The organism is Cereibacter changlensis JA139, assembly GCF_003034985.1.
Taxonomy (GTDB): Bacteria; Pseudomonadota; Alphaproteobacteria; order Rhodobacterales; family Rhodobacteraceae; genus Cereibacter; species Cereibacter changlensis.
The window spans coordinates 1-55529 of the sequence record NZ_PZKG01000007.1; the positions used below are offsets into that span (position 1 = coordinate 1).

Here is a 55529-nt window from a genome sequence, read left to right on the forward strand (position 1 = left end):
GTTGTAAACATCCGGATGCGCCTTCTCCATCTCGTCGAGCAGCAGCACGCAATGCGGGTGCTGGTCGACGCCATCGGTCAGCATGCCGCCCTGGTCGAAGCCGACATAGCCCGGAGGCGCGCCGATCAGGCGGGAGACCGCGTGTTTCTCCATGTATTCCGACATGTCGAAGCGCAGCAGCTCCACCCCGAGGATCGAGGCCAGTTGCTTGGCCACCTCGGTCTTGCCGACGCCGGTGGGGCCGGCGAAGAGGTAGTTGCCGATCGGCTTCTCCGGTTCGCGCAGGCCGGCGCGGGCCAGCTTGATCGCCGAGGACAGCGATTCGATGGCGCGGTCCTGGCCGAAGACGACGCGCTTCAGCGTCTTCTCCAGATCGCGCAGCACCTCGGCATCGTCCTTGCTGACCGATTTCGGCGGGATGCGGGCGATCTTGGCGACGACCGCCTCGATCTCCTTCGGGCCGATGGTCTTGCGGCGCTTGCTGTCGCTCAGCAGATGCTGGGCGGCCCCGGCCTCGTCGATCACGTCGATCGCCTTGTCGGGCAGCTTGCGGTCATGGATGTAGCGGGCCGAAAGCTCCACCGCCGAGCGGATCGCGTCCTGGGTGTAGCGCAGGTCGTGATGCTCCTCGAAATAGGGCTTGAGGCCCATGAGGATCTTCACGGTGTCTTCGACCGAAGGCTCGTTCACGTCGATCTTCTGGAACCGGCGGCTGAGGGCGCGGTCCTTCTCGAAGTGCTGGCGGTATTCCTTGTAGGTGGTCGAGCCCATGCAGCGCAGCTTGCCGCCCTGCAGCGCGGGCTTCAGCAGGTTGGAGGCATCCATCGCGCCGCCGGAGGTCGCCCCGGCGCCGATCACGGTGTGGATCTCGTCGATGAAGAGGATCGCGTCGGGGTGATCCTCCATCTCCTTGACCACGGCCTTCAGCCGTTCTTCGAAATCGCCGCGGTAGCGGGTGCCGGCCAGCAGCGCGCCCATGTCGAGCGAGAAGATGGTGGCGGAGGCGAGGATCTCGGGCGTTTCGCCGTTGATGATCTTCCAGGCCAGGCCCTCGGCGATGGCGGTCTTGCCGACGCCGGGATCGCCCACGAGGAGCGGGTTGTTCTTGCGGCGGCGGCAGAGCACCTGGATGCAGCGCTCGACCTCCATTTCACGGCCGATCAGCGGATCGACGTCGCCCTTGCGGGCCTTCACGTTCAGATCGACGCAATACTTGGACAAAGCGGATTCCTTCGCCTCGCCCGCTTCGGCCTTGGGCGTTTCGTGGTGTTCCTCCGCGCCGGTAACCGGCCGCGGCTCGCCGTATGAGGGGTCCTTGGCCACGCCATGCGCGATGAAGTTCACCGCGTCGTAACGGGTCATGTCCTGCTCCTGCAGGAAATAGGCGGCATTCGACTCGCGTTCCGCGAAGATGGCGACCAGCACGTTGGCCCCGGTCACCTCGGTGCGGCCGGAAGATTGCACATGGATCGCGGCGCGCTGGATCACCCGCTGGAAGGCGGCGGTCGGCACGGCTTCGGAGCCCTCCACCGTGGTGACGAGGGTCGAAAGGTCGTCGTCGATGAAATCGACCAGCGTCTTGCGCAGCTCGTCGAGGTCGACCGAACAGGCCTTCATCACCCGGGAAGCGTCAGGTTCGTCGAGCAGGGCCAGCAGGAGATGTTCAAGGGTGGCGAGTTCGTGGCGGCGGGCGTTCGCAAGCGCCAGGGCGCCGTGGATGGCTTGCTCGAGTGTGTTTGAAAAAGATGGCACGTTCGGGTGCTCCTGTCCTGCGGGCGGAGGGGCGTAGGGCCTCTCGCAACCTTGGCCTCGTAAGGTTTAAAGTTCGGTTTTATTCGCCGGTCTTCAAGTGTTATTTCCGGCGCCGTGTGGTTTCCGGCGCGGTCTACGCAAATTGTGATCGTCTTTGCGCGGATGCGTCAGAATTTGTCCTTCCGGCGGCGAATCTCGGCGAAAACCTCGGCATCCCCGGCATCGGCCATGTCGACGGCGGTCTTCAGCTCCGGCAGGTTCGCGCGCAGAAAGGGGTTGGTGGCCAGTTCGTCGGCGAGTTGCGAGGGAACGGTGGGTCTGCCGTCCTTGCGGGCGGCGGCGATCGACCCTGAGCGGAAGATAAGCTCGGGATTGGCCGGTTCAAGGGAGCGGGCGAAGCGGGCGTTGGACTCGGTGTATTCGTGGCCCGAGCAGATCAGCGTGTCGCCGGGCAGGGCGGCCAGTTTCGACAGGCTGCGCCACATCATCTCGGCCGTGCCCTCGAACAGCCGGCCGCAGCCCATGGCCATCAGGCTGTCGCCGGTGAAGGCCAGCTCGGACTGCGGGAAATGGAAGGCGATGTGGCCGATGGTGTGGCCGGAGACGTCGAGGGTGCGGCCGGTCTCGGACCCCACGGTGACCTCGCCGCCCTCGTCCAGCGCGAGGTCGAGCGGCGGCAGGCGATGCGCGTCGGCGGCGTTGCCGACGACCCTGGCCCCGGTCTGCCGCCGCAGCTCCTCCACGCCCTGGATGTGGTCGGCGTGGTGGTGGGTGAGCAGGATCTGCGACAGCGACCAGCCGCGCGCCGCCAGCGCCGCGAGGATCGGCGCCGCCTCGGGCACATCGACCACGGCGGTGTCGCCGGTTTTGGCGTCGTGGATCAGGAAGGCGTAGTTGTCGGACAGGCAGGGGATGGTGACGAGTTCAAGCGGCATGGTCTTTCCTCTCTTCTGTTGTAGTGTGGGCCGAAATACCGCCCGGACAAGGCCCCGCTCCGCATGCATCTTGATGTGCTCGACCTGCGAAACTTCTATTACCGGACCCAGCTGGGCCGGGTCGCGCAGCGGGCCATCCGGGACCAGATGCAGAAGCTCTGGCCCGAGGCGCAAGGCCAGACTGTCGCGGGCTTCGGTTTTTCCGTGCCGTTGCTGCGCCCCTACCTCGCCGAGGCGCGGCGGGTGATCGCGCTGATGCCGGGTCCGCAGGGGGTGATGCCCTGGCCCGCGGGGATGGAGAACGTCTCGGCGCTCTGCGAGGAGACGCATTGGCCGCTGGCCACCGGCATGGTCGACAAGCTGGTGATGCTGCACGGGCTGGAGACCTCGGAGCACCCGACCGAGGTGCTGGAGGAGGCCTGGCGCGTGCTGGGGCCGGGGGGCAAGGCGCTGTTCATCGTGCCCTCGCGCTCGGGGCTCTGGGCAAGGCGGGACGGGACGCCCTTCGGCTTTGGCCGGCCCTATTCGCTGGCGCAGCTGGAGACCCAGCTGAAGCGGCACAACTTCACCCCTGAACGGTCGCTGGCGGCGCTGTTCGCCCCGCCCTCGGGCCAGCGCTTCTGGCTGAAGACGGCGGAGTTCTGGGAGAGCGGCGGGCGCAGGTTCGCGCCCTGGCTGGCGGGCGGGGTGCTGATGGTGGAGGCGTCGAAGCAGGTCTATGCGCCGACGCGGGGCGGGCTGCGCGAGGCGGTGCGCCGGCCGCTGCGCGTGCTGGAGGGCCTGCCGCAGCCGCTGCCGGCCCCCAGCGCAAGGCAATGCCGCGACGTCGCGGGGGAGGACTGTTAGCGGCACCATTTTGCCGCATGGACCTGTCCTGTCGGGGCAGGGTGAATCAACCCTTGACGCGCCTGTCGATAATTTTGCCCCCGCCGTCCCGTCCAAATTGCGGGCAGGTGGAAAAGCCGTTGAATTCCCAAGGAAACAAAGCCGCCCCGCGCAGGCGCGGCCGCGACCTTGGTGGTTGCGGGGTGAGAAACCGTCTGCTACACCCGCCGCGAACTTGAGACGCATGCACCCGTATGCGCCACGGAATGCCTCTGACCAGAGCCGACTTCGCCGCGGTCCGGAGGCCAAGATATCGAAAGGGTTGACGTGTCCGAACCAGCTTCGATTTCCACAGGCATTGCCGCGCGCTACGCCGCCGCCGTTTTCGAACTGGCGAAGGAAGAGAATGCTCTCCCCGCACTGGAAGCCGACATTGACGCGCTGGAAACCGCGCTGAAAGACAGCGCCGACCTGCGCGACCTGGCCTTCTCGCCGCTCTACTCCCGCGAAGACCAGTCGAAGGCCATCGCCGCGATCTCGGCGAAGATGGGCCTGTCGACCCTGACCGCGAACACGCTGGCGCTGATGGCCTCCAAGCGCCGTCTCTTCGTGCTGACGCAGATGATCGCCAACATCCGTGACCGCATTGCCGACGAGAAGGGCGAGATGACTGCCGAAGTCACCGCCGCGGCGCCGCTCACGCCCGAACAGGCAAGCAAACTCGCCGCGACGCTGAAGGCGCGCGCCGGCAAGGACGTGAAACTGAAAACCACCGTCGATGAATCCCTCATCGGCGGTCTTGTCGTCAAGCTCGGCTCGACCATGATCGACACCTCGATCAAGGCAAAGCTCGCGGCTCTCCAGAATGCAATGAAAGAGGTCGGATAAATGGGTATCCAAGCTGCTGAGATCTCTGCGATCCTCAAGGAGCAGATCAAGAACTTCGGTCAGGATGCCGAAGTTGCCGAAGTGGGTCGCGTGCTGAGCGTCGGCGACGGGATTGCCCGCGTCCACGGCCTCGACAACGTCCAGGCCGGCGAGATGGTCGAGTTCCCCGGCAACATCCGCGGCATGGCCCTCAACCTCGAAGTCGACAACGTCGGCGTCGTGATCTTCGGCGACGACCGTTCCATCAAGGAAGGCGATGTCGTCAAGCGCACCAAGTCCATCGTGGACGTGCCCGCCGGTGACGCGCTGCTCGGCCGCGTGGTCGATGGCCTCGGCAACCCGATCGACGGCAAGGGCCCGATCGCGGCGACCGAGCGTCGCGTGGCCGACATCAAGGCCCCGGGCATCATCCCGCGCAAGGGCGTGCACGAGCCGATGGCCACCGGCCTGAAGTCGGTCGACGCCATGATCCCGGTCGGCCGCGGCCAGCGCGAGCTGATCATCGGCGACCGTCAGACCGGCAAGACCGCGATTGCGCTCGACACCATCCTGAACCAGAAGTCCTACAACGAGGCGGCTGGCGACGACGAGAGCAAGAAACTCTACTGCATCTACGTGGCCATCGGCCAGAAGCGCTCCACCGTGGCGCAGCTGGTGAAGAAGCTCGAAGAGACCGGCGCCATCGCCTACACGATCGTCGTGGCCGCGACCGCTTCGGACCCGGCGCCGATGCAGTTCCTGGCGCCTTATTCGGCGACCGCCATTGCGGAATACTTCCGCGACAACGGCCGTCACGCGCTGATCATCTACGATGACCTTTCGAAGCAGGCCGTCGCCTACCGCCAGATGTCGCTGCTGCTGCGCCGTCCGCCGGGGCGTGAAGCCTACCCGGGCGACGTGTTCTACCTCCACTCCCGCCTGCTGGAGCGTTCGGCCAAGCTGAACGCCGACCACGGCTCGGGCTCGCTGACCGCTCTGCCGATCATCGAGACCCAGGGCGGCGACGTGTCGGCCTTCATCCCGACCAACGTGATCTCGATCACCGACGGCCAGATCTTCCTCGAGACCGAGCTGTTCTACCAGGGCATCCGCCCCGCCGTGAACACCGGTCTGTCGGTGTCGCGCGTGGGCTCCTCGGCCCAGACCGACGCGATGAAATCGGTCGCCGGCCCGGTGAAGCTGGAACTGGCGCAGTATCGCGAGATGGCGGCCTTCGCCCAGTTCGGTTCCGACCTCGACGCCTCGACCCAGCAGCTGCTGAACCGCGGCGCCCGCCTGACCGAGCTGATGAAGCAGCCGCAATATGCGCCGCTGACCAACGCCGAGATCGTCTGCGTCATCTTCGCCGGCACCAAGGGCTACCTCGACAAGGTCGCGGTGAAGGACGTTGGCCGCTGGGAAGCGGGCCTGCTGAAGCACCTGCGCACCAATGCCAAGGATCTGCTGTCGGACATCACGCTCAACGACCGCAAGGTGAAGGGCGAGCTGGAAGACAAGATCCGCGCAGCACTGGACGCTTTCGCGAAAGACTTCGCCTGAGGGCGCGGCAGGGAGATAACGGATGCCCAGCCTTAAGGACCTGAAAAACAGGATCGGAAGCGTCAAGAACACGCGGAAGATCACCAAGGCCATGCAGATGGTCGCGGCGGCCAAGCTCCGCCGCGCGCAGGATGCTGCCGAAGCCGCCCGGCCCTATGCCGAGCGGATGACCTCGGTCATGTCCGGCCTGTCGTCGGCCGCCAGCGGCTCCGCCGAGGCGCCGCGGCTGCTGGCGGGCACCGGCAGCGACAAGGTGCACCTCCTGGTGGTGATGACGGCCGAGCGCGGGCTCTGCGGCGGCTTCAACTCCACCATCGTGCGCCTGGCGCGGGTGCATGCCAACCGGCTTATCGCCGAGGGCAAGACGGTGAAGATCCTCACCGTCGGCAAGAAGGGCCGCGAGCAGCTGAAGCGCGACTTCGGCAGCTACTTCGTCGGCCATGTCGACTTCAGCGAGGTCAAGCGCATGGGCTATGCCCAGGCGCAGACCGTGGCGCGCGACGTGCTCTCGCGGTTCGACGAGGGCGAGTTCGACGTGGCGACGCTGTTCTTCAACCGCTTCCAGTCGGTGATCTCGCAGATCCCGACCGCGCAGCAGGTGATCCCGGCGAAGTTCGACGAGGCCCCGCAGGTCTCCGCTCTCTACGACTACGAACCGTCCGAGGAAGGCATTCTGGCCGATCTTCTGCCGCGGGCCGTGGCGACGCAGGTCTTCACCGCCCTGCTGGAGAACGCCGCCTCGGAACAGGGCGCACGGATGAGCGCGATGGACAACGCCACGCGCAACGCGGGCGACATGATCAACCGTCTGACCATCCAGTACAACCGGTCGCGGCAGGCCGCGATCACCAAAGAGCTTATCGAAATCATCTCGGGCGCCGAGGCGCTCTGATCGAGACGGAGAGACGACATGGCAACAGCGACAGCACATGGCAAGATCACCCAGGTGATCGGCGCCGTGGTGGACGTGCAGTTCGAGGGTGACCTTCCGGCCATTCTGAACGCGCTTGTCACCAGCAACAACGGCAAGAAACTGGTTCTGGAAGTGGCCCAGCACCTCGGCGAGAACACCGTGCGCACCATCGCAATGGATGCGACCGAGGGTCTGGTCCGCGGCGAGCCCGTGTCCGACACCGGCGCGCCGATCTCGGTGCCGGTGGGCGACGCCACGCTGGGCCGCATCCTGAACGTCATCGGCGAGCCGATCGACGAAAAGGGTCCGGTTGCCTCGACGACGCTGCGCGCCATCCACCAGCCAGCCCCGACCTTCGCCGAACAGGCGACCTCGTCGGACATCCTCGTAACCGGCATCAAGGTGATCGACCTGCTGGCCCCCTACTCGAAGGGCGGCAAGATCGGCCTCTTCGGCGGTGCGGGCGTGGGCAAGACGGTTCTGATCATGGAACTGATCAACAACATCGCCAAGGTGCACTCGGGTTACTCCGTGTTCGCCGGCGTGGGCGAGCGGACCCGTGAAGGGAACGACCTCTACCACGAGATGATGGAATCGGGCGTCATCAAGATCGACAACCTCGCCGAGTCCAAGGTGGCGCTTGTCTATGGTCAGATGAACGAACCGCCGGGCGCGCGCGCCCGCGTGGCGCTGACCGGCCTGACGCTGGCCGAGCAGTTCCGCGACCAGTCGGGGACGGACGTGCTGTTCTTCGTGGACAACATCTTCCGCTTCACCCAGGCCGGTTCGGAAGTGTCGGCTCTGCTGGGCCGTATCCCGTCCGCCGTGGGTTACCAGCCGACGCTGGCCACCGACATGGGGGCGCTGCAGGAGCGGATCACCTCGACGAAGGCCGGCTCGATCACCTCGGTGCAGGCCATCTACGTTCCGGCCGACGACCTTACCGACCCGGCTCCGGCGACCTCCTTCGCCCACCTCGACGCCACGACCGTTCTGTCGCGCGCCATCTCGGAACTCGGCATCTACCCGGCCGTGGACCCGCTCGACTCGACCTCGCGGATCCTCGACCCGACCGTCGTCGGCCTCGAGCATTACGAGACCGCCCGTGCGGTGCAGGGTATCCTCCAGCGCTACAAGTCGCTGCAGGACATCATCGCCATCCTCGGGATGGACGAACTGTCGGAAGAGGACAAGCTGACCGTGGCCCGCGCCCGGAAGATCCAGCGCTTCCTCAGCCAGCCCTTCGACGTGGCCAAGGTCTTCACCGGCTCCGACGGCGTGCAGGTTCCGCTCGAGGTCACCATCGCCTCGTTCAAGGCGGTCGTGGCCGGCGAATACGATCACCTGCCGGAAGCGGCCTTCTACATGGTCGGCGGCATCGAGGACGTGATCGCCAAGGCGCAGCGTCTCGCTGCAGCCGCGGCGTAAGGGGGCACCATGGCGGGAACGCTGCAATTCGACCTCGTGTCGCCCGAGCGGAGGCTTGCCTCCGTCCAGGCCACCGAGGTGCAGATCCCGGGGGCCGATGGCGACATGACGGCGATGGAAGGGCATGCCCCGACCATCACCACCCTGCGCCCCGGCATCCTCCGGGCAGTCAGTGCGGCGGGCGTCCAGTCCTATGCCGTCACCGGCGGCTTCGCGGAGATCACCGCCACCAGCATCTCGGTCCTGGCCGAGCGCGCCATCCCGGTTGAGGAACTGACCGGGACCGTGTTCGACGAGCTTCTGGCCGAAGCGCGCAGCCTGTCTGCGGCCGCGCTGCCGGAAGACAAGGACGGCGCCGAGAAGATGGTGAACGAAATCCTCGCGATGCGCGGCGCGACGGGTCACTGACCCGTTGCGACCCTGAAGACACGAAGGCCCCGCTTTTGCGGGGCCTTTTGCATTTCGGTAGGGTTTGGGGGGCTCCGCCTTGCGGGCGTTTGCGGGGCAGGGGAGGGCGGCCTCAGCCGCCCCCAGAGCGCCTCAGCCGCGCTGGTACATGCCCTCGTAGATCGGCACCAGCGTGTCGGTCTCGAACAGCGACGATACCGAGGTGCCGCTCCAGATGTTGAGGATCGCTTGCGCGAACATCGGCGCGGTCGGCACGATGCGGATGTTCGGAGCGGCGCGGACCAGCGCCGAGGGCTCGATCGAGTCGGTGATGACCAGGCTCTTCATCACCGATTTCGACACCCGCTCCACCGCCGGGCCCGACAGGACGCCGTGGGTGATGTAGGCATGCACCTCGGTCGCGCCGTTCTCGGACAGGAGTTCCGCCGCCTTGCAGAGCGTGCCGGCCGTGTCGCAGATGTCGTCGACGATGATGCATTTCTTGCCGGCGACGTTGCCGATCACCGTCATCTCCTGGATCTCGCCAGCCTTCTCGCGGCGCTTGTCGACGATGGCCAGCGGCGCGTTGATCCGCTTGGCGATCTCGCGCGCCCGGGCCACGCCGCCCACGTCGGGCGAGACCACCATCACGTCTTCCAGCTGGCCCTTGAAGTGGTGTTCGATGTCCAGCGAGAACACCGGGGCGGAATAGAGGTTGTCCACCGGAATGTCGAAGAAGCCCTGGATCTGGGCGGCGTGCAGGTCGAGCGTCAAGACGCGGTCGATGCCGGCCTCGACGATCAGGTTGGCCACCAGCTTGGCCGAGATCGGGGTGCGGGCCTTGGCGCGGCGGTCCTGCCGGGCGTAGCCGAAATAGGGGATCACGGCGGTGATGCGGTCCGCCGAAGAGCGGCGCAGCGCGTCGGCGATGATCAGGAGTTCCATGAGGTTGTCGTTGGCCGGGTTCGAGGTCGGCTGGATGACATACATGTCCTCGCCGCGGACGTTCTCGTAGACCTCGACGAAGATCTCCTGATCGTTGAACCGTTCCACCCGGGCGTCGACCAGAGCCACGGCCATGCCGCGATGCACCGACATGCGGCGGGCGATCGACTTGGCGAGAGTCAGGTTGGCATTGCCGGAGATCAGCTTCGGCTCGTTCATGGCAGGCATTGGGGGCAATCCTCGATGGTCCGGCTGGCGGATTCGTGACGTTGCCTCCGCATATCACCCGGCCCCGCGGTTGAAAACCGCGGGGAGCGACCTAGCCGTGTCGGGTGTGGCGAATGCGCTATTCAGGCCGACGGCGCGGCGAGGGCGCCGAGGAAGGCGTCGACATCCGCCTCGGTGGTGGACCAGGAGCAGACCAGCCGGGCCGTCACGCCGTCCGGCGTCTCGGCCATCGGGTAATAGACCGCACCGGCCGCTTGGGCCCGCTCATGCGCGGCGCGCGGCAGGGTGGCGAAGATCATGTTGGCGTCGACCGGATGCAGCAGCGTCGCCCCGGCGGCGGCGAGCCCGTCGGCCAGCCGGGCGGCGGCGGCGTTGGCGCGGGCGGCGAGGTCGAGCCAGAGATCGTCCTGCAGATAGCCCTGCATCTGCGCCGAGAGGTAACGGTGCTTGGAGAACAGATGCGCGCCCCGCTTGCGGCGCAGCTCGAACTCCCAGGCCTTCTGCGGATCGAAGAGCACCACGGCCTCCACCCCCATCAGCCCGTTCTTGGTGCCCCCGAAGGAGAGCACGTCGATGCCGGCCTTCCAGGTCATCTCGGCCGGCGAGCAGCCCGCCGCGACCAGCGCATTGGCGAAGCGGGCGCCGTCCATGTGGCAGGCCAGCCCCTGCGCCTTGGCGATGGCGCAGAGCCGCGCCACCTCGGCGGGGGAATAGACCGTGCCGGCCTCGGTCACGTTGGTCAGGCTCAGCGCCGCCGGCTGCACGCCATGCACGCCGCCGCCGGAGGCGGTGCGGATCGCCGCGTCCAGCGCCACCGGGTCGATCTTGCCATGCGCGCCCTCGACCAGCACCAGCTTGCCGGAGCCGTAGAACTCCGGCGCGCCGCATTCGTCCATCTGGATATGCGCGGCGCTGTGGCAGAAGGTGGCGCTCCACGGCTCGCAGAGAGTCGCCAGCGCCAGCGAATTCGCCGCGGTGCCGGTGGCCACCAGATAGACCGCCGCCTCGGGCGCCTCGAAGATCTCGCGGATACGGTCGCGCACCTGGGTCATGATCGGGTCGCGGCCATAGGGCATGGCGAAGCCCTCGTTGGCCGCGTTGAGGGCGGCCATGACCTGCGGCGGCACGGCCGAGGCATTGTCGGAGGCAAAGAACATCAGGGCGTTTCCTCGATTATGTAGTCTTCCCAGTCTTCCTCCGCGACTTCGAACTCCGGCACCGTCCAGCCGCGGGCCGAGACGCCGGCGGCATGCACGGTCTCCGGGTCGCCGGAGATCAGCGGGTGCCAGTCGTGCAGCGGCTTGCCCTCGTGCAGCAACCGGTAGGCGCAGGTGCGCGGCATCCAGTAGGCGATCTTCGGCAGGGTGGCGGGGGAAAGCTGGACGCAGTCCGGGACGAACTGGCGGCGGTTCTCGTAATTCGAGCAGCGGCAGCTGTCGCCGTCCAGAAGGCGGCAGGCGACGCGGGTGAAGGCGACCTCGCCGGTATCCTCGAATTCGATCTTGTTCAGGCAGCATTTGCCGCAGCCATCGCAGAGCGCCTCCCATTCGGGGGTCGTCATCTTGGTCAGCGGCACGGTTTCCCAGAACCTGGGACGGAGGCGGGGCGGTTGCATCGGGGCACCTTGGGGGCTTGGCCCGCAAAAGGAAAGGGGATCAGAGGCGGGCGAGGATCTCGCGCGCGCGGGCGCAATCGGCGTCCATCTGGGCGATCAGGCCGGGCAGGCCGGTGAAGACCATCTCGGGCCTGAGGAATTCGACGAAGGCGACCGAGAGGTGCTGGCCGTAGAGGTCGCCGGTGAAATCGAGGAGGAAGCTTTCGAGGTTGGGCTGGTTCACCCCGAACATCGGCCGCACGCCGAGGCTGGCCGCGCCATTGTAGCTGCCCGTCTGCGGCCCGGTCAGCACATCGACCTTCACCGCATAGACCCCGAGCCGTGGCAGGTGCAGCCCCGCCACCGACATGTTGGCGGTCGGATAGCCGAGCTCGCGGCCGCGCTTCTCGCCGTGCAGCACCTCGCCGTCGATGCGGTGCCAATGGCCGAGCATGCTGGCGGCGTCGAGCGGCCGACCGTCGGACAGCGCCTGACGGATCGCGGTGGAGGAGATCTCGCCCTCGGCCGACTGCACCAGCTCGGCGATGGTGACCTCGAAGCCGAGCGCGGCGCCGAGCGCCTGCAGATCGGCCGCGGTGCCGCTGCGGCCCTTGCCGAAGCAGAAATCGGCGCCGACGACGACGTGGCTGACGCCGAGCCCCTCGGACAGCACCTCGCGGGCGAAGGCCTCGGGCGTCAGCGCGGCCAGAGCCTCGCTGAACGGCAGCTGGTAGAGCCGCTCCACCCCCAGCTTGGCCAGCCGGTTGGCGCGGGCCTCGGGGTTCATCAGCCGGAAGGGCGGGGCCTTGGGGGCGAAGAACTCGCGCGGGTGCGGCTCGAAGGTGACGATGCCGAGCGGCGCTTCGGTGCGGGCGAGGTCGATCACGTGCTGGTGGCCGAGATGCACGCCGTCGAAATTGCCCATGGCGATGGAGGCGCCACGGTCTGCAGGCTCAAGCCCTTGCCAGTGCTGATAGATCCGCATCGGTCCCCAGAGGCGGGGACCCCGCCGTCAGTCGAATTTCCGGCTGGGCGCCAGAACCAGCGCCTCGCCCTTCAGGACAACGGTATCGCCCACCGCGCAATGGGTTTCAAGGGTCACCCGCCGCCGTTGGTGGTCGATGGCGGTCACCTTCACCTCGGCATAGACCGTGTCGCCGGGCCGGACCGGGGCCATGAATTTCAGCGACTGGCCGAGATAGACCGTGCCGTGCCCAGGCAGCTGCTCGCCGATCACCGCCGAGATCAGCCCGGCGGTCAGCATCCCATGGGCGATGCGGCCCTGGAAGATGGTGTCGCGGGCATAGTCGTCATCCAGATGCACCGGGTTGTGATCGGTCGAGACCTCGGCGAACAGCTCGATGTCGCGGTCGGTCACCACCTTGCGCAGGTAGCGGACCATGCCGATCTCGATATCCTCGATACAGATCGTGCCGCGGGGCATGTTGTCGAGCATCCTGCGATTCCTCCAGCCGGGTGGGAGAAGCGTAGTCGATGCTGCGCCGCAGCGCAAGGCGCTGCGGTAACTTCTTGTCTTCAATGCGGCAGAGGGCGCAATTTTGTTACCGGGTCACCGCAGGTGGCCGATGGTCAGCGTCGGGTCCAGCTGCCGCGCGGCCAGCCAGATCTCCAGGAGTTCGGTGTCGAGATTGACCGGGTCCGGCCCGAACTCCCCGGCGGCCAGCCCCTCGGAGACGAAGAGCGTGTCGAGCCCCTCGGCCACGCCGCCGCGGATGTCGGTGAAGATGCCGTCGCCGATGCAGAGGATGTCCTCGGCCCGGGCGGTGTGGTCCAGCGCCGCCAGCCTGCGGCGGGCGAGGTCGTAGATCGGCGGGTGCGGCTTGCCAAAATACAGGCTCTCGCCGCCCATCTCGTCATAGGCCTGGGCGAGCGCGCCGGCGCAGTAGAGCCGCTTGTCGCCGAAATCCACCACGATATCGGGATTGGCGCAGAGCAGTTTCAGCCCGTTGGTCTTGGCGTAGAGCAGGGTGGCGCGGTAATCCTCGGGCGTCTCGGTCAGGTCGTCGACGAGGCCGGTGCAGACGATGCCCTCGGCCTCGTCCAACGGCACCCGGACGATCGGCGGCTCGCCCGCCAGCGTCTGCGACAGGTCATCGGCGAATTCGGTGAAGAAGGAATGGTCCTTCTCCGGCCCGAGGTGGAAGACCTTGCGACCCACTGCGCCGGTGAGCAGGGCGTATTGCGCGGCGTCGCCGGAGGTGACGACCTCGTCATAGGCGTCATGCGGCACGCCGATCACGTCGAGCTGCCGGACGACGCTGGGCTTCGGCCGCGGCGCGTTGGTCAGCAGCACCACCGTCCCGCCCTGCTTGCGGAAGGCCTGCAGCGCGGCGACCGCCGAGGGGAAGGCTTCGCGGCCGTTGTGCAGGCAGCCCCAGAGGTCGCAGAACACGGCGCGGTACTGGGACGAGACATCGGCGAGGGAAGCGATGAGACGGGTCATCTGCGGCCTTTCGGTGGAGGTGAGTTCGATGCACGGAGCATGCACGGCGCGTGCATATCGCCTGTGACGGCGGCGGGGGAGAGGATCGCGGCCCGGAGGGCTGCCGGGCGGGGCCGCCCGGCGCGGGACGGAAGGCCGGGCGGGGCGCCCGGCCCGGAGATCAGAGCTTCAGCGCCGGGATGATCTGCTTCTTGCGGCTCATGATGCCCGGCAGCACGACGGAGTCGCCGGTGACGGTCGCGCCGAAGCTCTTCTCGGCCAGGGTCTTCACCAGCTCGTTCGGCACCAGCAGCGTCGCTTCCTCGCGCAGGATGTCGATGACGAAGAGCACGACCTGATCGGCGCCATCCTCGGCGGCGACGCCGGGCATCGAGGCCATCAGCGAGGCCTTGCGGTCGAGCACCACCTTCGGCGCCGTGGTCTCCAGCACCGAGATGCGGAACTGCTTGCCCTCGATCTCGTATTCCTTGGAATCCATCCGCAGCAGCTCGGCGTCGGAGAAGGCCGAGACGTCGGATTTGGCGGCGAAGAGCTCGGCGGCGAAGTCGGGGATGTTCACGTCCAGCTCGGCGGCGAGCTTTTCGGCCACGGCGCGGTCATGCGGGGTGGTGGTGGGCGAGCGGAATTCCAGCGTGTCGGACAGGATGCAGGACAGCATCGCGCCCTTGATGCCGCGCGGCGCGCGGTCCAGCGCATCGCCCATCAGGTCGTGCAGAATGGTGGCGGTGCAGGCCAAGGGGCGGATGGTGATGTCGATCGGCGCGCGGGTCTTCAGCCCGCCGACCAGCATGTGGTGGTCGATGATGCCGAGGATGTTGGCCTCGTTGATCGAGGGCGGCAGCTCGGCCGGGTTGTTGGTGTCGACGATCACGCAGCTGTCGCCGGCGGCCACGTCGGTGATGATCTCGGGCTTGGGCAGATCCCAGTGGCGCAGCACGAAGGCGGCCTCGGTGTTGGGCTCGCCCAGCAGCACCGGGGTGGCGGGGGTGCCGGCGATCTCGCTCAGGTACCAGGCCCAGATGATGGGCGAGCCGGTCGAGTCCGTGTCGGGGGATTTGTGGCCGAAGACCTTGATCATGGGATGTGCCTTGGTGCGCTGGTGAGGTTTGCCGCCTTATAGGCGGCGCGCCCGGCCTTGTCACCTCCGCGCGCCGCCGGAAAGCCGAACTCGCCGCGGTGCAGAGACGGGGCGGGGCGCTGCGGGGCATGCGTCAAGCGCATAGCGGGGATGCGGGTTTTCTGCGTTGCGGCGAAGCGGTTGGAGGGCCATCTTTGGCTTGTCGAAAAGACGTTACAAAGGAAATTCTGTCATGCACACGCTCGCCCTGAAACCGCAAAGCTTCAGCATCCGTCCGGTGCTGGCGTGGTTCGGCACCGTGTTTGCGGTCATTGATGCCGCCATCGCCGTCTCTGCCGCCGCTGAATCGCACCGCAAGCCCAAGGAGCGCGACCTGCGCACCCTGGGGATCAACCCGGCGCAATATCCCACCTTCTGATCCGGCTCAGAGCGGCAGGGCTTCCAGCGTGAAGCCCTCCCGCTCCAGCAGGCTCAGGATGCCATCGCGGCCCGGCAGGTGCAGCGCACCGAAGGCGACGACGACCGGGCCCTCGGCAAGGGCCGCCTCGATCACCGGCAGCCAGTCACGGTTGCGTTCGAAGATCACCGCCTCCTCCATCCGGGCGAATTCGGCATCGGCGCTCTCGGCGGTGTAGCCGGGCAGCTCGTGCGAGGTGATCCGCATCAGCTCCCAGACCTGCCGCGATTCCCCTGCGAAATAGGCGTCGGCCAGGGTGACGGCATAATCCGCCCCGCGCGCCTCCAGCGGCAGCGAGCTGCGCAGCATCGACAGCTGCTCTTCCTCCGTCAGGTGCTCGAACAGGGTGAAGACCGTGTCGAAGGGCTCCAGCGCCCGCACCGGCACCCCCGCGTCGTCGGCGGCCCGCATCAACTGGCGGTCGAGCCCGTTCTGCGCGCCGATCCCCTGCATGGCGCAGGCCGGGATGCCCAGCATCATCGAGACATACCAGGGCTGGAACTTCGCCGCGACGAAGGGCGGGATGCCGCGCGCCCGCATTGCTTCGGCCAGCGTCCGCCATTCCGGCTCGGACAGCAGCTCCGGCAGGGTCGCGCCCTCGCTGATCAGCAGGGCGGGGTTCTCCGCCATCGCGGCCTGCAGCGCTGCCTCCTCCTCCGGCCCGGCCTCGACCAGCAGGACCGTCGCCGCTTCGATCCGGGACGCAACCGCCGCGAGGGTCGCGGCATGGCGCGGGTCGTCCAGGTGATAGGTGCCGATCAGGTGCAGCACCTGCCCGCCGCGGGTGGCGCGCCAGAAATTGCCCTCCGGAAAGGGCTGCGCCGCCACCGCCGCCTCCAGCTCGGCCCGCTGCGCCTGCGGCAGGGCCTCGACCAGATTCTCGCCATCGCAGGCGGCGACCGTCGGGCCGCAGAGCAGGGCGAAAGCGAAGGCGAGCGGCAGGAGTCGGCGCATCCGGAGGTCCTTTGTTTGACCGGGCCAGAGTGACATGCGACCACGGCCATTCCAAGGCGGCGGGCCGGGCGGATGCCCGCAATTCGGCGCAGCCGACGGTTGACAGACTCGGGGCCCCTGCCTATCTACAGCGCTGTTGGCACTCACCACCTTCGAGTGCCAATGATATTCAACCTGGAACCTAGGGAGTGTTCTCAGATGGCATTCAAACCGCTGCATGACCGTGTACTGGTCCGCCGCATCGAAGGCGAAGAAAAGACCAAGGGCGGCCTGATCATCCCCGACACCGCGAAAGAAAAGCCCGCCGAGGGCGAAGTGATCTCGACCGGCGAAGGCGCACGCAAGGATTCGGGCGAGCTGATCCCGGTCGGCGTGAAGGCTGGCGACCGCGTCCTGTTCGGCAAGTGGTCGGGCACCGAGGTCACCATCGACGGCAAAGACCTGCTGATCATGAAAGAAAGCGACATTCTCGGCATCATCGCCTGATGGCGTCCGCTCGCCCGCAAGGCTGAGCGAAATCCCGAGAAGTCCCCCGAAACAATAGACTAGGAGCAACACAATGGCTGCTAAGGACGTCAAGTTCGACACCGATGCCCGCGACCGCATGCTGCGCGGCGTGAACATTCTCGCCGACGCCGTGAAGGTGACGCTGGGCCCGAAAGGCCGCAACGTGGTCATCGACAAATCCTTCGGCGCGCCGCGCATCACCAAGGACGGTGTGACGGTCGCCAAGGAAATCGAACTTTCCGACAAGTTCGAGAACATGGGCGCGCAGATGGTGAAGGAAGTCGCTTCCCGCACCAACGACGAGGCCGGTGACGGCACCACCACCGCGACCGTGCTGGCCCAGGCCATCATCAAGGAAGGCCTCAAGGCCGTCGCCGCGGGCATGAACCCGATGGACCTCAAGCGCGGCATCGACCTCGCGACCACCAAGGTCGTCGAAGCGATCAAGGCTGCCGCCCGTCCGGTGTCGGATTCGGCTGAAGTCGCCCAGGTCGGCACCATCTCGGCCAATGGCGAAGTCGAAATCGGCCGCCAGATCGCCGATGCGATGCAGAAGGTCGGCAACGAGGGTGTCATCACCGTCGAAGAGAACAAGGGCCTCGAGACCGAGACCGAAGTCGTCGAAGGCATGCAGTTCGACCGCGGCTACCTGTCGCCCTACTTCGTGACCAACCCCGACAAGATGGTTGCGGATCTGGAAGACGTGCTGATCCTGCTGCACGAGAAGAAACTCTCGTCGCTGCAGCCGATGGTCCCGCTGCTGGAAGCCGTGATCCAGTCGCAGAAGCCGCTGCTGATCATCTCGGAAGACGTCGAAGGCGAAGCGCTGGCCACCCTCGTGGTGAACAAGCTGCGTGGCGGCCTGAAGATCGCCGCCGTGAAGGCTCCGGGCTTCGGTGACCGTCGCAAGGCCATGCTGCAGGACATCGCGATCCTGACCGGCGGCCAGGTGATCTCGGAAGACCTCGGCATGAAGCTGGAGAATGTCACGATCGACATGCTCGGCCGCGCCAAGAAGGTCACGATCACGAAAGACACCACCACCGTCATCGACGGCGCTGGCGACAAGGCCGAGATCCAGGCCCGCGTCGGTCAGATCCGCACCCAGATCGAGGAAACCACCTCGGACTACGACAAAGAGAAGCTGCAAGAGCGCGTGGCCAAACTGGCTGGCGGCGTTGCGGTGATCCGCGTCGGCGGCATGACCGAAGTCGAAGTGAAAGAGCGCAAGGACCGCGTCGATGACGCCCTGAACGCGACCCGTGCGGCCGTGCAGGAAGGCATCGTCGTCGGCGGCGGCGTCGCCCTGATCCAGGCCGGCAAGGCCCTCGACGGTCTGACCGGCGCCAATGCCGACCAGAACGCCGGGATCATCATCGTCCGCAAGGCGCTGGAAGCTCCGCTGCGTCAGATCGCCCAGAACGCGGGCGTCGACGGTTCGGTCGTGGCCGGCAAGGTGCGCGAGTCGAACGACAAGAACTTCGGCTTCAACGCCCAGACCGAAGAATATGGCGACATGTTCAAGTTCGGCGTGATCGACCCGGCCAAGGTGGTTCGCACCGCCCTGGAAGACGCGGCCTCGGTCGCCTCGCTGCTGATCACCACCGAAGCCATGATCGCCGACAAGCCGGAGCCGAAAGGTTCGGCCGGCGGCATGGGCGGCGGCATGGGCGGAATGGGCGGCATGGACGGCATGATGTAATCCTGCCCGGATTGCCTATCGGGAAAAGGGGGGCCCAGTGCCCCCCTTTTTCATGGGCCCCCTTTTTTCATGCGCGCCTCTATGTGGGTTGGGCCGGATCAGGCGTCCTTCTCGGACGGGTCCTTCGCCCGGCAGGCCCAGCGTTGCAGCTGCCATTGCGGATGCTCGCCCACCCATTTCGCCAGGGTCGGCGCGGCGCCCAGCATGCAGGCCTGGTGGGAAATGTCGTTGTAGTAGAGGCTCTTCTTCTCGCAGTCCTGCGGCGATGCGCTCATGCAGACCACAAACATCAACTCGATCATGGCGACCTCTCGACGAAAGATGTGGCTCTCCCCGCGACCATGCTGCGCCCGGTCGCCGAAGCGGCGGAGCGCTTTGCGCCGCGCGGGGGCAGGCAAGCGGAAGATCGCCCGTCTCGGGAACAGTTGGCGCAGCATGCGCCGAAATTCCATGCGGACAATGAAGATTTTCGCCGGTTACGACCTTTTCCCGAGTCGCGCCCTGCCTCAGCCCTCCACGCCCCCGTCCGGCGCGGCGATCCGGGTCACGGTCAGGCTGGCGGTCCCCGCAGGGCGGCGCCACTGCACCTCGTCGCCGACCCGCGCCCCCAGCAGCGCCCGCGCCAGCGGCGATTGCGGCGCGATGCGGTGCTCGGCGGCGCTGGCCTCGTCCTCGCCGGTGATCTGCCAGGTGGTCTCGGCCCCGTTCTCGTCCTCCACCGTGACGCAGAGCCCGAAGGCGACCTCCTCCAGCGGCAGCGCCGCCGGATCGTTGAGGATGGCGCTGCGCAGCCGCGCCTCGAGATAGCGGATGTCACGCTCCGCCGCCGCCTCCGGCAGCCGGTCGAGCCGCTCGGCCCGGCCGCGCAGCGTGGCGAGCCGGGCCTGAGCCTCGGTCAGCCGCGCCTGCAACTGCGCCAGCCCGCGCGGCGTGACATGGTTCGGATGCGGGCTGACCGGCAGATCGGGCAGCGGCGCATTGTCCGGCCCGTCCTCCTTGACGAAGGCGCGGCTCATCGGCGGGCCCCGTTGGAGGGCCCGCAGACGGCGCACCCTGGCGCGAGGGGGCGCCGCGGGCCGTGGCGCGGCGCGGCAGGGGGGTGTGACAGGATCATCCGCCCAGCCTCGCAAGCCCGGGGATGATTGTCCACAGGCTGCGCGATGCCTAGATGACAGGGATGCGCCTGCTCCTCGCCCTGATCGCCTGTCTCGCCGCGCCGCCCGCGTTCGCGGCGGACTGCGTGGTGTTGCTGCACGGGCTGGCGCGGGGCCAGATGTCGCTGCTGCCGATGCAGGCGGCGCTGCAGGCCCAGGGCTTCACCGTGGTCAACCAGGGCTATCCCTCGACCGAGGCGACGATCGCCGAACTGGCCGAGGCCCATGTCGGCCCGGCGGTGGCGGCCTGCGGCGCGGCGCGGGTGCATTTCGTGACGCATTCGCTGGGCGGCATCCTGGTGCGCGACTGGCTGGTCGACCACCGCCCGGCGCAGATGGGCCGGGTGGTGATGCTGGCCCCGCCGAACCGCGGCTCGGAGCTGGTCGACGCCCTGGGCAGCATCGCCGCCTTCGAATGGATCAACGGCCCCGCCGGGCTGGAACTCGGCACCGGCGAGGGCTCGGTGCCGCTCGCCCTGCCGCTGCCCGACTACCCGCTGGGGGTGATCGCCGGCGACCGCTCGCTGAACCCGTTCTATTCCTCGCTGATCGAGGGGGCGGATGACGGCAAGGTCTCGGTCGCCAGCACAAGGTTGGCCGGGATGCAGGACCACCTGGTGCTGCCGGTGACCCATACCTTCATGATGATGAACCCGCTGGTGATCGCCGAAACCGTGCATTTCCTGCGTGAGGGCCGCTTCGATCCGAGCCTCACGCTCGGCCAGTCGCTGGAGACGACCTTCGGCCTCGCCCCCTGACCCGGTGGAGCCGCAGGGCGGGGCATCGAACCCCGCCCTGCGGCCGTGCCCGCGCCTCTGGCTTCTTCTTGGCCCAAATACTCACTGCAACGCTTGCCCCGGGCGGGCCGTCTCCCATCCGGGGCGCGGCAGCACCGGATGAGGGGGCTCGATGCCCCCGAGGACGGTTCTTCCGGCCGGCGGAAGATGAGTATTTTCGCCAAGAAGAAACTCAGGTGACGCGGATCTCGATCAGGCGGGGGCCGCTGCTCGGGGTGAGGGCGGCGCGCAGGGCTTCGGGGCTGTTCTCGACCGAGGTGAAGGGCAGGTCGCAGGCGGCGGCGAAGGGTTCGAGGTTCAGCGGCGAGGGGGTGCAGCCAATGACGTCGGTCCCGGACTCCTGCATGGCCTCGGCGATCTCGCGGAAGCCTGCGTTGTTCCAGAGGAGGAAGGTGATCGGCAGGCCTTCGTCCACGGCGGTGCGCAGCTCGCCGGGGCTGAACTGCAGCCCGCCGTCGCCGATCAGGCAGATGACCGGGACGCCGGGGGCGGCCAGCGCCGCGCCGACCGCCGCGCCGGGTGCGAAGCCGAGCGCGCCGTAGCCAGTGGCTGCGTTGAACCAGCCGCCGGGGCGGTCGTGGTCGTGGTAGAGGTTGCCGGCATAGATCGGCTGGGTGCTGTCGCCCACCACGATGGCGCCGGGGACCGCGTCGCGCAGCGCCTCGAGCATGGCAAGCTGGCGCCGCATTGCGGGCGAAAGCTCGGCCCGAGCCGCGGCGCGGGTGGCGGCGGCGCGGGCGGCGGCCTCGGCTTTGCCCTGCGGCAGCAGGGGCAGCAGGGCGTCGAGCACCGCCCCGCAGTCGGCTTCCAGCGTCAGGGCGGCGGGGTGGCGGGCGAGTTGTTCGGGGCAGAGATCGACGCGGATCATCTGCCCGAGGTCGGGCAGGCCGCCGCGCACATACATGTCGTAGTCGGTCGGCCCCAGCTCGGTGCCGAGCGCGAGGATGCGGTCGGCATCGGCGATCAGGCGCCGCGTCGCCTCGAGGCTGGGGCTGGCGGGGACGGTGAGCGGGTGGCCGTGCATCAGCCCGCGGGCGTTGGTGGTCTGCACCACCGGCGCGTCGAGCCGTTCGGCCAGGGCGCGCAGCGCCGTTCCGGCATGGCGCGCACCGCCGCCGGCGAGGATCAGCGGGCGCTCCGCGGCGGCGAGCAGCCGGGCGGCCTCGGCGATCCGGGTCGGATCGGGGGCGGGGCGAAGCTCGGGCTGCACAGGGGCGGCAGGCGGGGCGGGCAGGGGCATGACGTCGGTCGGCACCTCGAGATGCACCGGGCCGGGGCGGCCGCTGCCGAGCCGGGCGAAGGCGCGGGTCAGAGCGGGCTCCACCTCTGCCGGGTCGTCGATCCGTTCGGTCGGGCAGAGTGCAGCGACCATCGCCGCCTGATCGGGCAGTTCGTGCAAGAGGCCGAGGCCGCGGCCGAGCGAGCCGCGGCGGTTCACGCCGGAGATCACCAGGATCGGGATCGAATCGGCCCGGGCCTGCGCCATGGCGGTCAGCGCGTTGGTGACACCGGGGCCGGTGATGACCAGCGCCACGCCGGGCTTGCCGGAGACGCGGGCGTAACCATCGGCCATGAAGGCCGCGCCCTGCTCGTGCCGGGCGGTGACATGGCGGATGCCGGAGCCTGCAAGGCCGCGGTAGAGCTCGATCGTGTGGACGCCGGGGATGCCGAAGACCACATCGACTCCGCGCGCCTTCAGCCCGGCGATCAGGGCTTCGCCGACCGAGCTCATGCCGTCACCATCGGGCGGGCGGCGAAGGCAGCGATGCGCTCGCAGGCCTCGGCGATCACCGCATCGGGTTGGGTCAGGCCGACGCGGACCCAGCCGCCGAGCGCCGCACCGAAGGAGCTGCCGGGCATCACCGCGACGCCGGCCTCTTCCAGCAGGGCATGGGCGAAGGCGCTGCCGCTGCCGGAGACGGCGCTGACGTCGATCAGGGTGAACATCCCCGCCTCGGGACGGTGGACGCGCAGCCCGGCGACGCCGTCGAGCCGGGCGTGGATCATCTGCGCCCGGGTCTGGAAGCGCCGGGCCATGCCGGGGGCGACGGGCGAGGGATGGGAGACCGCCTGTGCCGTCATGTCGGCGATGAAGGGCTGGTTGCCGAAGAGCATGGTTTCCGAGAGCGGCAGCAGGCGGGTGCAGAACTCCGCCGGCCCGACGCACCAGCCGGAGCGGAAGCCGGGGGCGGCGTGGGATTTGGAGATCGAGGAGGCGACGATCACCCGCTCGGCCAGACGCGGGTCGCCGAGCGGCGAGGTGAACTGGGCGCCGGGGAAGACCAGATCCTCGTAGACCTCGTCGCAGAGGATCCAGAGGTCGTGACGGATCGCCAGATCGCCGATGGCGGCGAGGTCGGCGGGCGTGAGCACCGCGCCGGTGGGATTGTGCGGCGAGTTGAGGAAGATCACCCGCGAGCGCGGGGTGATGCGGGCGGCGATATCCTCGGCCTGCTGCCGGAAGCCGTGTTCGGGGCGCATCGGCACCGCGACCATGGTGGCGCCGGTCGAGGCGATGAGGCCCTCGTAGGTGGCATACATCGGGTCGCCGATCAGCACCTCGTCACCGCCCTGCACCAGTGCGGTGAGCACGGCGTAGAGCGTGGTCTGGGTGCCCGGAAAGCACATGACCTGATCGGGGCCGATGTGCCGGCCGCGCCGGGCCGAATAGCGGGCGGCCAGCGCGCGCAGCAGGTTCGGCTCGCCACGCCCGTTCGAATAGCCGGTGCGCCCGGCCTGCATCGCGGCGATGGCGGTCTCTGTCAGGGCCTCGGGCGTCGGCACGTCGGGCTCGCCGATGGTCAGCTCGATCACCTTGCGGCCCTCGGCCTTCAGCGCGCGGGCGCGGGCATGGATCTCCCATTTCGCGCCGCCAAGATGGGCGAGGCGCTCGGTCACGTCGGCATATTTCATGGGCTATCCTTGGTATCGGGAAGGGATGAGAGCAGGTCGGCGCCGATCATGGCGCCCACGGCCTTGAGGCCGATCCGCTCCAGTTCTCCGGGATCGAAGGCGTCGGGGATGGCGGAGCCTTCCAGCCAGAGCCCGTCGATCACGGCGTTGCAGGCGATGGCCTGACGCCGCAGGGTCTGCGGGTCGTCGGTCAGGCCGAGGGCGGCGATCAGCTGCTGCAGCTGGTCGCGGTAGTGCAGATAGGTGCCGCGGTGGATCTCGCGCATGTCGGGATCGCTGCGCACCATGTGGATGAAGCCAGCCCAGAGCCGCCTCGCTGCGCCGTCCACCACCGGCGGGCGCAGCGAGGCGGCGACGAAGGCCGCGAGCCGCGCCGCGGGGTCGGGCGGGGCGCCGGCCAGCACGGCGAGATTGTCCGCGATCATGCGGTCCATCACCCATTGGTAGGCGGCGCGGGTCAGGTCTTCCTTGGTCTGGAAATAGTGGCGGATCAGCCCGGCGGTGACGCCGGCGCGGGTGGCAATGGCGCGCACCGTGGCGGCCTGCATGCCGCCCTCGGCCAGAAGCTCCAGCGCCGCGGCGATCAGCGCCTCGCGCCGCCGCTCCTCGCCCTCCCGCACATATTTCCGCCGCTCTCCGGTCACCCGCCGCTCCAATTATACGCTTGCATAATTACAAACCAGCCGTCTTACTGCAATCACAATCCCGATGAGGTTCGATGCCAGACCCGCTTTCCGCTTCCCGACCCGCCTCCCCGAGCACCGCGATGGCTGCCCGTGCCGAGGCGATCCGCATCGAGGGTCTGCGCAAGAGTTTCGGTGAGCTCGAGGTGCTGAAGGGCGTGTCGCTGCTGGCGCATGAGGGCGATGTGGTGGCCATCATTGGCGGTTCGGGCTCGGGCAAATCGACCATGCTGCGCTGCATCAATTTCCTCGAGACGCCAAGCTCGGGGCGCATCGTCATCGCGGGCGAGGAGATCGCGCTGAGGGCCGACGGCACGCCGTCGAGCCGCCGCCAGATCGAACATGCGCGGCGGCGGCTGGGCATGGTGTTCCAGCAGTTCAACCTCTGGACCCACAAGACGGTGCTGGAGAATCTGATCGAAGTGCCGGTGCATGTGCTGGGCGTGCCCAGGGCCGAGGCGGTGGAGCGGGCGCGGAAGCTGCTGGCGCGGGTGGGGCTGGCCGAGAAGGCCGATGTCTATCCCGCCTATCTTTCGGGCGGTCAGCAACAAAGGGCGGCGATCGCCCGCGCATTGGCGATCGAGCCGCGCGCCATGCTGTTCGACGAGCCCACCTCGGCGCTCGACCCGGAACTGGTGGGCGAGGTGCTGGGGGTGATCCGCGATCTGGCCGCCGAGGGGCGGACGATGATCCTCGTCACCCATGAGATGAAATTCGCCCGCGAGGTCGCCTCGCATGTGATCTACCTGCACAACGGGGTGATCGAGGAGGAGGGCCCGCCCGAGCAGCTGTTCGGCGCCCCCCGCTCGGAACGGCTGAAGCAATTCCTGAAATCCGTGGGTTAACACGGAAACAACCAACGAGAGGTATCCCATGAAGACCACGATCCTGACGCTGACCGCGACGCTTCTGCTGGGCTCCGCCGCGCTGGCCGAGCCTGTGAAGGTCGGCATCGCCGCCGAGCCCTATCCGCCCTTCGCCTCGCCCGACGCCTCGGGCAACTGGGTGGGCTGGGAGGTCGACATGATCGGCGCGGTCTGCGCCGCGGCGGAACTGGAGTGCGAGGTGACGCCGGTCGCCTGGGACGGGATCATCCCGGCGCTGACCTCGGGGCAGATCGACGCGATCATGGCCTCGCTGTCGATCACCGAGGAGCGGCTGAAGACCATCGACTTCTCGGACAAGTATTACAACACGCCGACCGTCATCATCGGCGCCAAGGGCGACGACTTCGCGGCGACGCCGGAGGGGCTGGAGGGCAAGATCATCGGCGTGCAGGTCTCGACAGTGCATCAGGCCTATGCGCAGGCGCATTTCGCCGACGCCGCGGCCGAGATCAAGCTCTACCAGACGCAGGACGAGGCCAATCAGGATCTGGTCGCGGGCCGGATCGACGCGACGCAGGCCGACAGCATCGCGCTGGACGCCTTCCTCGCCTCCGAAGCCGGGGCCTGCTGCGACAGCAAGGGCGCGGTGGCCGACGATCCGGCGATCCTCGGGCTCGGCGTGGGCGTCGGCCTGCGCAAGGGCGACGAGGAGCTGAAGGCGAAGTTCAATGCCGGCATCGCCAAGGTTGTCGAGGACGGCACCTACGAGAAGGTCTCCGCCCCCTATTTCGCCTCGTCGATCTACGGCGGCTGAGGTTTGGAGGCGCTGCTCGAAGCCTTTCCGTCGCTGGGGCTTCTGGCGCTGGAGCCGCCCGGCTGGGGCGGCAACCTCCTGCGCGGTCTGGTCAACTCGATCCAGATCGCACTGGGGGCCTTCGGGCTGGGCCTCGTGATCGGCACGCTGGGGGCTTACGGCAAGCTCTACGGCGGGCCGGTTCTGCGCGACCTGCTGGCGATCTACACCACCGTGGTCCGGGCGGTGCCGGAGCTGGTGCTGATCCTGATCCTCTACTACGCGGTCACCGATCTGGTGAACCAGGCGCTGGTGTCCTTCGGCTATGCGCGGGTGCAGGTCTCGGGGCTGATGGCGGGCATTGCCGTGCTGGGCGTGGTGCAGGGGGCCTATGCCACCGAGGTGCTGCGCGGCGCGATCCTCGCCGTGCCGGTCGGGCAGGTGGAGGCGGCGCGCGCCATGGGCATGCCGCCGGTGATGCTGGCGCGGCGGATCACCCTGCCGGCCATGCTGGGCTTCGCCATGCCGGGGCTCGCGAACCTCTGGCTGATCGCCACCAAGGACACCGCGCTCCTGGCCATCGTCGGCTTCGGCGAGCTGACGCTGGAAACGCGGCAGGCGGCGGGATCGACCAAGGCCTATTTCACCTTCTTTCTCGCCGCCGGGGCGCTGTATCTGACGCTGACGCTGGTCTCGGGCTGGCTCTTCGGGCGGATCGAGCGCTGGGCGCGGCGCGGCGACCGCGAGATGGGGCGGGCGCGGGGATGAGGCTCTATCCGCATCGCATCCTCCTGATCCTGCTGGCGGCGGCGCTGGTCGTCTGGTGCGCGGTCTCGCTGCGCTGGGACTGGCTGCCGAAGTATCTGCCGCTGATCGCCGAGGGCATCTGGCGCACGGTCTGGATTCTTGTGGTGACAGCGGTGCTTGGGTTCCTGCTGGCGATCCCTCTGGGGTTGGCGCAGGCGGCGGGGCCCTGGGTGCTTGCCGCCCCGGCCCGGGCCTTCTGCACGGTGATCCGCGGCACGCCGTTGCTGTTGCAGCTGTGGCTCCTGTATTACGGGCTCGGCTCGCTGTTTCCGCAATATCCGTGGATCCGGGGCAGCGAGCTCTGGCCCTATCTGCGGCAGGCCTGGCCCTATGCGGTGCTGGCGCTGACGCTGAGCTTCGCGGGCTACGAGGGCGAGGTGATGCGCGGCGCCTTCCGCTCGGTGCCGCGGGGGCAGCTGGAGGCGGCGAAGGCCATGGGCATGCCGCGGCTGACGATCCTGCGGCGGATCTGGCTGCCGCAGGCGATCCAGCGGGCGCTGCCGACGCTGGGCGGCGAAACCGTGCTGCAGCTGAAGGCGACGCCGCTGGTGGCGACGATCACCGTGGTCGACATCTATGCCGTGGCGGGCCGGGTGCGGCAGGACACGTTCATCGTCTACGAGCCGCTGCTGCTGCTGGCCGTGGTCTACATGCTGATCACCGGGGTTCTGGTGCTGGGCTTCCGCTGGCTGGAGCAGCGGCGGCCGGCGAAGGTGGCCTGAGCCTCAGTCGATCACTTCTTCCGGGTCGACGCCCCAGAGCGCGTTCTTCGTCACCCAGCCGCGCCCGGCCTCGGTGTTCAGCCGGCACCAGTCCTTGCTGCATTCGGCGATCCGGGCGATCACCCCCTGCTCGGCATGCAGCACCACCGGCGAGCTGCTCTCCGGGTCGCTGTGCAGGTCGGCCATCTGCGCCACCACCAGCGCCGAGCGTACGCCGGAGAGCAGCGTGTAATGCACCCAGCCGCCGGCGCCCTCGGCGTCCTGCACCCGGCGCCAGTTCTCGTATTCCGCCGTCACCCGCAGGGGCATCCCGGCGCGCTTGAACACCCAGTCGATCCGGTGGCTCAGCCCCGGCCCGCGCCGGGCATTGCCCTCCGAGGTCTTCAGCGAGACATAGCGCGGCAGCGGCAGCGTGGTGACCGAGCCGATGTTGGGATCGCGCACCGGCTCTTCCGGTTCGGCGGCCTCCGGGGCGGGCTGCGGCGGCTCTTCGCCTTCGGTGGAGAAATCGCTGGCGGGACCGGCCTCCGGCGGCGGGCTGTCCTGCGCCGCGGCAGACAGGCCGAGCCCCAGCATCACCACCAGAGCCGCCGCGGCGCGCCATATTCCTGCCATCGCTGTCTCGCCTTCGTGCTTCGCGCCGCATGGGCTCCATGCCGCGCCGTCCCGCCTCATCCGGGGCTTGTGCCTTGCCCCGCTTGGCGTCACCTTGCCACCAAGAGGCCGGTTTTGGAAGTGCAGGGAGGATAGCAATGCCCGTTGGACGCCTGTGTGTTGTCGTGACGCGACGTCTGCCCGAGGTGGTCGAGACCCGGATGAAGGAGCTGTTCGACGTCGAGCTGCGCGACCCCGACGTGAAGATGACGCGGGACGAGCTGGTCAAGGCGATGAGCCGCGCCGATGTGCTGGTGCCCTGCGTCACCGACCAGATCGACGCGGCGATGCTGGGGCAGGCCGGCGAGAAGCTCAAGCTGATCGCCAATTACGGCGCCGGGGTGGACCATATCGACGTGGCGACGGCGCGGCAGCGCGGCATCCTCGTCTCCAACACCCCCGGCGTGGTGACCGAGGACACCGCCGACATGACGCTGGCGCTGATCCTCGCCGTGACCCGCCGCATCCCCGAGGGGCTGGCCGAGATGCAGGCCGGCAACTGGGCCGGCTGGGCCCCGATGGCGCATCTGGGCGGGCGGCTGCGCGGCCGGAGGCTCGGCATCCTCGGCATGGGGCGGATCGGCCAGGCGGTAGCGCGGCGGGCCCGCGCCTTCGGCATGCAGATCCACTACCACAACCGCAAGCGCGTCCGCCCCGAGATCGAGACCGAGCTGGAGGCGACCTATTGGGAGAGCCTCGACCAGATGGTGTCGCGGATGGACATCATCTCGGTCAACTGCCCGCACACGCCCTCGACCTTCCACCTGATGAACGCGCGGCGGCTGAAGCTGATGAAGCCGACCGCGGTGATCGTGAACACCTCGCGGGGCGAGGTGATCGACGAGAACGCCCTGACCCGGGGCCTGCGCGCCGGAGAGATCGCCGGGGCCGGGCTCGACGTCTTCGAGCATGGCCACGAGATCAACCCGCGCCTGCGCGAGTTGCCCAATGTGGTGCTGCTGCCGCACATGGGTTCGGCCACGGTCGAAGGCCGGGTGGAGATGGGCGAGAAGGTGATCATCAACATCAAGACCTTCGCCGACGGCCACCGCCCGCCGGATCAGGTGCTGCCCGGCATGCTCTGACGGGCTCTTGCCCTTCATCTTGGCGCAAATATCCCGGGAGAGCGCGCAGCGCGGGGGCGGAGCCCTTCCGCCGCCGGCCGTCAGAACCGCGTCGGCAGATAGGGACCCAGCGCCAGTTCCGGCGTCTTGCCGTCGATCAGGTCGGCGATGATCCGCGCGGTGACCGGGGCGAGGGTCAGGCCGATATGGCCGTGGCCATAGGCATGCAGGATCTCCGGCCCGGCCTTCGACGGGCCGATCACCGGCAGGCTGTCCGGCATCGAGGGGCGGAAGCCCATCCAGGTGCGCGAGGGTTCGGCCAGGTCGGGGAAGATCGCCCGCGCGCCGCTTACCAGCCGGTCGATGCGGTGCTGTGACGGCGGCGCGGTCAGCCCGCCCAGCTCCACCGTGCCCGCGACCCGCAGCCGGCCGCGCATCGGGCAGAGGTAGAAGCCGCGCGTGGTGGGGCAGGTCGGCCGGGTCAGCCGCGGCTCGGCCATGTCCCATTCGGCGTGATAGCCGCGCTCGGTGTCGAGCGGGATGCGGTCGCCGGCCTGCGCGGCCAAGGCGCGGGAGTGCGCCCCGGCGGCGATCACCACGCGGCGGCCATGCGCCTGCAGCCCGGCGCCGCTGACGATCACCCCGTCGACCCGCCGCTCCAGCTTCTCGACCCGGGCCTTGACGATCCGCACCCCGGCGGTCTTCGCCGCCGCCGCGATCAGCCCCACCATCCTGCCCGGATCATCGAGGAACACCGCCTTGGGGAAGAACGCGCCGCCTCCCGCCACCGGCGGCAGACCGGGCTCCATCCTCGCCAGCTCCTCGGGCGAGATCAGCTCGACCGTGACGCCGAGGCTGCGGCGGAACTCCATGTCGGCGGCGGCGGCGCGGAAGGCGGCCTTGGTTTCGTAGGCATAGAGACAGCCGCGCTGGGCCATGATCTTCTGGCCGCCAACCTCGGCGGCCAGCGCCTTCCAGTCGGCGTTGGACGTGGCGAGCAGCGCGGCGATGGCTTGGGCATTGCGCTTCGCCGCGCCGGGCAGCGACTGGCGGGTGAAGCGCAACAGCCAGGGCGCCAGCGTCGGCAGCGCGGCGTGGCGGATGGCCAGCGGCGAGTTGCGGTCGAAGAGCAGCGAGGGCAGCGCCTTCAGCACCGAGGGCGTGCCGACCGGCAGCACGGCGTAATCGGCAATGGTGCCGGCGTTGCCGTAGGAGGCGCCCGAGCCGGGCTCCTCCGGGTCGATCAGGATGACCGAGCGGCCGCGGCTGGCCACGCGCAGCGCGATGGTCAGGCCGACGACGCCTGCGCCGATGATGACGGTGTCTGAAGCGAGGTGCTGGTTCATGGCCCCCTTGTCGCCGCTTCCCGAAGGTTCGGCAAGATGGCCCGCGCGTGCGGGATACCGATTGCGCTCTCGCGCGGGCCATCCATTGGTCTCAGAGACAGGCCTCGAACAGCGCGCGGGTGTTTTCGCGCGTCATTTCAACCGGGTTGCCGCCGCAGGAGGGGTCCTCCAGCGCCATCTCGGTCAGCTCGTCGAGCCGCGCGGCCTCCACCCCCATCGCCGTCAGGGTCTCCGGGATGCCGAGCGTCGCGCGCAGCTCCATGACCCGGGCGCGGAAGCCGTCGAAGCCGCCTGCGATGCCGAGATAGGCCGCGGCCTTTTCGATCCGGTCCTCGATGGCGGCGCGGTTGAAATCGAGCACCATCGGCATCACCACGGCATTGGTGGTGCCGTGATGCGTGCCGTAGACCGCGCCGACCGGGTGGCTCAGCGAATGGATGGCGCCGAGGCCTTTCTGGAAGGCCACTGCCCCCATCGCCGCCGCGCTCATCATATGGGCGCGGGCTTCGAGGTCGTTCGGGTCGGCATAGACCTTCGGCAGGTTCTCGAACACGAGCCGCATGCCCTCCAGCGCGATGCCTTGGCTCATCGGGTGGTAGAAGGGCGAGCAGTAGGCCTCGAGGCAATGCGCCAGCGCGTCCATGCCGGTGCCGGCGGTGATGAACTTCGGCATGCCGACGGTCAGCTCCGGGTCGCAGATCGTGACGGCGGGCAGCAGCTTGGGGTGGAAGATGATCTTCTTCTTGTGGGTCTGGCTGTTGGTCAGCACGCCTGCGCGCCCGACTTCGGAGCCGGTGCCCGCGGTGGTCGGCACGGCGATGATCGGGGCGATCTTCGATCCATCGGCGCGGGTCCACCAGTCGCCGATATCCTCCAGATCCCAGACCGAGACGGTCTGGTCATGCATCAGCGCGATCATCTTCCCCAGATCGAGCGCCGAGCCGCCGCCGAAACAGATCACCCCGTCATGCCCGCCCGCCTTGTAGGCCGCGATGCCGTCGGCCATGTTCGTCTCGTTCGGGTTCGGATCGACCTCGGAGAACACCGCCCGGCCAAGCCCCGCCGCATCGAGCTGGTCGAGCGCGGCTTGGGTGATCGGCAGCGCGGCCAGCGCCTTGTCGGTGACCAGCAGCGGCCGCTCGAGGCCCACGGCCTTGCACTGCTCGGCCAGTTCCGCGATGCGGCCCGCGCCGAACTTGATGGCGGTGGGGTAGGACCAGTTCGCCCGGATCGTCATTTCGTCACCTTCTTGAGATGGTAGGATTTCGGTCGCGTGACCGCGTTGTAGCCTAGCACCGACAGCGCGGCGCCGCGCCCGGTGTCCTTGCAGCCGGTCCAGCACAGCGCCGGATCGAGGTAGTCGCAGCGGTTCATGAAGACGGTGCCGGTCTCGATCCGCGCGCCGATCTCGGCGGCGGCTTCGGCGTCACTTGTCCAGATCGAACAGGTCAGACCGTAGGGGCTGTCGTTCATCAGCGAAATCGCCTCGTCATCGCCCGAAACTTTCATGATTCCGACAACCGGGCCGAAGCTCTCCTCTTTCATCACCCGCATGTCGTGGGTGATGTCGACAAGAATCTGCGGCGCGAGATAGGCGCCGCCGTCATCGGCCGGGAACAGCGCCGGGTCGATCAGCGGGGTGGCGCCGGCGGCGATGGCCTCGGCCACCTGCGCACGGACCACGGCGGCGAAGCGCTTGTTGGCCATCGGGCCGAGGGTGGTGGCGGCGTCGAAGGGGTTGCCCAGCGTCAGGCCCTTCACCCAGGCCACCGACTTCTCGACGAAGGCGTCGTAGAGGCTTTCATGGACATAGATGCGCTCGATGCCGCAGCAGCATTGCCCGGCATTGTACATCGCCCCGTCCATCAGGCTGTCCACCGCTGCGTCGAGATCGGCGTCGGCGCGGACATAGCCCGGGTCCTTGCCGCCCAGCTCCAGCCCCAGCCCGGTGAAGGTGCCCGCGGCGGCCTTCTCCATCGCGGCGCCTCCACCGACCGAGCCGGTGAAGTTGACGAAGTTGAAGGCGCGGCCGGCGATCAGGCTTTCGGTGGTGGCGTGGTCGAGAACGACGTTCTGGAACAGCTCGGCAGGCACGCCGCCGGCGTGGAAGGCCTCGGCCAGACGCTCGCCCACCAGCAGGGTCTGGCTCGCGTGTTTTAGGATCACCGCGTTGCCGGCGATCAGCGCCGGGGCGAGGGTGTTGATCGTGGTGAGATAGGGGTAGTTCCACGGCGCGACGATGAAGACGACGCCGACCGGCTCCTTGACGATGCGGCGCTCGAAGCGGTCGGAGGCTTCGGCCACGATCGGGGCCAGCGCCTGTTCCGCGATCTCGGACATGTAGTTGGTCCGGTCGCCGACGCCGCCGAACTCGCCGCCGTAGCGGGTCGGGCGGCCCATCTGCCAGGCCAGCTCCTCGACCAGCTTGTCCTTTATGCCGTTGAGCTTCTCGACCCCGGCCTTTACCAGCGCGATGCGCTCGGCCAGCGGGCGCGCGGCCCAGTCCTTCTGCGCGCTGCGGGCGCGGGCGACGGCGGCCTGCGCCTCGTCATGGCTCAGCGGCTGGCGTTCGGCATAGACCGAACCATCGACGGGAGAGATCAGTTGGATGGGCTTCATCTTTGGTCCTTCGTTGAGCATTCGCCGTTCTGCGCGCGACCGGCAGTCACGCCCGCTCGAACAGGCGGCTGAGTTCGAAATCGGTGACCACGCGGTCCTGCTCCTGGATCTCCCAGAGGGCGGCGTGGTGGTAGTGGTCGATGACATCGTCGCCCATCGCCGCGCGCAGCATGGCCGAGCCGTGCAGCATGGCCGCCGCCTCGCGCAGGGTCTTGGGGATCTCGCGGACGCCGGCTGCCGAATACATGTCGCCCCTCATCTCGGGCTCCAGTTCCATCTTCTGCTCGATCCCGTCAAGCCCCGCCGCCAGCAGCCCCGCCATGGCGAGATAGGGGTTGAGGTCGGCGCCGCCGATCCGGCATTCGACGCGGATGGCCGAGGTGCCCTCGCCGCAGACGCGGAAGCCCGCGGTGCGGTTGTCGCGGCTCCAGACCGCCTTGGTCGGGGCGAACATGCCGATGCAGAAGCGCTTGTAGCTGTTGATATAGGGCGCGAGCAGGGCGGTGATCGCCCCGGCATGGGCAAGCTGGCCGGCGAGGAAGTGCTTCATCGTTGCCGACATGCCATGCGGGTCGGAGGCGTCCCGGAAGGCGGGCTTTCCGTCCAGCGTCCAGAGCGACTGGTGGACATGCGAGGAGGAGCCGGCGCGGCGGTGGTCGTATTTCGCCATGAAGGTGACCGAACGCCCCTTCGCCGCGGCGATGTCCTTCACCGCGGTCTTGGTGATGGCGTGGTTGTCCGCCGTGTCCAGCGCGTCGGAATACTTGACGTTGATCTCCTCCTGCCCCGCATCGGCCTCGCCCTTGGAGCATTCCACCGGAATGCCCGCGGCGTAGAGCCCGTTGCGCAGGGCGCGCATCACCTCTTCCTCCTTCGTGGTCTGGAAGATGTGGTAATCCTCGTTATAGGCGCTGATCGCCTTGAGGTCGCGGATCTGGCCATGTGCCTGCTGGCTGTCGCGCAGCGCGTTGTAGCTGGTCTCGAACAGGTAGAACTCGAGCTCGGTCGCCATCATCGCGCGGAAGCCCATCGCCTCGGCCCGGGCGATCTGGCGCTTGAGGATGGCGCGGGGCGATTGCGGCACCTCGTGGTGGTGGTGGTCGAGCAGGTCGCAGAGCACCAGCGCCGTGCCGGGCAGCCAGGGCAGCGGGCGCAGCGTCGCCATGTCGGGGCGCATGACATAGTCGCCATAGCCCCTTTCCCAGCTGGAGCTCTTGTAGCCGGGGACGGTGGTCATCTCCATGTCCACCGCCAGCAGGTAGTCGCAGCAATGGGTTTCGGCATGTCCGCTGTCGACGAAGAACTGGGCATGGAACCGCTTGCCCATCAGACGGCCCTGCATGTCGACCCCGGCCACCAGAACCGTGTCGATCTCGCCGGCTTTCACGGCTTTCTTCAGGGCGTCGAAGGTCATGTTACCGGGCATGGCGGGCCTCTTTCTGTTCCGTGTCGGGAAGGGCGGTGATCGCGGCCAGCGCCGCCGCCAGCACCGGGGCGAGCGTGTCGGCCATCGCGGCCTCGGCGGCAGGGCTGGCGATCAGGTCGTTGCGCAGCTCCAGCATGGCATTGGGCAGGTCGTAGGGCGTGGCCTGCAGGCGGAGCGTGTGGGTCACGTCGTCGGCGGCGGAATAGGGCTGGTTCAGCGCCGTCTGCAGGTCGGTCCGTGCCTGCGCCTCGGCGGTGATGGCGCGGGCGAGACGGTCGTCGGCGTCATGGATCACGCCGAAGTCGAGCGTGCGGCGCTGGCCGTGGTAGATGCGGGTGAAGGAATGGATGGTGACGATCACCGGCGCCAGACCCAAAGCGATGCGCTGGGCGATCCGGGCGTGCAGCGTGGCGTGGAACGGGGAATAGACCGCCGCCGTCCGTGCCGCTCGTTCGGCGGGGGTGAGGGCGGCATTGCCGGGAATGTCATGCACCTCGGAACGGACGGGCATCGCCCCCGCCATGTCGGGCGCGCGGTTGCAGTCGTAGAGCAGCCGCGAGACCGGAGCATGGATGAGGAGGCCGTCGAGCCGCTGCGCCAGACAGCGCGCCAGCCCCAGCGCGCCCGGGTCCCAGGCGATATGCGCCTGCCGCTGCTCGGCGCTCAGCCCCAGATCGCCCCAGGGCGCGGGGAAGGCGTTGGAGGCATGGTCGCAGACGAAGACGAAACGGCTCTGCGCCGTCTCGTTCTCCACCAGCGCCGGATAGGTCGCGGCCGCCTCTGTCGGTGCCGTCATGGCGCCTCCCCGAGTCTTCTTCGTCGGCGGCAAGGCTCCACCGCCGCGCGGCATTCTGTCAAGAATATTTCTTGCGTCGCGCCGCTGTTACAAAGTTTACTGAATCATTCCGATGCGGCATGCCTGTCGCAAGGGCAGAGCAGGAGCGGCCATGACCCCCAACCCGATCGAGGACCAGATGCGGGCGGCGCTGCCGGAGATGACGCGGGCCGAGCGGCAGCTGGCGACCCATGTGCTGCGGCATTATCCGGTCGCGGCGCTGGGCTCGATCACCGCGCTGGCCAAGGCGGCGGAGGTCTCCACCCCGACGGTGGTGCGGCTGGTGCAGAAGCTGGGGTTCAAGGGCTACCCCGATTTCCAGAACTCGCTGCGGGGCGAGGTGGAGGCGATGCTGGTCTCGCCGCTGGCCAAGCACGAGCGCTGGGCGGGGGGCGTGCCGGATACGCATATCCTCAACCGCTTTGCCGATGCGGTGGTGGCGAACCTGCAGGCGACGCTGCACCAGATCGACCATGCCGAGTTCGACGCCACCGCGCGGCTCTTGGCCGACCCCTCGCGCCGGGTCTTCGCGCTGGGCGGACGGATCACCCATGCGATGGCCGACTATTTCGTGACCCTGATGAAGGTGGTCCGGTCCGATGTGACGCTGATGTCCGATATGTCCAATACCTGGCCCCCGGCTCTGCTGGACATGAAGGCGGGCGATGTGCTGCTGGTGTTCGATATTCGCCGGTACGAGAACACGGTGCTGCAGGTCGTCGAGATGGCGGTGGAGCAGGGGGCGGAGGTGGTGCTGATCACCGACCGCTGGGTCTCGCCCGCCGCGACCCATGCGCGCCACACGCTGAGCTGCCATATCGAGGCGCCCTCGGCCTGGGATTCCACCGTGTCGATCCTCGTGCTGGTCGAGACGCTGCTGGCGGCGGTTCAGGACCTGAGCTGGGGCCAGACCGAGGCGCGGATGAAGCGGCTGGAAGAGCTCTACGACCGCTCGCGCTTCTTCCGCAGGCACCGCTAGGTGATCGGCGGCGCATAGGGCTTGCGCCGCATCCCAGACAGCGCGTTGCCCGCCACCGCCGCCATCAGGATGCCGCCGCCGAGGAAGGTGCCGCTGCTGGCGGTCTCGCCCAGCATCAGGAACACCCAGACCGGGGCGAGCATCACCTCGACCATCGACAGCAGCGTGAGTTCGGCGGCGGGGATCACCCGGCTGCCCAGGGTGTAGAGCACCATGCCGGTGCCGAGCAGCCCCGCGCCCATCAGCATCGAGATCAGGACGTCGCGCAGCGGCACCATCAGCGAGGCGCCCTGCACCCCAAGCACCAGCGCCGCCGCGATCATCGAGAAGACGCCGCCCAGCACCACGGCGGGCATCATGTCCTCGAGCTTGCCCCAGCGCAGGGTGAGGGTGAAGGCGGCGAAGCCGAGCGCCGAGAGCAGCGCCGCGACATTGCCCGCCATCTCGCCCATCGCCAGCCCCTCGCGCACCATGACGAACATGCCGACCCCGGCGACGGCGATGGCGACCCATGTGGCGGAGCGGACATATTCGCGCAGCAGGAGGCTGCCGAGCAGGGCGGCGAGGAAGGGCGAGGCGGCAAAGAGGAAGACCGCGTTGGCGATGGTGGTGGCCTGGATGGCGTAGATCGCCCCCGCGAAGGCGAGGACGAGGCCAACGCCGCCGACGCAGCCCGCAAGGCCGACGCGGCGCAGCCGGGCGATGGGGCGGCCGCCGGAGCGCCAGGCGATGAAGGCGAAGAGCACCGGCACCATGCCGACCGAGCGCCAGAACAGGATCGCCCATGTCCCGGCCTCGCCGATCTGGCGGATGGCGAGGCCCATGAACGACCACAGACAGGCCGCCAGCACGACCAGCACCACTCCCGTTCCGTATCGCATCCGATCCCTCGCCTTTGGCAAAAGACTGCGGGGCAGGCGGGGTCTCGTCTGTTCCGTTACCGACGCGGAAGCGGTGAAACCGGGGCTCAGTAGCCCCGGCGTGTGTCCACGCGGTGCAGGAACGGCAGCCCCGCCTCGCCGCGGCGGATGTTCTCCACGACCACCCGCGCCGCGCTCGCCGGGCGGGTGTCGGCGGCGATATGCGGGGTCACCGTCACCTTGGGGTGGCGGCGGAAGGGATGGTCGGCGGGCAGCGGCTCCACCCGGAAAACGTCGAGCGTGGCATGGCCGAGCGGACCATCGAGCGCGGCCAGCAGCGCCGCGTCGTCGATCAGCGCGCCGCGCCCGGGGTTGAGGATCACCGCCCCCTGCGGCAGCCAGGCAAGGCGGCGGGCGTCGAGCAGGTTCTCGGTCCCGGGCGTCTTCGGCAGCAGCGTCACCACGATCTGCGCCTGCCGCAGCACGGCCTCCAGCCCCGCCTCGCCATGCGCGCAAGGAATGCCCTCGACCGTCTTGGGTGAGCGGCTCCAGCCGGTGACGGGGAAGTTCAGCGCCGCAAGCGCGCGGGCGCAGGCGGCGCCGAGCTCGCCCATGCCCAGCATTGCCACGGGGCGCTCGCGGGCCAGCGGCGGGACGATCTGGGTCCAGCCCGCGTCGCGTTTCAGGATGTGCCGGTCCATCCCGAGATGATGGCGCAGCGTATGGCCGACCACCCATTCCACCATGCCTTCGGTCAGCGAGGGATCGACCATGCGGCAGAGCGGCTGGGTCAGCGTCGGGTTGCCGACGATCCGCTCCACCCCGGCCCAGAGGTTCAGCACGGCTTTCGTACGGGTGAAGGGCGAGAAATCCTCGATGTCTCCGCCGGGGGCGAAGACGATGTAATCCACCGCCGCCGGGTCGGGCGCCTCGGTGGAAATCTCGGCCTCGATCCCCGCCTCGCGCAGGGCGGCGGGCAGGGTGTCACGGTAGCCGGGCCAGTTCCTGGCGCCGGCGGCAAAATAGATCCGGATCATCGCAACCTGTGGACATGGGCGCTCTGGACCAGCCCGAAGGCGACCATCAGCACCAGCATCGCGGAGCCGCCGTAGCTCACCAGCGGCAGCGGGACGCCGACCACCGGCGCCATGCCCATCACCATGGAGAGGTTCACCGCCAGATAGAAGAAGAAATTGGCGGCGATGCCGAGGATCAGCAGCGAGGAGAAGCGGTCCTTGTTCTGCAGCGCGGAGGCGATGCAGAAGGCGATCACGAGCGCATAGAGCGCCAGAAGCGAGAAGGCACCGATGAAGCCGAACTCCTCGGCCAGCGTGGTGAAGATGAAGTCGGTGTGCTTTTCGGGCAGGAAGTTCAGCCGGCTCTGCGTGCCCTGCATGAAGCCCTTGCCGGTCCAGCCGCCCGAACCGAGCGCGATCTTGGCCTGGATGATGTTGTAGCCCGCGCCCAGGGGATCGGCGGTCGGGTCGAGGAAGGTGTCGATCCGGCGATACTGGTAGTCGTGCAGGAACTGCCAGGGCGTGCCGCGCGTGGTGAAGACCGAGGCCACCGCGCCGACCCCGATGGCGCCGACGCCGAGGAAATACCAGTAGCTGACCCCCGCCATGAACATCACCGCCGCGCCGACCATCAGCATCAGGAGCGAGGTGCCGAGGTTGGGCTGGATCACCACGAGGAAGGTGGGCAGCAGGATCATGATCACCGGGATCAGCACCCAGAGCGGGCGCGAGACCTTCTTCACGTCGAGCCAGTCGTAATAGGTGGCCAGCATCATCACCAGCGTGACCTTGGCGAGCTCGGATGGTTGCAGCACGATCGGGCCGAGGCTGATCCAGCGCTGCGCCCCCATGCCGACGGTGCCGAAGAACTCCACGATCAGCAGCAGCACCAGCGAGACCAGATAGGCGACGCCCGACATGTTGCGCCAGAACCAGATCGGCACGAAGGCGACGCCCAGCATCAGCACAAGCCCGACGGCGAAACGCTTCATCTGCGGCTCGGCCCAGGTGTCGATATTACCGCCGGCGACCGAGTAGAGCATCAGCCAGCCGACCGAGGCGGTGGCGGTGACCAGCAGGATCAGCGCCCAGTTCAGGTGCAGCACCTTGGCCATGCCGGTGGGGGCGGTCTTCACCCGGTATTCGAGGAAACTCATGCGCTCATGCCCGCGACTTGGCCGTGACTTCGGGTTCGGTGTGGCGCAGCTGCAGCCCGTTCAGCAGCGTCTCCATCCGGCCGCGTTGGGCGGACGGATAGGCGCTGAGCGGCGGCATGCCGCCGGTGAGGCAGCGCAGCAGGATGTCGCGCACGATGGGACCGGCGACCGACGATCCGCCGCCGCCATGCTCCACCACCACCGCCACCGCGACCTTCGGATCGGCATAGGGGCCATAGCCGACGAAGAGCGCGTGGTCGCGCCGCTCCCAGGGCAGGTCGTCGTTGGAGATGACGCCGCGCGCCCGCTCCGCCGCGCTGATGTTGCGCACCTGGCTGGTGCCGGACTTGCCGGCGAAGGCCAGCTGCTCGTCGGCGATCCGGGCCGAGCGGCCGGTGCCATGCTGCGAGTTCATCACCGCGTTCATGCCGTCGCGCACCGCGCGCAGCTTCGAGCCGTCGATCCCCAGCAGCGGGGCCTCGGGGGCGGGCACCGGCCGGTCGCCGATGCTGTGCACCAGCCGGGGCGAAATCGCCCGGCCGCTGGCGACGCGGGCGGTCATCACCGCCAGTTGCAGCGGCGAGGCCAGCACGTAGCCCTGGCCGATCGAGGCGTTGATCGTGTCGCCGATCCGCCATTCCTGCTGGTAGCGCTCCTGCTTCCAGGCCTTGTTCGGCATCACCCCTTCGGTGATCGCCGACATCGGCAGGTCGTGGCGTTGGCCGAGCCCGAGCCGCTTGCCCATCTCGGCGATCTTGTCGATGCCGACCCGCTGCGCCACGTCGTAGTAATAGACGTCGCAGCTTTCCGAGAGCGACTTCTGCAGGTTCACGTTGCCATGGCCGCCGCGCTTCCAGCAGTGGAAGCGCCGGCCGCCCATCTCGTAATGGCCCGGGCAGTAGACCGAGGTTTCGGCGCTGATGACGCCGGCCTCCAGCGCGGCGAGGGCGGTGACCATCTTGAAGGTGGAGCCGGGCGGATAGGCCCCCTGCACCGCCTTGTTGGCCAGCGGGCGGTGGTCGTTCTCGGTCAGGATCGAGTAATCCTTGTAGGAGATGCCGCGCACGAAGAGGTTCGGGTCGAAGGAGGGCGAGGAGCAGATGGCGAGGATGTCGCCATTGGTCACGTCGATCGCCACGGCGGCGGCGCTCTCGCCGCCGAGCCGGGCCTGGGCGAAGTTCTGCACGTCGGCGTCGATGGTCAGGCGGATGTCCTGCCCGGCCTCGCCCTCGACGCGGTCCAGCTCGCGCATCATGCGGCCGAAGGCGTTCACCTCGATGCGCTTGCTGCCGGCCTTGCCGCGCAGCGTGTCCTCCATCCAGGTCTCGACGCCGATCTTGCCGATCTGGAACTCCGGGATCTGCAGCAGCGGGTCGGGGTTCTGCAGCTTGGCGAGATCGGCCTCGGAAACCGGGCCGACATAGCCGACGACATGGGCGAAATCGGTGTCCAGCGGATAGCTGCGCGACAGGCCGACCTCCGGCGTGACGCCGGGCAGCGAGGGGGCGTTGATCGCCACCTTCGACAGGTCGTCCCAGGCCATGCGGTCGGCGACGATGATCGGGATGAAGGGGCTGCGCCGCTTGGTTTCGGCCAGCGTCGCCTCGATCACCTCCGGTGTCAGCGGGATCACCCCGGCCAGCCGGTGCAGCACCTCGTCGACATCGCCGGCGTCCTCGCGGGTGATGACGACGCGGTAGTTCTGCTCGTTGCCGGCGATCAGCTTGCCGTTGCGGTCGAAGATCTGGCCGCGGTTCGGCGGGATCAGCCGGATGTTTATCCGGTTCTCCTCGGCCAAGAGGCGGAACTGGTCGGCCTGATCGACCTGCAGGTAGCGCATCCGCGCGCCCAGCACGGCGAACATGGCGCCGAAGCCGCCGCCCAGCAGGAGGGCGCGGCGGTTGATGCGCTTCGCGCTGTCCTCGGTGTCGCGGGCCGACCGTCTCACATGCGCCTCCCGTAGGAATCAAGCTCGCCCGTCGCCGGCTTGTGCAGATCCAGCAGGAACCAGGACAGGCCGACCACCAGAGGATAGCAGAGGATGGTGGCGACTGTCTGGATCATCGCGAAACCGAAGCCGGGCTGCGGCAGGAAGGCGATCAGGAACATCAGCCGATAGGCCAGCAGCATCGCCACCATGACCCCGGCGACCAGCAGCCATTCACCGGCGAAGCTCAGCTCGCGGGTCAGCGCGCCGCGCGAGCGCAGGAATTCGGAGGCGACGAGCACCAGCGCCGCCCAGAGCCCGGGCGGGCGCATCAGGATCAGGTCTTCGGCCAAGACCACCAGCGCGATCAGCAGGGCGGGCAGATAGTCGGGCCGCCGGGTCACCCAGACCAGGATGAGGCAGAGCAGCAGGTCGGGGCCGGGCCAGCTGCCCGCCTCGGCGCTGATCGGCATCAGCCGGGCGATCAGCAGCATCACGGCGATGCCGACGAAAGCCATCGGATAGGCCCAGGCCAGCCCGCGCACCCGGTCAGCCATCGGCGGCCTCGGCGGTTTCGGGCTCGGCTTCGGCGGCGGGCAGGAGCGGCGGCATCACCGGCGCGGCGACGAGGCCGCCCGGGTCGCTGATCGGTTCCAGCTCGTGGCTGCGCAGCACGCGCAGGAACTCCAGCCGGCCATAGTCGGCCGCCAGCCGCACCCGCATCCGCCGGTCCGGCCCCTGCGCCACCTGTCCCACCAGCAGATCGGCCGGGAACACCCCGCCATCGCCCGAGGTCACCACCCGGTCGCCGGGGCGCACGAGGTCGGGCTTGTCGAGGAATTCCAGCGGCGGGGCAGGGGAGTTGTCGCCCGACAGGAGCGCCCGCTGCCCCGAGGGCTGCACGATCACCGGGATCCGGCTGTTGCTGTCGGTGAGCAGGATCACCCGCGCCGTGTTGCGCCCCACGCCCGAGATCCGCCCGACGAGGCCGATCCCGTCCATCGTCGCCCAGCCGTCGCGGATCCCGTCGCGCGCGCCGACGTTCAGCAGAACCGACTGGCGGAAGGGCGAACCGGAATCGGCGATGACCACGCCGGTCACATGGGTCAGCTTGGGGTCGAGCCGCACCTGATTGAGGTCGAGCAGACGGGCGTTCTTCTGCTCCAGCTGGAGCGCCGCTTCCTTCCAGGCCTTCATCTGCTGCAGCTCGCGCCGCAGCTCCTGATTTTGCTCGTAGATCCGGGTGTAGGACTGGAAGTCGTCGATCATCCCGGCGACCTTAGTCACCGGCGTCATCGCCCAGTCGAAGCTCGGCACCAGACGGTCGATCAGCGCGGCGCGGAACCGCTCCACCCGCGGGCTGTCGATGCGCCACAGCAGGAAGACGGCAAGCAACAGCAGGACCAGCCCGCCGACAAGGATGCGGCGCAGCGGGCGGGTGAACTGCTCGGGTCCGTTCCGGTCTCTTGCCACGGCGGCCTCGTGTCAGGCGCGGGTCGGGTCGCGCTCAGCTGTCGTAGTCGATCACATGCCGGAGCTGCTTTTCATACTCCAGCGCTTTCCCGGTGCCGAGGGCAACACAATTCAGTGACTCGTTGGCCACCGAGATCGACAGGCCGGTCTGCTCGCGCAGCGCGAGGTCCAGATCGCCCAGAAGAGCGCCACCCCCGGTCAGCATCACGCCACGGTCGACGATGTCGGCGGCGAGATCGGGCGGGGTCGCCTCCAGCGCCTGCATCACCGCATCGCAGATCTGCTGCACCGGTTCGGCCAGCGCCTCGGCCACCTGGGCCTGGTTGATCTCGGTCTCCTTCGGCACGCCGTTCAACAGGTCGCGGCCGCGGATCATCATCGACGAGCCGCGCCCGTCGTCGGGCATCCGCGCCGTGCCGATCGAGGTCTTGATCCGCTCGGCGGTGGATTCGCCGATCAGCAGGTTCTGGTGCCGGCGCAGGTAGTTGATGATCGCCTCGTCCATCCGGTCGCCGCCGACGCGGACCGAGCGGGCATAGACGATGTCACCCAGCGACAGCACCGCGACCTCGGTCGTGCCGCCGCCGACATCGACCACCATGTTGCCGGTGGGGTCGGTGATGGGCATGCCCGCGCCGATGGCGGCGGCGATCGGCTCGGCGATCAGCCCGGCGCGGCGGGCGCCGGCCGAAAGCACCGACTGGCGGATCGCCCGCTTTTCCACCGGAGTCGCGCCATAGGGCACGCAGACGATGATCTTGGGCTTCGAGAAGGTCGTGCGCTTGTGCACCTTGCGGATGAAATGCTTGATCATCTCTTCCGCCGTGTCGAAATCGGCGATGACCCCGTCGCGCATCGGGCGGATCGCCTCGATGCTGCCGGGGGTGCGGCCGAGCATCAGCTTGGCGTCCTCGCCCACGGCCAGAACCTGCTTCTTGCCGTCCTTCACGTGGTAGGCGACGACCGACGGTTCGTTCAGGACGATCCCCTTGCCGCGGACATAGACCAGCGTATTGGCCGTGCCGAGGTCGATGGCCATGTCCGACGAAAAGAGGTTCGAAAGTATCGACATCCTGAGGGGATCCTGTCCTGTAGACCGATGGACGCCCGCGACTCTGGGCAGAGGCAGGCCGCGCCCTTATAGGAAGGGGTCCTGAGAAGGAAAAGGCCCTTGGACGCCGGGCTGCGCGCCAATCCGCCCGCGGGCGGGGCGGGCAAGCGCCGGGGCAGGGCGCCACATGGGCGGTTTCGGGGCCTGGAAGTTCGGAATGGAACTTTCCTGCCCGCCGGCCGTTCCTTCGCGAAGGCGGAATGTTCGAAAAGGTCAGACCGCAGTTTTCCCGCGCCCGGCTGACGCTGCCGGAAAATACTTTGTGACGCCGCCCCTCGCGGGCCTCCGCCGAGCCGCGCGGGCTGCGTTTACCCCGGCGGGTCCAGCGGATAGGATCGCCGCGCATCGCCCTCCCGGAAGGACCGCTTCTTGACCTCCCCGCCCGTTTCAAGCGCCGCCGCAGCCTCGCCTCCCGGCTTGCGCAACCTGTCGCTCGACCTGCTGAAGGTGGTCATGGCGGCGATGGTGATTGGCCTGCATGGCGGCTTCCTGCGCGACGTGAACCCGGCGGCGGCGAGCTATTTCACCAACGGGCTGTTCCGCATCGCGGTGCCGACCTTCTTCCTGATCAACGGCTATTACCTCGAGCGCCTGCTCGACCGCGGCGTCTGGCCGTGGTTCCGGCGGATGCTGGTGCTCTACGGGCTGTGGATGCTGATCTACGGCCCGCGCTGGCTGCGCCCCGACGTGCGCCCGCTGGAGGATATCGCCAAGGATGCGCTGATCGGCTTCTACCACCTGTGGTATCTGATCGCGCTGATCGCCGCCGCCTCTCTGCTGCAGCTGCTGCGCTGGCGCTTCGGCCGCCGCTCCGGCCCGCTGGCGCTGGCGGCGGGGCTGACCTTCGTCACCGGGCTGTCGATCCAGTATCTCGGCAACTTCCACCTGATCCCGAACCCGGCGATTGACGACTGGCTGAACACCGTCGATAGCTACCGCAACTTCCTGTTCTTCGGCTTTCCCTTCCTCGCCTTCGGCGTGCTGATCGCCCGCTTCGAGCCGGTGATCTCCCGGTTGAGCCGCTGGTATCTGCCGCTGACGATCCTGGGCCTTGCCGCGCTGACGCTGGAATGGGGGCTGAACTACCATTTCAACCGGCAGAACTCGGTGTTCGAGATCTACCTCTCGCTGGCGCTGCTCTGTCCGATGTTGTTCCTGACGGTGAAGGCCCGCACCCTGATGGGCCGCAACCGCAGCATCGGCCTGTTTGCGACCGGGATCTACCTGATCCATGTCTGGGTGCTGCACCTGACCTACTACGTCGAAATGGGCGACACCGCCAGAACCCTGATCGGGCTGGCGGTGTCGGCGACGCTGGCGCCGCTTCTGGTGCTCGCAAACCGGCGGCTGCCGCTGCTTTAGCGTCAGGCCCGCGAGGTGTAGTGGACGTTCTTCATATCCGACCCCGGCGCCGATTTCTGCCGGCGGTGGATCAGCCGGTTCAGCGCGTTGACATAGGCCTTGACGCTGGCCACCACCGTATCGGTGTCGGCGGCCTGCCCGGTGGCGATCTTGCCATCCTCCTCCAGCCGGACCGAGACCGTCGCCTGCGCGTCGGTGCCCTCGGTCACGGCATGGACCTGATAGATGTGCAGCTTGGCCTGATGCGGATAGAGCATCTTCACCGCGTTGAACGAGGCATCCACCGGCCCGTCGCCGGTGGCGTCGATCGAGTGGTCCACCCCGTCGATGCTCAGCGTCAGCTCGGCCTCCTGCGGGCCTTCGGTGCCGCAGATCACCCGCAGCCGCTTCACCTGAAGCGTGTCATGCTCGGCGCTGGTGGTCTGGTCCTGCATCAGCGCCACCAGATCGTCGTCGTAGACTTCCTTCTTGCGGTCGGCCAAGGCCTTGAACCGCACGAAGACATCGGCCAGCTGGTTGTCGGCCAGTTCATAGCCCAGATCGCGCAGCTTGGCGCGCAGCGCCGCCCGGCCCGAATGCTTGCCCATGACGAGGCTGGTATCGGCCAGACCGATATCGGTCGGGCGCATGATCTCGAAGGTCTCAGCGTTTTTCAGCATGCCGTCCTGATGGATGCCGCTCTCATGCGCGAAGGCGTTCTTGCCGACGATGGCCTTGTTGAACTGCACCGGGAAGCCCGAGACCGTGGCCACCTTGCGGCTGATGTTCATGATCTTCGTCGTGTCGATGCCGGTGCGGTAGGGCATGATGTCATTCCTGACCTTCAGCGCCATCACCACCTCTTCCAGCGCGGTGTTGCCCGCGCGCTCGCCCAGACCGTTGATCGTGCATTCGATCTGCCGCGCCCCGGCCTCTACCGCCGCCAGCGAGTTCGCCGTCGCCATGCCCAGATCGTTGTGGCAATGGGTGGCGAAGATGATCCGGTCCGCCCCCGGCACCCGCTCCAGGAGCATGCGGATCAGCGCCGCACTCTCGCGTGGGGCGGTGTAGCCGACGGTATCGGGAATGTTGATCGTGGTGGCACCCGCCTTGATCGCGATCTCGACCACCCGGCACAGATAGTCATGTTCCGTCCGCGTCGCATCCATCGGCGACCATTGCACGTTGTCGCAGAGATTGCGGGCATGGGTCACGGTGTCGTGGATGCGCTCGGCCATCTGGTCCATGTCCAGATTGGGGATGGCGCGGTGCAGCGGCGAGGTGCCGATGAAGGTGTGGATGCGCGGCTGGCGCGCATGTTTCACCGCTTCCCAGCAGCGGTCGATGTCCTTGTAATTGGCCCGCGCCAGCCCGCAGATCACCGCGTTCTGCGCCGCCTTGGCGATGGCCGAGACCGCCTCGAAATCGCCTTCCGAGGCGATGGGAAAGCCCGCCTCGATCACGTCGACGCCCATCTCGTCCAGCAGGCCCGCGATCTCCAGCTTCTCGGAATGGGTCATGGTGGCGCCGGGCGACTGCTCGCCGTCGCGCAGCGTCGTGTCGAAGATCACCACGCGGTCCTGGGTGGCTTTTGTCGTGTCGGTCATGTGAATATCCTTCTCTGTCCTTAGCATCGTCCGCGGGCGCTGGTCACCTCCGAGCGGTCGCGCCCAAGGGCACGCTCAGAGGCGGCTAAGGAGAAGAAGCGCACGGGCGGCCAGAGGGCGCGTGGCCCCCGAAGCGTCTGCGATGATGCTGTCCCGTGTCATGCGCCGGATCATACGGAGCCAATCGGAAAAGAAAAGCGGCAAAACGCCTCGCGCCGCCGCTTCTTTGCCGTGCGGCCGCTCTGGACATCGCCGGCCTTCGCGCTCCGTTATGCGCCGGATGACAGGGGAGATCTTCATGCGGTCACTGGTGATCGGCGCCTCGGGCGGGATCGGCGCGGCGCTCTTGGCGGCAGCGGCCGGGCAGGGCGAGGCGGTCGGGCTGTCGCGTTCGGCCGACGGGCTGGACCTGACCGACGAGGCCTCGGTGGCGCGGCTGCTCGGCGGGCTCGAGGGGCCGTTCGATCGGGTGATCGTCGCCACCGGCGCGCTGCATGGCGGGCAGGGGCCGGAGAAGACGCTGCGGGCGCTGGAGTCCCCGGCGATGGCGGCGCAATTCGCGCTGAACGCCATCGGCCCGGCGCTGGTGCTGAAACACGCGCTGCGGTTCATGCCGCGCGACCGGCCGGCGCGCTTCGCCGCGCTGTCGGCGCGGGTTGGGTCGATCGGCGACAATGGCCTTGGCGGCTGGTATTCCTATCGGGCGGCCAAGGCGGCGCTGAACCAGCTGGTCCACACCGCCGCCATCGAGATCGCGCGCAGCCATCCGCAATCGGTGGTGGTCTGCCTGCATCCGGGCACCGTCGCCACCCGCTTCACCGCCGATTATCCCGACCGCAGCAAGCTTTCCCCGGAGAAGGCGGCGACCGGGCTGCTCTCGGTGCTGGACGGCTTGGGACCGGAGGACAGCGGCGGCTTCTTCGATGTGCAGGGCAAGCGGGTGCCCTGGTGAGCCGGCTGGTCCTGGTCCTCGGCGACCAGCTGACGCTCACCGTCGCCGCGCTGCGCGGGGCCGACCGGGCGCGGGATCTGGTGGTGATGGCCGAGGTGATGGGCGAGGCGGCCTCGGTCGCGCATCATCCGCAGAAGATCGCGCTGATCTTCGCCGCGATGCGCAAGTTCGCCGCCCGGCTCTGCGCCGAGGGCTGGCGGGTGGCCTACACCCGGCTCGACGATCCCGAAAGCAGCGGCAGGATCGGCGGCGAGCTTTTGCGGCGCGCGGCGGAGACCGGGGCAGGGGAGGTGCTGGCGACGATCCCCGGCGAATGGCGGCTGATCGAAGCGCTGGATGCGCTGCCGCTGCCGGTGACGCTGCTGCCGGATGACCGTTTCCTCTGCTCGCGCGCCGAATTCGAGGACTGGGCGCGCGACCGCAAGCAGCTGCGGATGGAGTATTTCTACCGCGAGATGCGGCGGAAGACCGGGCTATTGATGCGGGAGGGCGGGCCCGAGGGCGGCCAGTGGAACTACGACGCCGAGAACCGGCGGCCGGCGGCGCCGGACCTGTTCCGGGCCAAGCCGCCGCGTTTCGAGCCCGATGCGGTGACCGAGGAGGTGCTGGAGCTGGTCGAGGCGCGCTTCGGCGGCAACTTCGGCCGGCTGCGCCCCTTCGGCTGGGCGACCGACCGCGAGGGCGCGCTGCGGGCGCTGGAGCATTTCATCGCCGAGGCCCTGCCGCGTTTCGGGGCCGAGCAGGACGCGATGCTGCGCGGTGATCCGACCCTGAGCCACGCGCTGATCTCGCCCTACCTGAACCTCGGGCTGCTGGCGCCGCTGGAGGTCTGCCAGCGGGCCGAGGCCGCCTGGCGCGCAGGCGCAGCGCCGCTGAACGCCGTCGAGGGTTTCATCCGCCAGATCATCGGCTGGCGCGAATATGTGCGCGGCATCTATTTCCTCGAAGGTCCCGGTTACACGGCGTGCAACACGCTGGAGCATCGCCGCGCGCTGCCGCCGCTCTACTGGGGGGCCGAGACGCGGATGGCCTGCCTGTCGCATGCCGTGGCCCAGACCCGCGACATGGCCTATGCGCATCACATCCAGCGGCTGATGGTGACCGGCAATTTCGCGCTGCTGGCCGGGATCGACCCGCATCAGGTGCATCAATGGTATCTGGAGGTCTATATCGACGCCTATGAATGGGTCGAGGCGCCCAATACCATCGGCATGAGCCAGTTCGCCGACGGCGGGCTGGTGGCCTCGAAACCCTATGTCTCCTCCGGCAACTACATCAACGGCATGTCCGACTACTGCAAGGGTTGCAGCTATTCGGTGACGGCGAAGCAGGGGCCGGCGGCCTGTCCGTTCAACCTGCTCTACTGGCATTTCCTGCTGCGGCACCGCGCCCGCTTCGAACGCAACCCGCGCATGGGGCCGGTCTACCGCACGTGGGAGAAGATGGAGAGCGGCAAGCGCGAGGCGGTGCTGGCCGAGGCCGAGGCCTTCCTCGCGCGGATGGAGGCGGGGGAGACGGTGTGACGGCCCGGAGGTTCCGGGCCGTTGCTCATTCGGTCGCGGGGGCTTCGGCGGGGGTCGCCTCGGGGGCTCCGGTTTCGGCTGACGCCTCGGGCGCGCCCGTCTCGGTCGCCGCGGCGGCGGGCTTGGCGAGCATGCCGTCGTTCCACTCGCCGGCGCTCTCCTGCCCGGTGGCGTAGCGCATGACGCCCTGGCCCTGGCGCTTGCCGGCGCGGAAATTGCCTTCGTAGACGTCGCCATTGGCATAGGTGGCGACTCCGGCGCCGTCGATCTCGCCGGCCTTCCAGCCGCCGACATAGCGGAAGCCGTCGGCCATGACGATCTCGCCCTCGCCCTCGCGCTGGCCCTTGACGAAGCTGCCGCGGTAGACCGTGCCATCGGCATAGGTGGCGGTGCCCTGGCCGTGCCGCTGACCGTCGACCCAGTCGCCCTCGTAGCGGTAGCCGTCGGGGTAGGTCATCACCCCCTTGCCGTTGTTCTGCGCCGCCTTGAACTGGCCCTCGTAGACCAGACCATTGGCGTAGGTCGCCCGGCCCGTGCCCTCGATCACCCCGGCCTTCCAGTCGCCGTCATAGGTGGCGCCGTCCGGATAGGTGATCTTGCCCTTGCCCTCGGGCTGGTCGGCCTTGAAGGCACCGACATAGACCGACTTGTCGGGATAGGTCACCTCGCCCTGACCCTCGATCCGGCCCTCGACCCAGTCGCCCTCGTAGACATAGCCATCGGCGCCGCGGAACGTGCCCTTGCCGTGCCGGCGGTCGGCGACGAAATCGCCTTCGTAGACATCACCGTTCTTGTGGGTGACCTTGCCGCGCCCCTCGCGCTGGCCGTCCTTCAGCGGGCCCTCATAGATGTCGCCATTGGGCTGGGTCAGCTTGCCCGTGCCGTTGATCTGGCCATCGGCCCATTGGCCGACATAGACCAGCCCGTCCGGCATGGTCAGCATGCCCGTGCCCTGACGCTGGCCCTTCACGAGGTCGCCCTCGTAGACCGCGCCGTCGGGATAGGTGATGCGGCCCTTGCCCTCCTTGACGCCGTCGACCCAGTCGCCGTCGTAGCGGTAGCCGTCCGGCCCCTCCATCACGCCCTTGCCGTGATGCACCGCATTGAGGAAGCTGCCGGTGTAGACGCCGCCATTGGCGTAGCGCGCCGTGCCCTCGCCGGTCATCTGACCGTCGGTCCAGTCGCCCTCGTAGGTGCCGCCGTCGGAGAAGGTGATCTTGCCCTTGCCCTCGGGCTTGCCGGCCACGAAGCTTCCGACATAGACCGACCCGTTGGGGAAGCGCGCCGTGCCCTCGCCACGGATCTCGCCATCGATCCATTCGCCGCTGTATTCATAGCCGTTGGGCAGGCGGTAGGTGCCGGCGCCATGCTGCAGCCCGTTGCGGAAGGTGCCCTCGTAGACCGAGCCGTCGTCATACTGCTTGGTCGTCACCGCGCCGTCGTCCTGCGCCAGCGCCATCCCGGCGCCGGTTGCGGCACAGGCCAGCGTCGCGCCGAACAGCCCGGCCCGCAGGACCTGCCTGATGGTTCCGTCTTTACCCTGCATCATACCCCGCCCCGTTCGCGGCCTGCCGTGATCCGGCCAGTGCCGCCAGCCGCGCGAAGCCTAGCCGCCGTGTCCCGCACTGACAAGCGTCAGCGCCGCTATCGGCTTTTCCTTGCCCGCCAACCTGCTAGAACACAAGCCAACAGCGCGTGAGCAGAAGAGGGCAGGGCATGGCTGAACGGTTCCGCCTGACAGTGGCACAATTGAATCCGACTGTCGGCGATCTGGCGGGCAATGCCCAGAGGGCGCGGGAGGCCTGGCAGGAGGCGCGGGCGGCCGGCGCGCAGATGCTGGCGCTGACCGAGATGTTCATCACCGGCTACCAGACGCAGGATCTGGTGAGGAAGCCTGCCTTCGCCCGCGCCGCCATGGCCGCGGTGGAACAGCTGGCGCGGGACTGCGCCGAGGGGCCGGCGATCGGCATCGGCGGGCCCTGCCTGAAGGACGGGCGGCTTTACAACGCCTATTACGTGCTCGAGGGCGGCAAGGTCGTCGCGACGGTGCTGAAGCATCACCTGCCCAATACCGATGTCTTCGACGAGAAACGCATCTTCACCCCCTCCGACGTGCATGGCCCCTACCGGGTCGGCCCCTTGCGCATCGGCACGCCGATCTGCGAGGACAGCTGGCATCCCGACGTCTGCGAGACGCTGGCCGAGACCGGGGCCGAGATCCTCCTGGTGCCGAACGGCTCGCCCTATCACCGCGAGAAGCTCGAGGTGCGGATCAACCTGATGGTCGCCCGCGTGGTCGAGACCGGGCTGCCGCTGGTCTATCTCAACATGGTGGGCGGGCAGGACGATCAGGTGTTCGACGGCGCCTCCTTCGTGCTGAACCCGGGCGGGCATCTGATGGCCCAGCTTCCCGCCTTCACCGAGGAACTGCGGCATATCGATTTCGTGCTGACCGACGAGGGCTGGCGGGCCGAGAAGGGCAGCTTCGCGCCGCAGCCCGATCTCTGGGAGGCGGATTATCACGCCATGGTGCTGTCCTTGCGCGACTATCTGGCGAAGTCGGGCTTCCGCAAGGTGCTGCTGGGTCTTTCGGGCGGCATCGATTCCGCCATCGTCGCCGCCATCGCCTCCGACGCCATCGGGGCGGAGAACGTGCGCTGCGTCATGCTGCCCTCGGCCTATACCTCGGCGCATTCGCTGGAGGATGCGACGCTGGTCGCCCGCGCCTTGGGCTGCCGGCTGGACACGGTGCCGATCTCCGGCCCGCAGGCCGCGGTGGGCGAGGCGCTGGCCGGGCTCTTTGCCGGGACCGAGGCCGACCTGACCGAGGAGAACGTGCAGTCGCGGCTGCGGGGGCTGCTGCTGATGGCGCTGTCGAACAAGTTCGGCGAGATGCTGTTGACCACCGGCAACAAGTCCGAGGTCGCGGTCGGCTATTGCACGATCTACGGCGACATGAACGGCGGCTACAATCCGATCAAGGACATGTACAAGACCCGCGTCTTCGAGACCTGCCGCTGGCGCAACGCGACCCATCGCCCCTGGATGAAGGGCCCGGCGGGCGAGGTGATCCCGGCGCGGGTGATCGAGAAGCCGCCGAGCGCCGAGCTGCGCCCCGACCAGCGCGACGACGACAGCCTGCCGCCCTACGAGGTGCTCGACGCCATCCTGCAGGGGCTGGTGGACCGCGAGGCCTCTATGGCCGATCTGGTGGCCGAGGGGCATGACCGCGACACGGTGAAGAAGGTGGAGCGGCTGCTGTATCTCAGCGAATACAAGCGCTTCCAGTCGGCCCCCGGCACGCGGCTCACCGCGCGCGCGTTCTGGCTCGACCGGCGCTATCCGATCGTCAACCGCTGGCGCGACGAGGGCTGAGCCCCCGGGCTTACCGGCGGCTCAGATCTGCTCCACGATGCAGTCCGCCCGCAGCCGCTCGGCATCCTCGCGGCGGCAGAGTTCGGTGGCGGCGGTCATCACCGCCGCACTCGCCCCGGCCACGCCATGCGCCAGCGCTGCCTCGGGCGGATGGCCCTGCGCCAGCGCCAGCACGAAGGCGCCGACGAAGGTGTCGCCCGCGCCGACCTTGCTCTTCACCACCACCGGCGCGGATTTCGAGAACCAGCGGCCGCGCGCATCGGCCATCACCGAGCCATCGGCGCCGCGCGCCACGATCACCGTCCGCGCCACCCCGCGCGCCACGAGGGCGGCGGCGAAATCGGCGGTCTCGGCCCGGCCGGTCAGCAGCCGGCCCGCCAGCCCTTCGGCCTCGCTGTCATCCATCCTGAGAATGTCGAGCCCCGGCAGCCCCTGTTCGGCCAGCCGCGCCAGCGGCGGGCCGGAGGTGTCGACCACCAGGACCGCCCGCCCGCCGATCCGGGCGGAGAGCGTCACCGGAAAGTCGTCGGGCACCCCCGGCGGCAGCGAGCCGCTGAGCACGACCATGCTGCCCGGCGCCACCGCGCGGTCGATCTCGTCCAGCGCCGCGTCCACCCGCTCGGGTTCCCAGACCGCGCCGGGCAGCATGAAGCGGAACTGGTGGCCGGTGCTCGTCTCGGTGACGGTCAGGCTCTCGCGCGTCTCGCCGGGCCCGGCGAAGGCGGTGAAGCGGATGTGCTCGGCCCTGAGCAGATCGGCCAGCCGCGCCCCCAGCGCACCGCCGAGCGCCACGAAGGCGGTGCTCTCGCCGCCGAGGATGCGGATCGCGCGGCTGACGTTGATGCCGCCGCCGCCCGGATCGACCTTCGCGTGGTGCAGCGCAGCTTGAGGCCCGGCAGCACCTCGCCGACATCCGCGGCAAGGTCGATCGCCGGATTCAGCGTCAGGGTCAGGATGGGGGTCATCGGAGGGTCCTGCGTTTTTTGTCAGAGTGACAGAGCCCGCGGCGATTGCCAATGCCGCGGCGCGGCGCGCGCCCCTGCACAGGAAATTTGCGGGATTACGCAATGGCGCCGTGCCGGACAGGCGCTATGCTTACCCTGCACATCCATAAGGAGGTCTCCATGCCCGTCAAGCTCGCGATCCTGTTCTACTCGACCTACGGCACCAATCACCGCATGGCGGAAATCGCCGCCGAGGCCGCCCGCGCCGCCGGGGCCGAGGTGAAGCTGCTGCGCATCGCCGAGACCGCGCCGCAGTCGGTGGTGGAGGGGCAGGACGCCTGGAAGGCGCAGGTCGAGAAGGCCTCGGGCCTGCCTGCGGCGACGCCGGCCGACATGGAATGGGCCGATGCCTATCTCTTCTCGGCCCCGACCCGCTTCGGCAACGGCCCGAGCCAGCTGCGCGCCTTCATCGACACGTTGGGCGGCGTCTGGAGCCAAGGCAAGCTGGCCAACAAGGCGGTCTCGGCCATGACCTCGGCGCAGAACCCGCATGGCGGGCAGGAGGCGACGCTGCTGAGCCTCTACACCACCTTCCTGCACTGGGGCTCGATCATCGTGGCGCCGGGCTACACCGACCCGGCGATCTACGCCACCGGCGGCAATCCCTATGGCTACAGCCACACCCAGGGCGCCGAGTTCGACGACAAGGCCGTGGCCTCGATCTCGCATCAGGCGAAACGTCTGGTCGAGATGGCCGCGAAGCTGAGCGCCTGACGTGAGCTTGGCCCGCCGCTTCGGTGGCGGGCCTCAGGCCTTCGGCGCGGGCGTCTTGGCGAGGCGGTAGCTGCCCTCGGGCAGGTTCAGCGCGGCGGCGAGGTCGCGGATCTGCGCCATCGACAGGGTGAGGCGGAAGCTCTCCTGCCGCCGCTCGTCGAACTGCTCGACCGTCACGCAATCCTCGAAGGCGCAGATCGTCACGTCCTCCTGCAGGCCCGGCGACCCTTCGTCGACGAGCGTGATCACGGTGGCGTCGAAGTCGTGCTCGATGGTGAACATGGGCCGATGCTAGGGCAGGGGAGGGGCGAACTCAATGCGCTTTCCGAAGCCATTGTCCCGCGCACCTTTCTGTGAGATGGGCTGGCCCCCGCCAGCGGTTTTGATAATCTGGCGGGCGGATCAGCGAAGGGTGTCGCATGCGGTGGATGTGGATTGCGGCGGCCTGTCTCGGCCTCGCGGGCTGTGCTGGCGTTCCCATGGGGCCGGGGCCGATGTCGGGCCCGGCGATGCCCTCTCCCGCCCCCGATCCCGGACCGCTGCTGACGCCCGCCGACGCGGCCCGCGCCTTCAGCGACGTGGTGGCGAGGGTGGAGCCGGTGGCCGAGCAGCTCTGCCTGCAGCGCACCCGCAACGTGCCTTGCGATTTCCAGATCGTCGTCGATGGTCGTCCCGGCCAGCAGGCCAACGCCTATCAGACGCTGGACCCGCAGGGCCGCCCGGTGGTGGCGCTGACGCTGGCGCTGCTCGACGACGCGCGCAACGCCGACGAGCTGGCCTTCGTGCTGGGCCACGAGACCTCGCACCACATCCTCGGCCATATCCCGCGCCAGCAGGAATCGGCGATGACCGGGGCGATGCTGGCCGGGGTGCTGGCGCAGATGGGCGGGGCCGCGCCCGAGACCATCCGCTCGGTGCAGCAGATGGGCGCCAGCATGGGGGCGCGCACCTTCTCCAAGGATTTCGAACTGGAGGCCGACGCGCTGGGCACCGAGATCACCCTGCTCTCGGGCTATGACCCGGTGCGCGGCGCCGCCTTCTTCACCCGGCTGCCCGACCCGGGCGACACCTTCCTCGGCAGCCACCCGCCGAACGGGCAGCGCATCGCCATCGTGCAGCGCCGGGCGGCGGAGCTTGGTTACTACTAGGGATTGATCTGGGTCATGGCGGCCGAAGGCGCCGCGCCGCAGGTTGGTGCGACACGTCCCGAGGAGGAACCCATGATCGGATATGTCGAGGCGCCCGGCGCATGGT

Annotated in this window: 54 protein-coding genes and 1 pseudogene (1 of these 55 running past the window's edge); 23 read left to right on the forward strand and 32 right to left on the reverse strand. The window is 68.4% G+C overall.

The genetic code is table 11. The features are described from left to right. A partial coding sequence (locus tag C5F48_RS02645) for an AAA family ATPase (protein WP_107662357.1) occupies positions 1-1752 on the reverse strand: 1752 nt, incomplete at its 3' end. Positions 1753-1919: 167 nt separating this feature from the next. Next, positions 1920-2687: a hydroxyacylglutathione hydrolase gene (gloB, locus tag C5F48_RS02650; RefSeq protein WP_107662358.1), complete on the reverse strand. Its 768-nt coding sequence runs from the start codon at positions 2685-2687 to the stop codon at positions 1920-1922. 63 nt (positions 2688-2750) lie between these two features. Here gloB and C5F48_RS02655 point away from each other — a divergent pair, with 63 nt between their 5' ends. From C5F48_RS02655 to C5F48_RS02680, 6 genes are all read left to right on the forward strand, one after another. Continuing rightward, positions 2751-3533 carry a methyltransferase domain-containing protein gene (locus C5F48_RS02655; RefSeq protein ID WP_107662359.1) on the forward strand — a complete coding sequence of 261 codons (783 nt, stop codon included), beginning with the start codon at positions 2751-2753 and terminating at the stop codon, positions 3531-3533. 306 nt (positions 3534-3839) lie between these two features. Then, the gene (locus tag C5F48_RS02660; RefSeq protein WP_107662360.1) at positions 3840-4400 is read left to right on the forward strand and encodes a F0F1 ATP synthase subunit delta; all 561 of its coding nucleotides are present in this window, start codon (positions 3840-3842) and stop codon (positions 4398-4400) included. After that, entirely contained in the window at positions 4401-5939 is a 1539-nt protein-coding gene (gene atpA, locus C5F48_RS02665; RefSeq protein WP_107662361.1) for a F0F1 ATP synthase subunit alpha, read from the forward strand. Between the two features lie 22 nt (positions 5940-5961). Continuing rightward, the gene (locus C5F48_RS02670) at positions 5962-6831 is read left to right on the forward strand and encodes a F0F1 ATP synthase subunit gamma (protein WP_107662362.1); all 870 of its coding nucleotides are present in this window, start codon (positions 5962-5964) and stop codon (positions 6829-6831) included. Positions 6832-6849: 18 nt separating this feature from the next. Beyond that, positions 6850-8280, forward strand: a complete 1431-nt coding sequence (atpD, locus tag C5F48_RS02675; protein ID WP_107662363.1) for a F0F1 ATP synthase subunit beta — start codon at positions 6850-6852, stop codon at positions 8278-8280. Positions 8281-8289: 9 nt separating this feature from the next. Further along, the gene (locus C5F48_RS02680; RefSeq protein ID WP_107662364.1) at positions 8290-8688 is read left to right on the forward strand and encodes a F0F1 ATP synthase subunit epsilon; all 399 of its coding nucleotides are present in this window, start codon (positions 8290-8292) and stop codon (positions 8686-8688) included. Positions 8689-8820: 132 nt separating this feature from the next. On the opposite strand, the gene C5F48_RS02685 is transcribed toward C5F48_RS02680, so the two are convergent. The 7 genes from C5F48_RS02685 to C5F48_RS02715 form a co-directional block, all read right to left on the reverse strand. After that, positions 8821-9840, reverse strand: a complete 1020-nt coding sequence (locus C5F48_RS02685; RefSeq protein ID WP_107662365.1) for a ribose-phosphate pyrophosphokinase — start codon at positions 9838-9840, stop codon at positions 8821-8823. A 122-nt stretch (positions 9841-9962) separates the two neighbouring features. Continuing rightward, positions 9963-10997, reverse strand: a complete 1035-nt coding sequence (locus C5F48_RS02690; RefSeq protein WP_107662366.1) for a threonine aldolase family protein — start codon at positions 10995-10997, stop codon at positions 9963-9965. Then, a complete protein-coding gene (locus C5F48_RS02695) occupies positions 10997-11455 on the reverse strand; it encodes a YcgN family cysteine cluster protein (protein ID WP_107662367.1) in 459 nt (152 codons plus the stop codon). Before C5F48_RS02695 ends, C5F48_RS02690 begins: the two co-directional genes overlap by 1 nt. Positions 11456-11495: 40 nt before the next feature. Further along, positions 11496-12419 (reverse strand): bifunctional riboflavin kinase/FAD synthetase, encoded by a 924-nt coding sequence (locus C5F48_RS02700; protein ID WP_107662368.1) that lies wholly within the window; start codon positions 12417-12419, stop codon positions 11496-11498. Positions 12420-12446: 27 nt separating this feature from the next. Continuing rightward, complete coding sequence (locus C5F48_RS02705; RefSeq protein WP_107662369.1) at positions 12447-12890, reverse strand: MaoC family dehydratase; 444 nt, start codon at positions 12888-12890, stop codon at positions 12447-12449. 114 nt (positions 12891-13004) lie between these two features. Further along, complete coding sequence (locus tag C5F48_RS02710) at positions 13005-13898, reverse strand: TIGR01459 family HAD-type hydrolase (protein ID WP_107662370.1); 894 nt, start codon at positions 13896-13898, stop codon at positions 13005-13007. A gap of 160 nt (positions 13899-14058) precedes the next feature. Beyond that, the gene (locus C5F48_RS02715) at positions 14059-14976 is read right to left on the reverse strand and encodes a manganese-dependent inorganic pyrophosphatase (protein ID WP_107662371.1); all 918 of its coding nucleotides are present in this window, start codon (positions 14974-14976) and stop codon (positions 14059-14061) included. A gap of 232 nt (positions 14977-15208) precedes the next feature. Between C5F48_RS02715 and C5F48_RS02720 the strand changes: the two genes are divergently transcribed. Further along, the gene (locus C5F48_RS02720) at positions 15209-15394 is read left to right on the forward strand and encodes a hypothetical protein (RefSeq protein WP_107662372.1); all 186 of its coding nucleotides are present in this window, start codon (positions 15209-15211) and stop codon (positions 15392-15394) included. A gap of 6 nt (positions 15395-15400) precedes the next feature. Here the strand turns inward: C5F48_RS02720 and C5F48_RS02725 are convergent, their stop codons facing one another. Then, the gene (locus tag C5F48_RS02725) at positions 15401-16387 is read right to left on the reverse strand and encodes a TraB/GumN family protein (protein WP_107662373.1); all 987 of its coding nucleotides are present in this window, start codon (positions 16385-16387) and stop codon (positions 15401-15403) included. Between the two features lie 198 nt (positions 16388-16585). Here C5F48_RS02725 and C5F48_RS02730 point away from each other — a divergent pair, with 198 nt between their 5' ends. Next, positions 16586-16873, forward strand: coding sequence for a co-chaperone GroES (locus C5F48_RS02730; protein WP_107662374.1), 288 nt, complete (start codon positions 16586-16588; stop codon positions 16871-16873). 73 nt (positions 16874-16946) lie between these two features. Continuing rightward, positions 16947-18596: a chaperonin GroEL gene (gene groL, locus C5F48_RS02735; protein ID WP_107662375.1), complete on the forward strand. Its 1650-nt coding sequence runs from the start codon at positions 16947-16949 to the stop codon at positions 18594-18596. A gap of 98 nt (positions 18597-18694) precedes the next feature. Here the strand turns inward: groL and C5F48_RS25960 are convergent, their stop codons facing one another. Beyond that, complete coding sequence (locus C5F48_RS25960) at positions 18695-19033, reverse strand: hypothetical protein (RefSeq protein WP_245941384.1); 339 nt, start codon at positions 19031-19033, stop codon at positions 18695-18697. 69 nt (positions 19034-19102) lie between these two features. Beyond that, positions 19103-19612, reverse strand: a complete 510-nt coding sequence (locus C5F48_RS02745) for a GreA/GreB family elongation factor (protein ID WP_107662376.1) — start codon at positions 19610-19612, stop codon at positions 19103-19105. A 161-nt stretch (positions 19613-19773) separates the two neighbouring features. On the opposite strand from C5F48_RS02745, the gene C5F48_RS02750 reads away from it, so the two are divergent. After that, entirely contained in the window at positions 19774-20508 is a 735-nt protein-coding gene (locus C5F48_RS02750; RefSeq protein ID WP_107662377.1) for a lipase family protein, read from the forward strand. A gap of 211 nt (positions 20509-20719) precedes the next feature. Here C5F48_RS02750 and C5F48_RS02755 read toward each other — a convergent pair whose 3' ends face one another. Genes C5F48_RS02755 through C5F48_RS02765 form a run of 3 tightly spaced genes read right to left on the reverse strand, consistent with a single transcriptional unit; the run spans position 20720 to position 24104 of the window. Continuing rightward, entirely contained in the window at positions 20720-22279 is a 1560-nt protein-coding gene (locus tag C5F48_RS02755; RefSeq protein WP_107662378.1) for a 5-guanidino-2-oxopentanoate decarboxylase, read from the reverse strand. After that, on the reverse strand, positions 22276-23460 hold the full coding sequence (locus C5F48_RS02760; RefSeq protein ID WP_107662379.1) for a pyridoxal phosphate-dependent aminotransferase: 1185 nt from the start codon (positions 23458-23460) through the stop codon (positions 22276-22278). The genes C5F48_RS02755 and C5F48_RS02760 overlap by 4 nt, the downstream gene beginning before the upstream one ends. Then, positions 23457-24104: a TetR/AcrR family transcriptional regulator gene (locus C5F48_RS02765; protein ID WP_107662419.1), complete on the reverse strand. Its 648-nt coding sequence runs from the start codon at positions 24102-24104 to the stop codon at positions 23457-23459. The genes C5F48_RS02760 and C5F48_RS02765 overlap by 4 nt, the downstream gene beginning before the upstream one ends. Before the next feature lie 122 nt (positions 24105-24226). Between C5F48_RS02765 and C5F48_RS02770 the strand changes: the two genes are divergently transcribed. From C5F48_RS02770 to C5F48_RS02785, 4 genes are read left to right on the forward strand one after another with little or no spacing between them, the layout of a single operon-like run. Next, a complete protein-coding gene (locus C5F48_RS02770) occupies positions 24227-24988 on the forward strand; it encodes an ABC transporter ATP-binding protein (protein WP_107662380.1) in 762 nt (253 codons plus the stop codon). 28 nt (positions 24989-25016) lie between these two features. Beyond that, positions 25017-25784, forward strand: a complete 768-nt coding sequence (locus C5F48_RS02775; protein ID WP_107662381.1) for a transporter substrate-binding domain-containing protein — start codon at positions 25017-25019, stop codon at positions 25782-25784. Between the two features lie 3 nt (positions 25785-25787). Continuing rightward, on the forward strand, positions 25788-26531 hold the full coding sequence (locus C5F48_RS02780) for an ABC transporter permease (protein ID WP_107662382.1): 744 nt from the start codon (positions 25788-25790) through the stop codon (positions 26529-26531). Beyond that, entirely contained in the window at positions 26528-27292 is a 765-nt protein-coding gene (locus C5F48_RS02785; RefSeq protein WP_107662383.1) for an ABC transporter permease, read from the forward strand. Before C5F48_RS02780 ends, C5F48_RS02785 begins: the two co-directional genes overlap by 4 nt. 3 nt (positions 27293-27295) lie before the next feature. On the opposite strand, the gene C5F48_RS02790 is transcribed toward C5F48_RS02785, so the two are convergent. Then, positions 27296-27907, reverse strand: a complete 612-nt coding sequence (locus C5F48_RS02790) for an SH3 domain-containing protein (RefSeq protein WP_245941385.1) — start codon at positions 27905-27907, stop codon at positions 27296-27298. A 137-nt stretch (positions 27908-28044) separates the two neighbouring features. Here C5F48_RS02790 and C5F48_RS02795 point away from each other — a divergent pair, with 137 nt between their 5' ends. Next, a complete protein-coding gene (locus C5F48_RS02795) occupies positions 28045-29031 on the forward strand; it encodes a 2-hydroxyacid dehydrogenase (protein WP_107662385.1) in 987 nt (328 codons plus the stop codon). A gap of 80 nt (positions 29032-29111) precedes the next feature. On the opposite strand, the gene C5F48_RS02800 is transcribed toward C5F48_RS02795, so the two are convergent. The 5 genes from C5F48_RS02800 to C5F48_RS02820 all read right to left on the reverse strand — a co-directional run bounded on the left by C5F48_RS02800 (position 29112) and on the right by C5F48_RS02820 (position 35197). Next, complete coding sequence (locus tag C5F48_RS02800) at positions 29112-30356, reverse strand: NAD(P)/FAD-dependent oxidoreductase (protein WP_107662386.1); 1245 nt, start codon at positions 30354-30356, stop codon at positions 29112-29114. Between the two features lie 91 nt (positions 30357-30447). After that, complete coding sequence (locus C5F48_RS02805) at positions 30448-31593, reverse strand: iron-containing alcohol dehydrogenase (RefSeq protein WP_107662387.1); 1146 nt, start codon at positions 31591-31593, stop codon at positions 30448-30450. Continuing rightward, a complete protein-coding gene (locus C5F48_RS02810) occupies positions 31590-32975 on the reverse strand; it encodes an aldehyde dehydrogenase family protein (RefSeq protein WP_107662388.1) in 1386 nt (461 codons plus the stop codon). The genes C5F48_RS02805 and C5F48_RS02810 overlap by 4 nt, the downstream gene beginning before the upstream one ends. 46 nt (positions 32976-33021) lie before the next feature. Then, complete coding sequence (locus tag C5F48_RS02815) at positions 33022-34401, reverse strand: glutamine synthetase family protein (RefSeq protein ID WP_107662389.1); 1380 nt, start codon at positions 34399-34401, stop codon at positions 33022-33024. Then, complete coding sequence (locus C5F48_RS02820) at positions 34391-35197, reverse strand: N-formylglutamate amidohydrolase (protein WP_107662390.1); 807 nt, start codon at positions 35195-35197, stop codon at positions 34391-34393. Before C5F48_RS02820 ends, C5F48_RS02815 begins: the two co-directional genes overlap by 11 nt. Positions 35198-35348: 151 nt before the next feature. Between C5F48_RS02820 and C5F48_RS02825 the strand changes: the two genes are divergently transcribed. Further along, positions 35349-36215, forward strand: coding sequence for a MurR/RpiR family transcriptional regulator (locus tag C5F48_RS02825; RefSeq protein WP_107662391.1), 867 nt, complete (start codon positions 35349-35351; stop codon positions 36213-36215). Here C5F48_RS02825 and C5F48_RS02830 read toward each other — a convergent pair. The 7 genes from C5F48_RS02830 to C5F48_RS02860 all read right to left on the reverse strand — a co-directional run bounded on the left by C5F48_RS02830 (position 36212) and on the right by C5F48_RS02860 (position 43720). Further along, a complete protein-coding gene (locus C5F48_RS02830) occupies positions 36212-37096 on the reverse strand; it encodes a DMT family transporter (protein WP_107662392.1) in 885 nt (294 codons plus the stop codon). The genes C5F48_RS02825 and C5F48_RS02830 overlap by 4 nt on opposite strands. Positions 37097-37182: 86 nt before the next feature. After that, entirely contained in the window at positions 37183-38112 is a 930-nt protein-coding gene (locus C5F48_RS02835) for an NAD(P)-dependent oxidoreductase (protein WP_107662393.1), read from the reverse strand. Then, the gene (gene rodA / locus C5F48_RS02840) at positions 38109-39248 is read right to left on the reverse strand and encodes a rod shape-determining protein RodA (RefSeq protein ID WP_107662394.1); all 1140 of its coding nucleotides are present in this window, start codon (positions 39246-39248) and stop codon (positions 38109-38111) included. The genes C5F48_RS02835 and rodA overlap by 4 nt, the downstream gene beginning before the upstream one ends. A 4-nt stretch (positions 39249-39252) precedes the next feature. Then, positions 39253-41196 (reverse strand): penicillin-binding protein 2, encoded by a 1944-nt coding sequence (mrdA, locus tag C5F48_RS02845; protein WP_107662395.1) that lies wholly within the window; start codon positions 41194-41196, stop codon positions 39253-39255. Further along, positions 41193-41732, reverse strand: coding sequence for a rod shape-determining protein MreD (locus tag C5F48_RS02850; RefSeq protein ID WP_107662396.1), 540 nt, complete (start codon positions 41730-41732; stop codon positions 41193-41195). The genes mrdA and C5F48_RS02850 overlap by 4 nt, the downstream gene beginning before the upstream one ends. Continuing rightward, positions 41725-42648, reverse strand: a complete 924-nt coding sequence (gene mreC / locus C5F48_RS02855) for a rod shape-determining protein MreC (protein ID WP_107662397.1) — start codon at positions 42646-42648, stop codon at positions 41725-41727. The genes C5F48_RS02850 and mreC overlap by 8 nt, the downstream gene beginning before the upstream one ends. A gap of 34 nt (positions 42649-42682) precedes the next feature. Beyond that, positions 42683-43720 carry a rod shape-determining protein gene (locus tag C5F48_RS02860; RefSeq protein ID WP_107662398.1) on the reverse strand — a complete coding sequence of 346 codons (1038 nt, stop codon included), beginning with the start codon at positions 43718-43720 and terminating at the stop codon, positions 42683-42685. A gap of 408 nt (positions 43721-44128) precedes the next feature. Between C5F48_RS02860 and C5F48_RS02865 the strand changes: the two genes are divergently transcribed. Further along, positions 44129-45121, forward strand: a complete 993-nt coding sequence (locus C5F48_RS02865; RefSeq protein ID WP_245941386.1) for an acyltransferase family protein — start codon at positions 44129-44131, stop codon at positions 45119-45121. A 2-nt stretch (positions 45122-45123) separates the two neighbouring features. Here the strand turns inward: C5F48_RS02865 and C5F48_RS02870 are convergent, their stop codons facing one another. Beyond that, positions 45124-46707: a 2-isopropylmalate synthase gene (locus C5F48_RS02870; RefSeq protein WP_107662399.1), complete on the reverse strand. Its 1584-nt coding sequence runs from the start codon at positions 46705-46707 to the stop codon at positions 45124-45126. A 298-nt stretch (positions 46708-47005) separates the two neighbouring features. Here C5F48_RS02870 and C5F48_RS02875 point away from each other — a divergent pair, with 298 nt between their 5' ends. Beyond that, positions 47006-47659, forward strand: coding sequence for an SDR family NAD(P)-dependent oxidoreductase (locus C5F48_RS02875; RefSeq protein WP_107662421.1), 654 nt, complete (start codon positions 47006-47008; stop codon positions 47657-47659). Continuing rightward, positions 47656-49182, forward strand: a complete 1527-nt coding sequence (locus tag C5F48_RS02880; RefSeq protein WP_107662400.1) for a cryptochrome/photolyase family protein — start codon at positions 47656-47658, stop codon at positions 49180-49182. The genes C5F48_RS02875 and C5F48_RS02880 overlap by 4 nt, the downstream gene beginning before the upstream one ends. Positions 49183-49207: 25 nt before the next feature. Here the strand turns inward: C5F48_RS02880 and C5F48_RS02885 are convergent, their stop codons facing one another. Next, positions 49208-50641, reverse strand: a complete 1434-nt coding sequence (locus tag C5F48_RS02885; protein WP_107662422.1) for an MORN repeat-containing protein — start codon at positions 50639-50641, stop codon at positions 49208-49210. 257 nt (positions 50642-50898) lie between these two features. Here C5F48_RS02885 and C5F48_RS02890 point away from each other — a divergent pair, with 257 nt between their 5' ends. Continuing rightward, complete coding sequence (locus C5F48_RS02890; protein WP_107662401.1) at positions 50899-52557, forward strand: NAD+ synthase; 1659 nt, start codon at positions 50899-50901, stop codon at positions 52555-52557. Between the two features lie 21 nt (positions 52558-52578). Here the strand turns inward: C5F48_RS02890 and C5F48_RS02895 are convergent. Continuing rightward, positions 52579-53522 (reverse strand): annotated as a pseudogene (locus C5F48_RS02895) (1-phosphofructokinase family hexose kinase). A gap of 159 nt (positions 53523-53681) precedes the next feature. On the opposite strand from C5F48_RS02895, the gene wrbA reads away from it, so the two are divergent. Continuing rightward, positions 53682-54275 (forward strand): NAD(P)H:quinone oxidoreductase, encoded by a 594-nt coding sequence (gene wrbA, locus C5F48_RS02900; protein WP_107662402.1) that lies wholly within the window; start codon positions 53682-53684, stop codon positions 54273-54275. A gap of 33 nt (positions 54276-54308) precedes the next feature. Here wrbA and C5F48_RS02905 read toward each other — a convergent pair whose 3' ends face one another. Further along, positions 54309-54557 (reverse strand): DUF8831 family protein, encoded by a 249-nt coding sequence (locus C5F48_RS02905; RefSeq protein WP_107662403.1) that lies wholly within the window; start codon positions 54555-54557, stop codon positions 54309-54311. A 137-nt stretch (positions 54558-54694) separates the two neighbouring features. Here C5F48_RS02905 and C5F48_RS02910 point away from each other — a divergent pair, with 137 nt between their 5' ends. Both C5F48_RS02910 and C5F48_RS02915 read left to right on the forward strand, forming a co-directional pair. Further along, positions 54695-55423, forward strand: a complete 729-nt coding sequence (locus C5F48_RS02910) for a M48 family metallopeptidase (protein ID WP_245941387.1) — start codon at positions 54695-54697, stop codon at positions 55421-55423. A gap of 72 nt (positions 55424-55495) precedes the next feature. Next, positions 55496-55529 carry the 5' end (the start) of a DUF6455 family protein gene (locus tag C5F48_RS02915; protein WP_107662405.1) on the forward strand. Its footprint extends 215 nt past the window's final position, so only the first 34 of its 249 coding nucleotides appear in the window; its start codon is at positions 55496-55498; its stop codon lies off the right edge, out of view.

Coding starts and splice junctions, on each gene's coding strand:
- C5F48_RS02690 (WP_107662366.1), bottom strand. CDS start 10,997: ATGTTCTTTGCCTCCGACAATGCCTCGGCCGTGCCGCCGCAGGTCATG.
- C5F48_RS02680 (WP_107662364.1), top strand. CDS start 8,290: ATGGCGGGAACGCTGCAATTCGACCTCGTGTCGCCCGAGCGGAGGCTT.
- C5F48_RS02870 (WP_107662399.1), bottom strand. CDS start 46,707: ATGACCGACACGACAAAAGCCACCCAGGACCGCGTGGTGATCTTCGAC.
- C5F48_RS02745 (WP_107662376.1), bottom strand. CDS start 19,612: ATGAGCCGCGCCTTCGTCAAGGAGGACGGGCCGGACAATGCGCCGCTG.
- C5F48_RS02910 (WP_245941387.1), top strand. CDS start 54,695: ATGCGGTGGATGTGGATTGCGGCGGCCTGTCTCGGCCTCGCGGGCTGT.
- C5F48_RS02810 (WP_107662388.1), bottom strand. CDS start 32,975: ATGAAGCCCATCCAACTGATCTCTCCCGTCGATGGTTCGGTCTATGCC.
- C5F48_RS02705 (WP_107662369.1), bottom strand. CDS start 12,890: ATGCTCGACAACATGCCCCGCGGCACGATCTGTATCGAGGATATCGAG.
- C5F48_RS02785 (WP_107662383.1), top strand. CDS start 26,528: ATGAGGCTCTATCCGCATCGCATCCTCCTGATCCTGCTGGCGGCGGCG.
- C5F48_RS02655 (WP_107662359.1), top strand. CDS start 2,751: ATGCATCTTGATGTGCTCGACCTGCGAAACTTCTATTACCGGACCCAG.
- C5F48_RS02850 (WP_107662396.1), bottom strand. CDS start 41,732: ATGGCTGACCGGGTGCGCGGGCTGGCCTGGGCCTATCCGATGGCTTTC.
- C5F48_RS02760 (WP_107662379.1), bottom strand. CDS start 23,460: ATGAAATATGCCGACGTGACCGAGCGCCTCGCCCATCTTGGCGGCGCG.
- C5F48_RS02860 (WP_107662398.1), bottom strand. CDS start 43,720: ATGTCGATACTTTCGAACCTCTTTTCGTCGGACATGGCCATCGACCTC.
- C5F48_RS02710 (WP_107662370.1), bottom strand. CDS start 13,898: ATGACCCGTCTCATCGCTTCCCTCGCCGATGTCTCGTCCCAGTACCGC.
- C5F48_RS02770 (WP_107662380.1), top strand. CDS start 24,227: ATGGCTGCCCGTGCCGAGGCGATCCGCATCGAGGGTCTGCGCAAGAGT.
- C5F48_RS02805 (WP_107662387.1), bottom strand. CDS start 31,593: ATGACGATCCGGGCGAACTGGTCCTACCCCACCGCCATCAAGTTCGGC.
- C5F48_RS02890 (WP_107662401.1), top strand. CDS start 50,899: ATGGCTGAACGGTTCCGCCTGACAGTGGCACAATTGAATCCGACTGTC.
- C5F48_RS02750 (WP_107662377.1), top strand. CDS start 19,774: ATGCGCCTGCTCCTCGCCCTGATCGCCTGTCTCGCCGCGCCGCCCGCG.
- C5F48_RS02815 (WP_107662389.1), bottom strand. CDS start 34,401: ATGCCCGGTAACATGACCTTCGACGCCCTGAAGAAAGCCGTGAAAGCC.
- C5F48_RS02715 (WP_107662371.1), bottom strand. CDS start 14,976: ATGATCAAGGTCTTCGGCCACAAATCCCCCGACACGGACTCGACCGGC.
- C5F48_RS02825 (WP_107662391.1), top strand. CDS start 35,349: ATGACCCCCAACCCGATCGAGGACCAGATGCGGGCGGCGCTGCCGGAG.
- C5F48_RS02670 (WP_107662362.1), top strand. CDS start 5,962: ATGCCCAGCCTTAAGGACCTGAAAAACAGGATCGGAAGCGTCAAGAAC.
- C5F48_RS02790 (WP_245941385.1), bottom strand. CDS start 27,907: ATGGCAGGAATATGGCGCGCCGCGGCGGCTCTGGTGGTGATGCTGGGG.
- C5F48_RS02755 (WP_107662378.1), bottom strand. CDS start 22,279: ATGAGCTCGGTCGGCGAAGCCCTGATCGCCGGGCTGAAGGCGCGCGGA.
- C5F48_RS02725 (WP_107662373.1), bottom strand. CDS start 16,387: ATGCGCCGACTCCTGCCGCTCGCCTTCGCTTTCGCCCTGCTCTGCGGC.
- C5F48_RS02800 (WP_107662386.1), bottom strand. CDS start 30,356: ATGAACCAGCACCTCGCTTCAGACACCGTCATCATCGGCGCAGGCGTC.
- atpD (WP_107662363.1), top strand. CDS start 6,850: ATGGCAACAGCGACAGCACATGGCAAGATCACCCAGGTGATCGGCGCC.
- C5F48_RS02685 (WP_107662365.1), bottom strand. CDS start 9,840: ATGCCTGCCATGAACGAGCCGAAGCTGATCTCCGGCAATGCCAACCTG.
- C5F48_RS25960 (WP_245941384.1), bottom strand. CDS start 19,033: ATGCTGCGCCAACTGTTCCCGAGACGGGCGATCTTCCGCTTGCCTGCC.
- C5F48_RS02885 (WP_107662422.1), bottom strand. CDS start 50,641: ATGGCGCTGGCGCAGGACGACGGCGCGGTGACGACCAAGCAGTATGAC.
- C5F48_RS02875 (WP_107662421.1), top strand. CDS start 47,006: ATGCGGTCACTGGTGATCGGCGCCTCGGGCGGGATCGGCGCGGCGCTC.
- C5F48_RS02730 (WP_107662374.1), top strand. CDS start 16,586: ATGGCATTCAAACCGCTGCATGACCGTGTACTGGTCCGCCGCATCGAA.
- C5F48_RS02835 (WP_107662393.1), bottom strand. CDS start 38,112: ATGATCCGGATCTATTTTGCCGCCGGCGCCAGGAACTGGCCCGGCTAC.
- C5F48_RS02795 (WP_107662385.1), top strand. CDS start 28,045: ATGCCCGTTGGACGCCTGTGTGTTGTCGTGACGCGACGTCTGCCCGAG.
- groL (WP_107662375.1), top strand. CDS start 16,947: ATGGCTGCTAAGGACGTCAAGTTCGACACCGATGCCCGCGACCGCATG.
- C5F48_RS02820 (WP_107662390.1), bottom strand. CDS start 35,197: ATGACGGCACCGACAGAGGCGGCCGCGACCTATCCGGCGCTGGTGGAG.
- C5F48_RS02695 (WP_107662367.1), bottom strand. CDS start 11,455: ATGCAACCGCCCCGCCTCCGTCCCAGGTTCTGGGAAACCGTGCCGCTG.
- C5F48_RS02720 (WP_107662372.1), top strand. CDS start 15,209: ATGCACACGCTCGCCCTGAAACCGCAAAGCTTCAGCATCCGTCCGGTG.
- C5F48_RS02830 (WP_107662392.1), bottom strand. CDS start 37,096: ATGCGATACGGAACGGGAGTGGTGCTGGTCGTGCTGGCGGCCTGTCTG.
- atpA (WP_107662361.1), top strand. CDS start 4,401: ATGGGTATCCAAGCTGCTGAGATCTCTGCGATCCTCAAGGAGCAGATC.
- rodA (WP_107662394.1), bottom strand. CDS start 39,248: ATGAGTTTCCTCGAATACCGGGTGAAGACCGCCCCCACCGGCATGGCC.
- gloB (WP_107662358.1), bottom strand. CDS start 2,687: ATGCCGCTTGAACTCGTCACCATCCCCTGCCTGTCCGACAACTACGCC.
- C5F48_RS02905 (WP_107662403.1), bottom strand. CDS start 54,557: ATGTTCACCATCGAGCACGACTTCGACGCCACCGTGATCACGCTCGTC.
- wrbA (WP_107662402.1), top strand. CDS start 53,682: ATGCCCGTCAAGCTCGCGATCCTGTTCTACTCGACCTACGGCACCAAT.
- C5F48_RS02700 (WP_107662368.1), bottom strand. CDS start 12,419: ATGCGGATCTATCAGCACTGGCAAGGGCTTGAGCCTGCAGACCGTGGC.
- C5F48_RS02775 (WP_107662381.1), top strand. CDS start 25,017: ATGAAGACCACGATCCTGACGCTGACCGCGACGCTTCTGCTGGGCTCC.